The sequence below is a fragment of the Pseudomonas sp. LBUM1678 genome (assembly GCF_059695575.1).
In genome coordinates this window covers 2,521,097-2,576,984 of sequence record NZ_CP166775.1, presented here as the reverse complement: position 1 = coordinate 2,576,984, position 55,888 = coordinate 2,521,097, and the positions used below count along the sequence as shown (strand labels likewise).

The 55,888-nt window shown below is 60.6% G+C and carries 56 protein-coding genes (2 of these 56 cut by a window edge); 35 read left to right on the top strand and 21 right to left on the bottom strand.

Going from position 1 to position 55,888, the window contains the following annotated elements:
• Together ACA070_RS11800 and ACA070_RS11795 are read left to right on the top strand one after the other, a co-directional pair.
• Nucleotides 1–357, top strand: partial view of a GNAT family N-acetyltransferase gene (locus tag ACA070_RS11800; RefSeq protein WP_497451259.1) — the 3' portion only. 114 nt of this gene lie to the left of the window's left edge; the window shows 357 of its 471 coding nt (coding positions 115–471); its start codon lies beyond the left edge, outside the window; it ends in the stop codon at nt 355–357.
• A gap of 75 nt (nt 358–432) precedes the next feature.
• Nucleotides 433–1,359, top strand: a complete 927-nt coding sequence (locus ACA070_RS11795) for a universal stress protein (protein WP_497451258.1) — start codon at nt 433–435, stop codon at nt 1,357–1,359.
• A 135-nt stretch (nt 1,360–1,494) separates the two neighbouring features.
• Here ACA070_RS11795 and ACA070_RS11790 read toward each other — a convergent pair whose 3' ends face one another.
• Both ACA070_RS11790 and ACA070_RS11785 read right to left on the bottom strand, forming a co-directional pair.
• On the bottom strand, nt 1,495–2,307 hold the full coding sequence (locus tag ACA070_RS11790; RefSeq protein ID WP_497451257.1) for a class I SAM-dependent methyltransferase: 813 nt from the start codon (nt 2,305–2,307) through the stop codon (nt 1,495–1,497).
• 37 nt (nt 2,308–2,344) lie between these two features.
• On the bottom strand, nt 2,345–2,614 hold the full coding sequence (locus tag ACA070_RS11785; RefSeq protein WP_461958347.1) for a DUF4242 domain-containing protein: 270 nt from the start codon (nt 2,612–2,614) through the stop codon (nt 2,345–2,347).
• 180 nt (nt 2,615–2,794) lie between these two features.
• Here ACA070_RS11785 and ACA070_RS11780 point away from each other — a divergent pair, with 180 nt between their 5' ends.
• The gene (locus ACA070_RS11780; protein WP_497451256.1) at nt 2,795–3,787 is read left to right on the top strand and encodes an AraC family transcriptional regulator; all 993 of its coding nucleotides are present in this window, start codon (nt 2,795–2,797) and stop codon (nt 3,785–3,787) included.
• Nucleotides 3,788–3,796: 9 nt separating this feature from the next.
• On the opposite strand, the gene ACA070_RS11775 is transcribed toward ACA070_RS11780, so the two are convergent.
• The 3 genes from ACA070_RS11775 to ACA070_RS11765 all read right to left on the bottom strand — a co-directional run bounded on the left by ACA070_RS11775 (nt 3,797) and on the right by ACA070_RS11765 (nt 5,707).
• Nucleotides 3,797–5,008: a cytochrome c biogenesis protein DipZ gene (locus ACA070_RS11775; protein WP_462026724.1), complete on the bottom strand. Its 1,212-nt coding sequence runs from the start codon at nt 5,006–5,008 to the stop codon at nt 3,797–3,799.
• A 170-nt stretch (nt 5,009–5,178) separates the two neighbouring features.
• Entirely contained in the window at nt 5,179–5,391 is a 213-nt protein-coding gene (locus ACA070_RS11770) for a hypothetical protein (RefSeq protein WP_497451255.1), read from the bottom strand.
• 49 nt (nt 5,392–5,440) lie between these two features.
• Nucleotides 5,441–5,707, bottom strand: a complete 267-nt coding sequence (locus tag ACA070_RS11765; protein WP_497451254.1) for a DUF2790 domain-containing protein — start codon at nt 5,705–5,707, stop codon at nt 5,441–5,443.
• Between the two features lie 306 nt (nt 5,708–6,013).
• Between ACA070_RS11765 and ACA070_RS11760 the strand changes: the two genes are divergently transcribed.
• The 5 genes from ACA070_RS11760 to ACA070_RS11740 all read left to right on the top strand — a co-directional run bounded on the left by ACA070_RS11760 (nt 6,014) and on the right by ACA070_RS11740 (nt 10,408).
• On the top strand, nt 6,014–6,754 hold the full coding sequence (locus ACA070_RS11760) for a response regulator (RefSeq protein WP_461958342.1): 741 nt from the start codon (nt 6,014–6,016) through the stop codon (nt 6,752–6,754).
• A complete protein-coding gene (locus ACA070_RS11755) occupies nt 6,751–8,055 on the top strand; it encodes an ATP-binding protein (RefSeq protein WP_497451253.1) in 1,305 nt (434 codons plus the stop codon). The genes ACA070_RS11760 and ACA070_RS11755 overlap by 4 nt, the downstream gene beginning before the upstream one ends.
• 190 nt (nt 8,056–8,245) lie before the next feature.
• The gene (locus tag ACA070_RS11750; protein WP_497451252.1) at nt 8,246–8,878 is read left to right on the top strand and encodes a CDP-alcohol phosphatidyltransferase family protein; all 633 of its coding nucleotides are present in this window, start codon (nt 8,246–8,248) and stop codon (nt 8,876–8,878) included.
• Complete coding sequence (locus ACA070_RS11745; protein WP_497451251.1) at nt 8,865–9,464, top strand: lysophospholipid acyltransferase family protein; 600 nt, start codon at nt 8,865–8,867, stop codon at nt 9,462–9,464. The genes ACA070_RS11750 and ACA070_RS11745 overlap by 14 nt, the downstream gene beginning before the upstream one ends.
• The gene (locus ACA070_RS11740) at nt 9,461–10,408 is read left to right on the top strand and encodes a phosphatidate cytidylyltransferase (protein WP_497451250.1); all 948 of its coding nucleotides are present in this window, start codon (nt 9,461–9,463) and stop codon (nt 10,406–10,408) included. Before ACA070_RS11745 ends, ACA070_RS11740 begins: the two co-directional genes overlap by 4 nt.
• A 143-nt stretch (nt 10,409–10,551) precedes the next feature.
• On the opposite strand, the gene ACA070_RS11735 is transcribed toward ACA070_RS11740, so the two are convergent.
• From ACA070_RS11735 to ACA070_RS11725, 3 genes are all read right to left on the bottom strand, one after another.
• Nucleotides 10,552–11,310, bottom strand: a complete 759-nt coding sequence (locus ACA070_RS11735) for an HvfC family RiPP maturation protein (protein ID WP_497451249.1) — start codon at nt 11,308–11,310, stop codon at nt 10,552–10,554.
• Nucleotides 11,303–12,142: an HvfB family MNIO-type RiPP peptide maturase gene (locus ACA070_RS11730; protein ID WP_497451248.1), complete on the bottom strand. Its 840-nt coding sequence runs from the start codon at nt 12,140–12,142 to the stop codon at nt 11,303–11,305. Before ACA070_RS11730 ends, ACA070_RS11735 begins: the two co-directional genes overlap by 8 nt.
• 144 nt (nt 12,143–12,286) lie before the next feature.
• A complete protein-coding gene (locus ACA070_RS11725; protein ID WP_497451247.1) occupies nt 12,287–13,621 on the bottom strand; it encodes an acetamidase/formamidase family protein in 1,335 nt (444 codons plus the stop codon).
• A 494-nt stretch (nt 13,622–14,115) separates the two neighbouring features.
• Here ACA070_RS11725 and ACA070_RS11720 point away from each other — a divergent pair, with 494 nt between their 5' ends.
• Both ACA070_RS11720 and ACA070_RS11715 read left to right on the top strand, forming a co-directional pair.
• Entirely contained in the window at nt 14,116–15,162 is a 1,047-nt protein-coding gene (locus ACA070_RS11720; protein WP_497451246.1) for a class I SAM-dependent methyltransferase, read from the top strand.
• Between the two features lie 212 nt (nt 15,163–15,374).
• Complete coding sequence (locus ACA070_RS11715; RefSeq protein ID WP_497451245.1) at nt 15,375–16,217, top strand: NAD-dependent protein deacetylase; 843 nt, start codon at nt 15,375–15,377, stop codon at nt 16,215–16,217.
• A 122-nt stretch (nt 16,218–16,339) separates the two neighbouring features.
• Here the strand turns inward: ACA070_RS11715 and ACA070_RS11710 are convergent, their stop codons facing one another.
• Nucleotides 16,340–17,242 carry a LysR family transcriptional regulator gene (locus ACA070_RS11710; protein ID WP_497451244.1) on the bottom strand — a complete coding sequence of 301 codons (903 nt, stop codon included), beginning with the start codon at nt 17,240–17,242 and terminating at the stop codon, nt 16,340–16,342.
• A gap of 285 nt (nt 17,243–17,527) precedes the next feature.
• On the opposite strand from ACA070_RS11710, the gene ACA070_RS11705 reads away from it, so the two are divergent.
• From ACA070_RS11705 to ACA070_RS11695, 3 genes are read left to right on the top strand one after another with little or no spacing between them, the layout of a single operon-like run.
• On the top strand, nt 17,528–18,226 hold the full coding sequence (locus ACA070_RS11705) for a CoA transferase subunit A (RefSeq protein ID WP_131063187.1): 699 nt from the start codon (nt 17,528–17,530) through the stop codon (nt 18,224–18,226).
• Between the two features lie 33 nt (nt 18,227–18,259).
• Complete coding sequence (locus tag ACA070_RS11700; protein ID WP_010455523.1) at nt 18,260–18,925, top strand: CoA transferase subunit B; 666 nt, start codon at nt 18,260–18,262, stop codon at nt 18,923–18,925.
• An 11-nt stretch (nt 18,926–18,936) separates the two neighbouring features.
• Nucleotides 18,937–20,118 carry an acetyl-CoA C-acetyltransferase gene (locus tag ACA070_RS11695; protein WP_497451243.1) on the top strand — a complete coding sequence of 394 codons (1,182 nt, stop codon included), beginning with the start codon at nt 18,937–18,939 and terminating at the stop codon, nt 20,116–20,118.
• Between the two features lie 271 nt (nt 20,119–20,389).
• Here ACA070_RS11695 and ACA070_RS11690 read toward each other — a convergent pair whose 3' ends face one another.
• Nucleotides 20,390–20,992, bottom strand: coding sequence for an NADPH-dependent F420 reductase (locus ACA070_RS11690; RefSeq protein WP_497451242.1), 603 nt, complete (start codon nt 20,990–20,992; stop codon nt 20,390–20,392).
• Between the two features lie 112 nt (nt 20,993–21,104).
• Here ACA070_RS11690 and ACA070_RS11685 point away from each other — a divergent pair, with 112 nt between their 5' ends.
• Nucleotides 21,105–21,998, top strand: coding sequence for a LysR family transcriptional regulator (locus tag ACA070_RS11685; RefSeq protein ID WP_497451241.1), 894 nt, complete (start codon nt 21,105–21,107; stop codon nt 21,996–21,998).
• 101 nt (nt 21,999–22,099) lie between these two features.
• On the opposite strand, the gene ACA070_RS11680 is transcribed toward ACA070_RS11685, so the two are convergent.
• The 3 genes from ACA070_RS11680 to ACA070_RS11670 all read right to left on the bottom strand — a co-directional run bounded on the left by ACA070_RS11680 (nt 22,100) and on the right by ACA070_RS11670 (nt 24,565).
• Nucleotides 22,100–23,419 (bottom strand): Nramp family divalent metal transporter, encoded by a 1,320-nt coding sequence (locus ACA070_RS11680; protein ID WP_497451240.1) that lies wholly within the window; start codon nt 23,417–23,419, stop codon nt 22,100–22,102.
• A 77-nt stretch (nt 23,420–23,496) separates the two neighbouring features.
• Nucleotides 23,497–24,021 (bottom strand): DUF3833 domain-containing protein, encoded by a 525-nt coding sequence (locus tag ACA070_RS11675; protein WP_497451239.1) that lies wholly within the window; start codon nt 24,019–24,021, stop codon nt 23,497–23,499.
• Between the two features lie 10 nt (nt 24,022–24,031).
• Entirely contained in the window at nt 24,032–24,565 is a 534-nt protein-coding gene (locus tag ACA070_RS11670) for a chalcone isomerase family protein (protein WP_497451238.1), read from the bottom strand.
• Between the two features lie 163 nt (nt 24,566–24,728).
• Between ACA070_RS11670 and ACA070_RS11665 the strand changes: the two genes are divergently transcribed.
• From ACA070_RS11665 to ACA070_RS11650, 4 genes are all read left to right on the top strand, one after another.
• A complete protein-coding gene (locus ACA070_RS11665; protein ID WP_497451237.1) occupies nt 24,729–25,523 on the top strand; it encodes a hypothetical protein in 795 nt (264 codons plus the stop codon).
• A 56-nt stretch (nt 25,524–25,579) separates the two neighbouring features.
• Nucleotides 25,580–26,503, top strand: a complete 924-nt coding sequence (yddG, locus tag ACA070_RS11660; protein ID WP_497451236.1) for an aromatic amino acid exporter YddG — start codon at nt 25,580–25,582, stop codon at nt 26,501–26,503.
• Nucleotides 26,504–26,584: 81 nt separating this feature from the next.
• Nucleotides 26,585–27,259: a glutathione S-transferase family protein gene (locus ACA070_RS11655; RefSeq protein WP_497451235.1), complete on the top strand. Its 675-nt coding sequence runs from the start codon at nt 26,585–26,587 to the stop codon at nt 27,257–27,259.
• Between the two features lie 269 nt (nt 27,260–27,528).
• Nucleotides 27,529–28,116 (top strand): DcrB/PsbP domain-containing protein, encoded by a 588-nt coding sequence (locus ACA070_RS11650; RefSeq protein ID WP_497451234.1) that lies wholly within the window; start codon nt 27,529–27,531, stop codon nt 28,114–28,116.
• A gap of 3 nt (nt 28,117–28,119) precedes the next feature.
• Here ACA070_RS11650 and ACA070_RS11645 read toward each other — a convergent pair whose 3' ends face one another.
• From ACA070_RS11645 to ACA070_RS11635, 3 genes are all read right to left on the bottom strand, one after another.
• Entirely contained in the window at nt 28,120–28,836 is a 717-nt protein-coding gene (locus ACA070_RS11645) for an alpha/beta hydrolase (RefSeq protein WP_497451233.1), read from the bottom strand.
• 194 nt (nt 28,837–29,030) lie between these two features.
• Nucleotides 29,031–30,143: a succinylglutamate desuccinylase/aspartoacylase family protein gene (locus ACA070_RS11640; RefSeq protein WP_497451232.1), complete on the bottom strand. Its 1,113-nt coding sequence runs from the start codon at nt 30,141–30,143 to the stop codon at nt 29,031–29,033.
• A gap of 204 nt (nt 30,144–30,347) precedes the next feature.
• A complete protein-coding gene (locus tag ACA070_RS11635) occupies nt 30,348–31,127 on the bottom strand; it encodes an ABC transporter substrate-binding protein (protein ID WP_497451231.1) in 780 nt (259 codons plus the stop codon).
• A gap of 246 nt (nt 31,128–31,373) precedes the next feature.
• Here ACA070_RS11635 and ACA070_RS11630 point away from each other — a divergent pair, with 246 nt between their 5' ends.
• Nucleotides 31,374–32,018, top strand: coding sequence for a type 1 glutamine amidotransferase (locus ACA070_RS11630; protein ID WP_497451230.1), 645 nt, complete (start codon nt 31,374–31,376; stop codon nt 32,016–32,018).
• A gap of 156 nt (nt 32,019–32,174) precedes the next feature.
• On the opposite strand, the gene ACA070_RS11625 is transcribed toward ACA070_RS11630, so the two are convergent.
• Nucleotides 32,175–32,609, bottom strand: a complete 435-nt coding sequence (locus ACA070_RS11625) for a rhodanese-like domain-containing protein (RefSeq protein WP_497451229.1) — start codon at nt 32,607–32,609, stop codon at nt 32,175–32,177.
• 102 nt (nt 32,610–32,711) lie between these two features.
• Between ACA070_RS11625 and ftrA the strand changes: the two genes are divergently transcribed.
• The gene (ftrA, locus tag ACA070_RS11620) at nt 32,712–33,686 is read left to right on the top strand and encodes a transcriptional regulator FtrA (RefSeq protein WP_497451228.1); all 975 of its coding nucleotides are present in this window, start codon (nt 32,712–32,714) and stop codon (nt 33,684–33,686) included.
• Nucleotides 33,687–33,805: 119 nt separating this feature from the next.
• On the opposite strand, the gene cobF is transcribed toward ftrA, so the two are convergent.
• Complete coding sequence (cobF, locus tag ACA070_RS11615; RefSeq protein WP_497451227.1) at nt 33,806–34,561, bottom strand: precorrin-6A synthase (deacetylating); 756 nt, start codon at nt 34,559–34,561, stop codon at nt 33,806–33,808.
• Complete coding sequence (locus ACA070_RS11610) at nt 34,561–35,121, bottom strand: histidine phosphatase family protein (protein ID WP_497451226.1); 561 nt, start codon at nt 35,119–35,121, stop codon at nt 34,561–34,563. Before ACA070_RS11610 ends, cobF begins: the two co-directional genes overlap by 1 nt.
• 341 nt (nt 35,122–35,462) lie before the next feature.
• On the opposite strand from ACA070_RS11610, the gene ACA070_RS11605 reads away from it, so the two are divergent.
• From ACA070_RS11605 to ACA070_RS11570, 8 genes are all read left to right on the top strand, one after another.
• A complete protein-coding gene (locus ACA070_RS11605) occupies nt 35,463–36,317 on the top strand; it encodes a MurR/RpiR family transcriptional regulator (RefSeq protein WP_497451225.1) in 855 nt (284 codons plus the stop codon).
• A gap of 2 nt (nt 36,318–36,319) precedes the next feature.
• Nucleotides 36,320–36,964 carry a cysteine hydrolase family protein gene (locus tag ACA070_RS11600; protein ID WP_497451224.1) on the top strand — a complete coding sequence of 215 codons (645 nt, stop codon included), beginning with the start codon at nt 36,320–36,322 and terminating at the stop codon, nt 36,962–36,964.
• Nucleotides 36,961–38,292, top strand: coding sequence for a glutamine synthetase family protein (locus tag ACA070_RS11595; RefSeq protein ID WP_497451223.1), 1,332 nt, complete (start codon nt 36,961–36,963; stop codon nt 38,290–38,292). Before ACA070_RS11600 ends, ACA070_RS11595 begins: the two co-directional genes overlap by 4 nt.
• Entirely contained in the window at nt 38,276–39,028 is a 753-nt protein-coding gene (locus ACA070_RS11590; RefSeq protein ID WP_497451222.1) for an N-formylglutamate amidohydrolase, read from the top strand. The genes ACA070_RS11595 and ACA070_RS11590 overlap by 17 nt, the downstream gene beginning before the upstream one ends.
• Before the next feature lie 57 nt (nt 39,029–39,085).
• Nucleotides 39,086–40,435: an APC family permease gene (locus ACA070_RS11585; RefSeq protein ID WP_462026687.1), complete on the top strand. Its 1,350-nt coding sequence runs from the start codon at nt 39,086–39,088 to the stop codon at nt 40,433–40,435.
• A gap of 119 nt (nt 40,436–40,554) precedes the next feature.
• The gene (locus ACA070_RS11580; protein ID WP_497451221.1) at nt 40,555–41,571 is read left to right on the top strand and encodes an arginine N-succinyltransferase; all 1,017 of its coding nucleotides are present in this window, start codon (nt 40,555–40,557) and stop codon (nt 41,569–41,571) included.
• A 61-nt stretch (nt 41,572–41,632) separates the two neighbouring features.
• On the top strand, nt 41,633–42,667 hold the full coding sequence (astA, locus tag ACA070_RS11575; RefSeq protein WP_497451220.1) for an arginine N-succinyltransferase: 1,035 nt from the start codon (nt 41,633–41,635) through the stop codon (nt 42,665–42,667).
• Nucleotides 42,668–42,952: 285 nt separating this feature from the next.
• Nucleotides 42,953–43,822 (top strand): isocitrate lyase/PEP mutase family protein, encoded by an 870-nt coding sequence (locus tag ACA070_RS11570; RefSeq protein WP_094471765.1) that lies wholly within the window; start codon nt 42,953–42,955, stop codon nt 43,820–43,822.
• 216 nt (nt 43,823–44,038) lie between these two features.
• Here ACA070_RS11570 and ACA070_RS11565 read toward each other — a convergent pair whose 3' ends face one another.
• Entirely contained in the window at nt 44,039–45,112 is a 1,074-nt protein-coding gene (locus tag ACA070_RS11565) for a diguanylate cyclase (protein ID WP_497451219.1), read from the bottom strand.
• A 275-nt stretch (nt 45,113–45,387) separates the two neighbouring features.
• Between ACA070_RS11565 and ACA070_RS11560 the strand changes: the two genes are divergently transcribed.
• From ACA070_RS11560 to hglS, 3 genes are all read left to right on the top strand, one after another.
• Complete coding sequence (locus ACA070_RS11560) at nt 45,388–46,842, top strand: flavin-containing monooxygenase (RefSeq protein ID WP_497451218.1); 1,455 nt, start codon at nt 45,388–45,390, stop codon at nt 46,840–46,842.
• Nucleotides 46,843–46,864: 22 nt separating this feature from the next.
• Nucleotides 46,865–47,812, top strand: a complete 948-nt coding sequence (locus ACA070_RS11555; RefSeq protein WP_497451217.1) for an alpha/beta fold hydrolase — start codon at nt 46,865–46,867, stop codon at nt 47,810–47,812.
• A gap of 280 nt (nt 47,813–48,092) precedes the next feature.
• Nucleotides 48,093–49,478 carry a 2-oxoadipate dioxygenase/decarboxylase HglS gene (gene hglS / locus ACA070_RS11550; protein WP_497451216.1) on the top strand — a complete coding sequence of 462 codons (1,386 nt, stop codon included), beginning with the start codon at nt 48,093–48,095 and terminating at the stop codon, nt 49,476–49,478.
• Between the two features lie 173 nt (nt 49,479–49,651).
• On the opposite strand, the gene ACA070_RS11545 is transcribed toward hglS, so the two are convergent.
• The gene (locus ACA070_RS11545; RefSeq protein WP_497451215.1) at nt 49,652–50,329 is read right to left on the bottom strand and encodes a type 1 glutamine amidotransferase domain-containing protein; all 678 of its coding nucleotides are present in this window, start codon (nt 50,327–50,329) and stop codon (nt 49,652–49,654) included.
• A gap of 415 nt (nt 50,330–50,744) precedes the next feature.
• Here ACA070_RS11545 and ACA070_RS11540 point away from each other — a divergent pair, with 415 nt between their 5' ends.
• From ACA070_RS11540 to ACA070_RS11525, 4 genes are all read left to right on the top strand, one after another.
• Nucleotides 50,745–51,260, top strand: coding sequence for an Hcp family type VI secretion system effector (locus tag ACA070_RS11540; protein ID WP_033058787.1), 516 nt, complete (start codon nt 50,745–50,747; stop codon nt 51,258–51,260).
• A gap of 131 nt (nt 51,261–51,391) precedes the next feature.
• Complete coding sequence (locus tag ACA070_RS11535) at nt 51,392–53,434, top strand: type VI secretion system Vgr family protein (protein WP_497451214.1); 2,043 nt, start codon at nt 51,392–51,394, stop codon at nt 53,432–53,434.
• On the top strand, nt 53,379–54,161 hold the full coding sequence (locus ACA070_RS11530) for a DUF4123 domain-containing protein (RefSeq protein WP_497451213.1): 783 nt from the start codon (nt 53,379–53,381) through the stop codon (nt 54,159–54,161). The genes ACA070_RS11535 and ACA070_RS11530 overlap by 56 nt, the downstream gene beginning before the upstream one ends.
• On the top strand, nt 54,161–55,888 hold the 5' end (the start) of the coding sequence (locus ACA070_RS11525) for an RHS repeat-associated core domain-containing protein (protein WP_497451212.1). 2,931 nt of this gene lie beyond the right edge of the window; the window shows 1,728 of its 4,659 coding nt (coding positions 1–1,728); it begins with the start codon at nt 54,161–54,163; its stop codon lies beyond the right edge, outside the window. Before ACA070_RS11530 ends, ACA070_RS11525 begins: the two co-directional genes overlap by 1 nt.

The window sequence follows — 55,888 nt, the reverse complement described above, 5'->3', positions numbered from 1 at the left end:
CAGGTGGAAAAGAGCTTTTCCATCGAATCCGTTCGCGCGTTGTTGAGCCAACGCCAGGTCCTTGTCGCAACTATCGATCGCTGCGTAGTAGCCACCGCCAGCCTTGATCGCGATGTGGTGCGCAGCGTGTTTGTCGACCCCGGACACCAAAAAGCGGGCCTCGGCCGGCAATTGATGGCAATGATCGAAACCCTCGCCACCGAGGCGAAAATCGAAGTCTTGCGCGTTCCCTCCTCCATCACCGCAGAAGCCTTCTACTCCAAGCTGGGTTTTCGAAAAGTCCGCGACGAATTCCACGGTGCCGAGCGCACCATCATCATGGAACTGCACCTGCCAGACCGCCGGACGGGACGTTGATCATGGTCAATACTTAAGGGATTGAATGGCTATTGAATGATCACTGTCTCTTCGTTCACCCACGGGAGGTTTGCCATGTCTGGTCAATCACGCTTCATGCTGGTCGCCTCGCCATTGATGGAGCACAGCCCCGCCTTCGACAGGGCTGCGGCGCTGGCCAAGGCCGAAGACGCGGCGTTGCACATCGTGGCTTTCGATTACCTGGAAGGCCTGGCCACCGCCAGCCTGGTCAACGAAAAGGCCCTGGAGCAGATGCGTCTGGGCTACGTCGATCGACACCGCCTGTGGCTTGAGGAACAAGCCCGTCCCTTGCGCAAGATCGGCGTGCACGTCACCACTGAAGTCGCGTGGGTCGAGCGCCCGCTGGAAGAAATCCTGATTCACCTCAAAGAGCAGCCGATGGACGTGCTGATCAAGGCCCTTGAGCACGAATCGCTGCTGTCGCGGCTGATGTTTACTCCCCTCGACGTTCATCTGCTGCGCGAATGCCCGGTGCCGCTGCATTTCGTCAGCCATGCCGTTCACGCCCTGCCCCGCAGGATCGTCGCGGCGGTCGACCCTTTCCATCGCGATGATCACTACAAAACGTTCAACGACCGGATCCTTCATGAAGCGGCGAAACTGGCCAGTGCCTGTAACGCCGAGCTGGATGTGGTCTACGCCTACGACCTTTCATCCATCAGCGCCGACGAATTCGGCTTCGACAACGGTTCGGCGTTTTTCAATTCCGGCAAGGCCAAGACCCTGTTCGACTACCAGGAAGACGCCTTCAACGACTTGGCCGAGCGCAACGGCATTGCGCCCGAGCAACGCCACATGATCATGGGCAACCCGGCCAAGGTTCTGACCCGTTACGCCGACGCCTATGACGTCGACGTGATTGTCATGGGGCGGGTGGGTCATCGCGGTCTGGGCCGGTTGATCGGCAGCACGGTGGAGCATCTGCTGTACAAAATGCCGTGCAGTGTGTGGGTGGTGTACACCGAGCGGGTGGATGAGTGACCCTACTGAAAACACCACAATCCCTGTAGGAGCGAGGCTTGCCCGCGAAGACGGAGTGTCAGTCGATAAATATGTTGCCTGACACTCCGTCTTCGCGGGCAAGCCTCGCTCCTACAGGGGTTTTGTGGTGTCTGGTCAGCGCCGGGTGATGACGACCTCCAGGTATTCACTCGGCACCACCAGCGACTTCTCTCCCGCCCGGTTCATCTTGTTGATCAGTCCGCTCAGGTCGCTTTCCAAGGCCTGGCCACTCTCCGGAGGCAGCGCCGCGAAGGCCTTGTGAACCGGGCCGTACCAGGTGCGGAAGGTGTCAATGAAGTGCGCCGCCGAGCGATAACGGAAGTTGAAGGTGCGACGCGTCACCTGGACCTGGAAGTCGCGCTCATCGAAGTGCGTGTGCAACCAGGCTTCGGTTCCCCAGTTTGAAGGCGGTTGCGCGCCTGCCGGTGGCGGCAGATGACGGCCCAGGGTCTTGAACATCTGGCCGACAAAGCCTTCCGGCGTCCAGTTGGCCAGGCCAATGCGGCCGCCAGGGCGACAGACCCGCGCCAGTTCCGAAGCCGCTTTGGCTTGGTCCGGCGTAAACATCACACCGAAGGTCGAGAGCACCGCATCGAAGCTCGCATCTTCGAACGGCAGCGCCTCGGCATCGGCGACCTGGAAGGTCACCTCCAGGCGTTCTGCCCGGGCCCGGTCTTCGCCGCGTTCCAGCAGCGCCGCGACATAGTCAGTGGAAGTGACGTTGCAGCCACGGCGTGCGGCGGCCAGCGTCGCATTGCCATTGCCGGCGGCGACGTCCAGCACACGCTCGTCGCAGAGCAGGTCACAGGCTTCGGCCAGTTGCTCGCCGACAATCTGCAGGGTGGTGCCGATCACGGCATAGTCGCCGCTGGCCCAGGAGGCCATCTGGCGGTTCTTCAAGGCAGTGAGATCAATGGGTGTACTCATTAACTCTGCTCCGTACAGGTTGAAACGCTGCCCCGGCTTACTCCGCCGTGGTCGGATCGATGATGTTCATGACTTGAGAAATGCGGTTGGCCGGGAAACCGCTCTGCCGGGCGTGCTCCTGAATCAGCGCTTCGCTGGGCGAGATGTACACGCAGTACAACTTGTCGCCCGTGACATAACTCTGAAGCCACTGCACCTCCGGCAACTCGCGCAACGCCCGGCAGGACTTTTGCGAAGCGGCTTTCAAATCCCTTTCTGACAGTGTTCCAGCACCTGGAATCTCGCGCTCTATAACGAACTTCGGCATGGCAACCTCTCATTCTTATTATGGATGACAGGGTCGGCAGTGGCCCTGTAGGCAAACTATCGCCCTGCCGCACGCCTGCGTCCTGCCCGATCGTCGGGCAACACTGCCCGATCGTCCGGAGAATTCACCTTTGGCGCAGACGCGCTCACAATCAGAAAGCCCTCCGCACGGGAAACCACCATGGACGCCCTGTCCCAAACCCTGCGCGTCGTCCGCCTGGTCGGTGCGATTTTCATCAATGCCAGGTTCACTGCGCCCTGGTGCTACCAGTCGCCCAGCGCCGACACCGCGGCACCGTTCCTGGAGCCCGGCGCCGAGCGAGTGGTGATCTTTCACTTGATCACCGAAGGCGAGTGCTATGTCGAGATGGGCAACGATCCGCCGCTGAGGCTGACGGCCGGCGATGTGGTGGTGTTCCCTCAGGGCGACGCCCATCGCATGAGCTCTCAACCGGGACTGACGCCGGTCACCGGCAAGCGCCTGGACGTGGTGCTGGCGCGCCGTCCCCGGCAACTGAGTTACGGCGGTGGCGGCGCGGTTACGCGTCTGGTGTGCGGCTATCTGGCGTGCGATACGCGGCTGGCGGGCATGTTGCTGACGGGGTTGCCGGCCGTGGTCCGGGTCAATGTGCGCGGCTCGAATGCCGGTATCTGGCTGGAATCTTCGGTTCGTTATGCCCTGGCCGAAGCGCGCTCGCCCAGGCCTGGCGGTGAAGGTGTACTGGCGAAACTGGCCGAGGTGTTGTTCATCGAAGTGCTGCGTCTGTACATGAACGAGCACGGTGAAGGCCGGACCGGTTGGCTGGCGGGTGTGGGCGACCGGATCGTCGGCGCCGCTCTCAACGCGTTGCACAAACAACCCTGTCACGCCTGGACCCTGGATGAACTGGCGAAGACCGCCGGCACATCAAGGTCGGTGCTGGCGGAACGCTTTGCGCAATTGGTGGGGAGTTCGCCGATGCAGTACCTGACGCAGTGGCGGATGTTGCTGGCGGCCAATCTGTTACGCAGCAGTAACAGCTCGTTGCTGCGGATTGCCGAAGAGGTGGGCTACCAGACCGACACGGCGTTCAGCCGGGCCTTTCGTCGAGAGTACGGCGCACCACCGGCGGCGTGGCGGCGCAATCAGGAGAAAAAACCAATGGCCCACGGCGCGCAGCCAGTGAGCCATTGATGTCGAGGGTTACGCGGCAGGTGCCTTGGCCTCTTCCAGCAGTTGCTGAATCATTTTCTCCTGGGTTTCGTAGGCGCCTTCACCGAAGTGGGTGTAACGCACCTGGCCCTTGGCGTCGATCAGGTAGTGAGCGGGCCAGTACTGGTTGTCGAAGGCGCGCCAGATCGCGTAGTTGTTGTCGATGGCCACCGGGTAGGTAATGCCGAGTTCTTTGACCTGATCCTTGACGTTGTCGATGATGCGCTCGTAACCGTATTCAGGGGTGTGGACACCGACGACCACCAGGCCATCCTTCTCGTATTTCTTCGCCCAGTCCTTCACGTACGGCAAGGTGTGCTGGCAGTTGATGCAGTCGTAGGTCCAGAAATCCACCAGCACCACTTTGCCTTTGAGCGAGTCATTGCTCAGCGCTGGCGAGTTGAGCCATTGGACCGCACCGGACAGCGACGGCATGGCGCCTTGGGCGTTGTCCATGGACGAGTCTGCCTTGACCTTGCTGACGAAGTAATCGACGACTTTCGGTACGGTTTCCAGCACACCTTTCTCGAGGCTGCTGACGCCTTCGGATGAAGTACCGGCGAGCAGGTTTCTATCAGCACCGGTGGAAATCACCGCAACGGTGGCCAAAACAGCTACACCTGCACCACGACGCAGCCAACCGGTGACCGGGATCGACACTTTCAAACGATTGACCAGGCCGCGACCGAAGAAGATCAAGGTGCCCAGGGACAACGCGCTGCCCAGGCCGTACGCCAGCAGCAACAGGCTGGTCTGGGCGTTGGCGCCTTGCAGCATGGCGCCAGTGAGGATCACCCCGAGGATCGGTCCGGCGCACGGCGCCCAGAGCAGACCCGTGGCCACGCCGATCATGACCGAACCCAGCGGGCCGGACATTTTGCGGGTGTCGGGGTCGAGGCGATTGCCCAGCGCCACGAACGGCCGGGCCATCCAGTCACCAACACGGGCGGAAATCAGCGACAGAGCAAACAACCCCATCACGAAGAGCGCGACGTGGCGACCGGTGTTGTTGGCTTGCACCACCCATTCACTGCTGACCACGGCCAGGCTGGAGATCAGGGCGAAGGTCAGGACCATGCCGCCAAGGGTGAGCAGGATGGAGGAACGCGTGCGTTTGACCCCGGCGAACAGGAACGGCACGACCGGGAGGATGCAAGGGCTGAGGACGGTCAATATGCCGCCCAGGAAAGCGATGAGAAACATGGTAATCACCTTGAAATAGAGAGGGACGACACACCACCCATCCCCTGTAGGAGTGAGCCCGCTCGCGATAGCGGAGTGTCAGTCGACATCTGTGTTATCTGGCACACCGCCATCGCGAGCAGGCTCACTCCCACACTGGAATGTGGTGTTCACAAAACAGTGTTCGGACTTCAGGCCGTCTGGTTATCCAGCTGCTGGCCCTGCGGCGTACGGCTTGCACCGTCCTGGGCCAGGAAGGCGTGACCGCTCTGCTCCGCCACCGGCGTAAGTTGGAAGCAGGTCGCACTGCCACAGCTTTTCTGTTCAACAGCGGCATTGGCATGGGCAGCCGCGCCGGCTACGGAAAAAGCAACAGCGGTCAAAAAGCGGGTGACGTTTTTCATGGTGTTCTTCCTGTTTCAAAGGGGGGTTGGCAATCGGTCAGCGAAGGACTCAGTTGTCCGCGCTGCAGCCGTCAGCAAACTTGCGGTAATCCAGCACCTGGGTTTTGTGCTGGGAATCGAGGTAGGTCAGCTGGGCATTCACAATCCCGCAGGCAGGCGCGGCGTCTTCTTTCAACGACACCACTTTCTTGATGTCCAGGTGGCTTCCGTAGGTGTAGGTTTTGGCGCTGACATCGGCGGCTTCGGCGCGGGCCGACAAGGTGCAGATGTTCAGGGCGGCAAACAGACAAGCGGCGTAGATGGCTTTAGTGTTCATGGTGATTTCCTCAAGGCTTCAATGGGTAGGTCGTTCAATTGAGCCGAGGCGTTCTGGTTTGCCTCGATGGAACCTATTAGAAGCTCGCGAGGTATCTCGTCTGTGTCGAAAACAGCCGCGTGTAAATCGGTACGTATCAAAGTCGGCCCCTGATACAGAGCGATACAAAACCGCTGGAAAACCGCATTTTTACGTTTGTGTGTATCCGCCGCTACGCCAGATACACTGCAATACAAAGGGGGGCGGGCGAGCGGGCCAAGGCTCGATAGACTGCGCAACATCCCCCATTGATAGAGGCTTGGCCCCATGGAACACGTCGATCACATTCTCATCGTGGACGATGACCGCGAGATCCGGGAACTGGTAGGCAACTACCTCAAGAAGAACGGCCTGCGCACCACGGTTGTCGCCGACGGGCGTCAGATGCGTACCTTCCTTGACTCCACGCCAGTGGACCTGATCGTGCTCGACATCATGATGCCGGGCGACGATGGCCTGATGCTCTGCCGCGAGTTGCGCGCCGGCAAACACAAGGCCACGCCGGTGCTGATGCTCACCGCCCGCAACGACGAAACCGACCGCATCATCGGCCTGGAAATGGGCGCCGACGATTACCTGGTCAAGCCCTTCGCCGCCCGTGAACTGCTGGCACGAATCAACGCCGTGCTGCGCCGCACGCGGATGCTGCCGCCGAACCTGGTGGTCACCGAAAGCGGTCGCCTGCTGGCGTTCGGGCGCTGGCGCCTGGACACTTCGGCCCGGCACTTGCTGGATGAAGACGGCACCATGGTCGCCCTCAGCGGCGCGGAATACCGATTGCTGCGGGTGTTCCTCGATCACCCTCAGCGGGTGCTCAATCGCGACCAGCTGCTCAACCTGACCCAAGGCCGCGACGCCGATCTGTTTGACCGCTCCATCGACTTGCTGGTGAGTCGCTTGCGCCAGCGCTTGCTGGACGATGCCCGCGAACCGGCCTACATCAAAACCGTGCGCAGTGAGGGCTATGTGTTTTCCCTGCCGGTGGAAGTACTCGGTGCGCCCTCATGAACCTTTCGCTGCGTTGGCCACGCACCCTCGCCTCACGGTTGTCGCTGATCTTTCTGATCGGCCTGATCCTGGCCCAGGCGTTGTCCTTCGGCGCGCAGTATTACGAGCGTTACGAAAGCGCGAAAAACACCATGCTCGGCAACCTGGAAACCGACGTCTCGACCTCCATCGCGATCCTCGACCGCTTGCCGGCCGAAGAGCGCATGAGCTGGCTGCAACAACTGAACCGCCGCAACTATCGTTATTTGCTGGACGAAGGTTCACCGGGCGTGGCCATGAGCGATACGCCCATCGCGATGACATCGATCAAAGACGCCATCGGCAAGGATTACCCGATGACCGTGACTGACATTCCCGGCGAGCAGAAACACTTTCAAGTTCACCTGAAACTCGCGGACGGCAGCCCGGTGACCATCGACGTGAGGCCATCGATGATACCGTTGTCGCCGTGGTTGCCCATCGTCTTGCTGGGCCAGTTGGCGCTGATGATTCTCTGCACCTGGCTGGCCGTGCGAATCGCCATCCGCCCCCTCACCCGCCTTGCCGAGGCGGTGGACAACCTTGATCCCAACACCCACGCGGTGCACCTGGACGAAAAAGGCCCGACCGAAGTCGCCCATGCCGCCATCGCCTTCAATTCGATGCAGGCGCGCATCGCCGCGTACCTGAAGGAGCGCATGCAACTGCTGGCAGCGATTTCCCACGACCTGCAAACCCCGATCACCCGCATGAAACTGCGCGCCGAATTCATGGACGACTCCAACGAAAAAGACAAACTGTGGAACGACCTCGGCGAGATGGAGCATCTGGTGCGCGAAGGCGTTGCGTATGCCCGCAGCGTTCACGGCGCCACCGAAGAAAATCGTCGCACCGACCTGGATTCGTTCCTCGACAGCCTGGTGTTTGACTATCAGGACGTGGGCAAAGACGTGCAGCTCAGTGGCAAATGTGGCGCGGTGATCGATATCCGGCCGCATGCCTTGCGGCGGATCCTGGTGAACCTGACGGATAACGCACTGAAGTTCGCCGGGGCCGCTGAATTGAAGGTGGAAGCGAGAAACGGCAGCCTCTCGGTGAAAGTCATGGATCGAGGACCGGGCATTGCCGAAGAGGAACTGGCCCACGTGATGGAACCGTTTTATCGGGTAGAGAATTCACGCAACCGCAGCACCGGCGGCACCGGTCTGGGGCTGGCGATTGCGCAGCAATTGGCGTTGGCGCTCGGGGGATCGCTGACGTTGAGCAATCGTGAGGGTGGCGGGTTGTATGCGGAGTTGAAGCTGCCCGTACGCTCTCTGTAGGAGCGAGGCTTGCCCGCGAAGGCCGTCACGCGGTTCCACTTGAAAACCGAGTTACCGTTCTTCGCGGGCAAGCCTCGCTCCTACAGAAACCCCAAAGGCGAAGGAAAGCCTCTATATTGTCGGACACTATCGCGCTGCGCGCCGGTACGGCGCACCCGATAGCAACCGACACTTATATGGATATTGGCAAATGGATGACAACCGAAGGCCCATCAAGACGCGTTCTGCGGGCTGGGCAAAACACATCACCGACCTCCTGGTGAAAAGAGACATCTCCCCCAATCAGATCTCCGTTGCCAGCATCGCCTTCGCGCTCGCCGGGGCGGTGGCGCTGTATATCGATAACGGACTCATCGGCTCGATCCTCTGCGCCGTCGGCATTCAGCTGCGTCTGCTGTGCAACCTCTTCGACGGGATGGTAGCGATCGAGGGCGGCAAGAAATCCGACATCGGCAGCCTTTACAACGAATTCCCCGACCGCATTGCCGACAGTCTGCTGATCGTCGCGCTGGGGTATGCCATCGGCTACGCCGATCTTGGCTGGTTTGCTGCGTTGGCCGCTGCACTGACGGCGTATGTCAGGGTGTTCGGCGGCTCGATTGGCCTGAAGCAGAGCTTCATCGGACCCATGGCCAAGCAGCATCGAATGGCCGTGATGACCGCAAGCCTTGTGTTGAATGCCGTCGAAGCCACGGTTTATGGCACCCACTATGCGCTGTTGATCGCGCTGGTCATCATCGCCGCCGGATCCGCCGCGACCTGCGTCACGCGAACACTGGCCATCTCTCGCCAGCTGAAGGGGAATCACCATGTGGATCAGTAACGCGCTGATTTCTGTTCTTCGATTCGTCATCGGCGTCACGGCCCGATGGGAAAGCCCGCCGGACCTGACACGCCAGCGCATCTACTTTGCCAACCACTCCAGTCACATGGACACCCTGGCAATCATCGCCGCCCTGCCACCGGAAGCCCGGGTAAACGTGAAACCGGTCGCCGCGGCTGACTACTGGGGGAAGAACCGGTTTCTGTCGTACATCTCGCAGAAAGGCCTGAACGCGGTGCTGATCGATCGTAACCCGGCACCCGGCGTCAACGTGCTGGAGCCGATTTTTGATGTGGTGCGCGCCGGCCATTCGATCATCATCTTTCCGGAAGGCACGCGCGGCACCGAGGCGTTACCCGGCCCTTTCAAATCGGGGCTGTTCCGCTTGGCCGAGACGTTCCCCGAGGTTGATCTGGTGCCCATTTACCTGGAAAACCTGCATCGCTCCATGCCAAAAGGCAAACACGTCCCACTGCCCATCATCTGCACGATCCGTATCGGCGACCCGCTGCCACGGATCAGTGGTGAGGAAAAACAGGTGTTTCTGGATCGGGCGCGTGAAGCGATTGTGAGGTTGTCGGAATGAATCTTGATGAAAAGTTTTTGTGGTTCTTCGGCGCCATTGCCGCCCTGTTGGCAATCGCTTCGATCATCGGCCGGATACTGGCCAAGCGCGCCAAAACAGAAGGCTCGATCTCGACCATCGAAAACCTCAATCAGCGCGTAAATGCCTGGTGGGGCATGGTCATCATCTTTTTCGTGTCCTACCTGCTGGGCGGGAACGCGACGGTCATTCTGTTCGGCTTCATTTCCCTGTTCGCACTCCGGGAATTCATCACCCTGACGCCGACCCGGCCTGGCGACCATAACGCGCTGTTTTCGGCGTTCTTCATTCTGATCCCGCTGCAATACGTACTGATCGGTACGCACTGGTATTCGCTGTTCACGCTGTTGATTCCGGTGTACGCCTTCCTGCTGTTGCCGGCGATTGCGGTGCTGAGTCAGGACACCGACGCCTTCCTGGAACGGGCGGCCAAGATTCAGTGGGGGGTGATGATTTGCGTTTATTGCATCAGCCACGCGCCTGCCCTGTTGCTGCTGGACCTGGAAGGCTTCAAGGGACAGAACGCGCTGCTGCTTTTTTATCTGGTGTTCGTCGTTCAGTTGAGTGACGTGTTGCAGTACGTGTTCGGGAAACTCTTCGGCAAGCACAAGGTTGCACCGCTGGTGAGTCCGTCGAAAACAGTAGAAGGATTGGTCGGTGGCGGCCTGTCTGCGGCGCTGATTGGCGGGTGCATGTTCTGGATGACGCCGTTCAGTTTTTGGCAGTCATTGATGATGTCGTTTGTGATTGTGGTGATGGGTTTTCTGGGTGGCTTGGTCATGTCCGCCATTAAACGCAGCCTCAGCGCGAAGGACTGGGGGACCATGATTAAAGGTCATGGCGGCATGCTTGATCGGATGGACTCGATTTGCTTTGCGGCGCCGATCTTCTTTCACCTGACGCGGTATTTCTTCTCCGCCCCATAAAATAGACACCACTTGACCCTGTGGGAGCGAGCCTGCTCGCGATGAGGCCGGCATATCCAACATTCCTGTTGGCTGATACTCCGCCATCGCGAGCAGGCTCGCTCCCACAGTGGTAAGTGGGGTGTTTAGGGGATTGTGGTGGGTCAGGCGGTTGTGCCGACCACCCCTTCACTGTGCATCTGCCGCAGCAACGCCGTGCCACTCGCTATAAACTCTGGCGACCCAGCAGCCCCCGCCTCCCCCGCCAACCCTTCCAGCTGCGCGCGCCCATCCAGCTCGGGAAATTCCTCGATCCGCTGCAACAACCGCCACGCCAACGGGCTCAGCTCGGAAAATTTCACACTCCAATCCTCGGCCCGACGCACCAACAATAACGTCAGCTGTGCCGGTGGTTCTTCTGGCTGATGATCCGGCCCCACCAACTGCACTGGCCACGCATACGCCAATGGCCAGGCCAGCGGCGACACCTGCAACGGCCGATCCAGCAACAACCTGGCATCGCTGGCCGGTAACGGCTCAGCCTCGGATTGCTGCAATGCCATCTCGACCCACTCGTAATGCGCCAGCTCCACCATGAACGGCGGCCACACGCCCTCGCTCAACGCTTGCGGCTCCGAGGCAAGGAACTCGACAAACTCCTTGGCAATTTCACCGAATTTCGGCGTGCGCGCGCGGTAGTCCCGCAGGAAGATTCGCACCAGCGAGCGCCAGTGCTCATCACCGAGAATTTTAATCAGCACCGGAAAGGTCCCGCTGAGCAGCGCCGACAGATTCGCGAAAATCAGGTCGCGGTAAACCTGGGCCCGCGCCACATCCATCCCGGCCGGCGGCGCGCAGTGATCGGGATCGCGCAGGTACAAGCCCAGGGTGGATTGCTGATGATGCAGACTTGGCTTATCCACGGCTCACCCCCTCGGCCTGCAAACGGCGAATGGTCTGCAATTCCGCCACCAGTTCAGAGAACGCCGGGAAGTTGAAATCCCGCTCCAGCAACGTCGGTTGCGCGCCAAACCGGGCGTAAGCTTGCGCCAGCATCGACCAGACCACCGGTTTCACCGACGCGCCATGGGTGTCGATTTTCAACGTATCGGACTCATCGAAGTGCCCGGCCACGTGCATCGCCACCACCCGACCCACATCGATGCCCGCCAGGAAGGTCTGCGGATCGAACCCGTGGTTGATCGAGTTGACGTAGACATTGTTGACGTCCAGCAACAGGTCGCAATCGGCTTCACGCAGGACCGCGTTGGTGAAGGTCACTTCGTCCATGTCCTGCTGGGGCGCGGCGTAGTAGGACACGTTTTCCACCGCCAGGCGCCGACCGAGGATGTCCTGCGCCTGGCGAATTCGCGCGGCCACGTGATGCACCGCTTCTTCGGTAAACGGCAGCGGCAACAGGTCGTAGAGGTGACCGTCATCGCTGCAATAACTCAGGTGCTCGCTGTACAGCGGCACGTTGTATTGATCGAGGAACACGCGGACTTCCTGGAGAAACCCGACATCCAGCGGCGACGGTCCACCCAACGACAGGGACAAGCCGTGACAGGACATCGGAAAACGCTCGGCCAGGGCGCGCAACGCATGACCATGGGCGCCGCCGATGCCGATCCAGTTTTCCGGCGCGACTTCCAGAAAGTCGAAATCGCCGGTACGGGCGGCCTGAACGTCTTTCATTAAACCGCGACGCAGGCCAAGCCCGACGGTCGCTTTCGCTGAGGTGATGGGGGTCTGCATGATGTCGGTCTCAAGGGTTGCCAGTACGGAATCACAGTTAACCGAGGTGCTGTATCGGGGTTGTGTTCCGGTCCGGCGGTAAATCGCGGCGGTTGTATCGCCGGCGGGTCTGTACACACTTCGATACAGACCCTTCGGCAGGCGTTACGCCAGGTCGTATTTCTCGCGCACCAGATGGCCGATGCCGATGCGATCAAGCACGTTCATCGGGCACAAGAAGGTCACGCGGACGGTGCCCGGCAAGCGGCTGATGTCGATCGAGCCAGTGATGGTCGCGCGGTTGAGCACTTCGTCATACGGCAGGCCGGTGACCGAAGCGGCGCGCTTCAAGCCGTTCTCCACCGCCCCGTTGAGGTTCTCGCCGCTGCCGATAAAGGTGATCGGGCCGCTCTGCTCGATCTCGGTCTGGCCCCAGCGCTCACCCAGCTCACGGACTTTCTGCCGCTGTTCGGCATTCATTGGCCGGGCCATTGGTGGCAGATCGTCGAGGTTTTGCAGGAGGATCGGCCCTTCGAGCGTGAGGTTTTTCACCACTTCCACCACCACTTCGGTTTCACCGGAGCAATCGGTGGCGTGCCCGGCGATCTCGCCGTTGCCTTGCTGGGCGTGCATGTCGCCCATGTACACACCGGCCCCCGGCACTTTCACCGGGCAGATCAAGACGCAGCCTTCGCGAATCGAGTTGGTGTCCATGTGGCCGTCGGTCTTGGCCGCGTGCAGTTCTTCGCGGGTCATGCCGAAACGGTGCGGCGCGTTGATCAGGTATTGGCCGAAGTCGGCGCAGTTGTGCGAATCGGGCAAGTCACGGGACGGCGTGGTGCCGATGTTGCCGAGGAACGGCCGCATGTGCGCGGCAACGCCAGGGATGTCGGCGCGGGCCAGGGACAGGATCGAATGCTGGGCCGCGAACTCGGGCAGCGCCGACATTTCGGAGGCATTGCCGGCCAGTTGGTTGGCGACGTCCTGATTGACCGTCAGGCTGACCTGGTTTTGCGCATCGAACACGATCACGTAGCCATGGCTGAAGCGAAACGCGCTGACCTCGGCGCCACAGTTATTACAACGAATCGACTCTTCACCAATGCCTTCGACATGGCTGGCAGGATGATCGGTGCCGCACTTGGAGCAGAATTTGGCAACGAACGGGTCGCCGTTGTAGCGCCCCTCCACGAAGCTCATGACCCCGGACGACGTCGCCAGCGAGGTGACGCGCATGCTTTTGATCTTGATCGCCACCGCATCGCCGACTTCCGCACCGGCAATGGCCACCGGTTGCGTCACTTCGTGGCCGCCCTCGAAGGCCGGCGTAATCATCGGGCCCCAGCAGCCCGGCGGCGTGCCGGTGATCAGGGTGCCGCCGTCGGCCAGAGGGCCGAGCATCGGTTGGCTGGGGCCGATGAGGCCGTTGGTGTACTGATCGACGCGCAGGCGATTGACGGGAGTGGATTTCAGGTCGGTTTCAGGCAGGAGCGTGGTCATTATTGTTCCCTTGGCGGAGTCACGAGCGAAGACGGCCGCCTGGTGCGACGACCCTAAAAGTGCCTCGACAGCCCCGGATTTCGGGCGCTGGACAGCCTTTACAGTTCAGCGCAGGTTTGTATCTCGTCTGTGTTCGGCGGTGACGGGGAATGAACTGGAATGTGTCGGGATGCCGGTTAGATACAGTGCGATACACACCACCAATACCCTGTGGGAGCTAGCCTGCTAGCGATGGGCCTTAACGATGACGCCTGCTGTCTGAATGAACGCGGTGTCTGGACCTCCATCGCTAGCAGGCTAGCTCCCACAGGGGATCAGTGGTGTCTGGGAGATGGGCTTTCGTCGCTCCAGGCAGCGACACACAGCCCCCGGACTAAACTTACTGCACGCAGGACGGGCTTATCGTCCTGTTCATTCCCACGACCACCGCCCAGGGGTGAACGCCTCGAAAAACAAGGCCTCTGGACCGTGATCCTGTTGAAGGAGCACACGTGATGGACGAGGCCAGACTCAATGATTTCATGGGCAAACTGGTGAACGACATGGGCGGCGCGGCGATGCTCGCCAATGTCATCCTCGGCGAAGAGCTCGGCCTCTACCGGGCCATGGCCGACAGTCAGCCGATCACCCCTGAAACACTCGCCGACAAAACCGGCTGCAACCCCCGCCTGCTGCGCGAATGGCTCAGTGCCCACGCCGCTTCCGGTTACATGGAACACCGTGACGGCCAGTTCCGCCTGCCCGAAGAGCAAGCCCTGGCACTGGCGATCGAAGACTCACCGGTCTATATCGCGGGCGGTGTCGGGGTGGTCGCGTCGTTTTTCCATGACAAGGACAAACTGGTCAACGCCATGCGCGGCAACGGCGCCCTGGCCTGGGGCGATCACCATCCGTGCATGTTCAGCGGCACGGAGCGGTTCTTCCGACCCGGCTACAAGGCGCACCTGATCGCCGAGTGGCTGCCGGCCCTGGAAGGTGTGGTCGCCAAACTGCAAGCGGGCGCCAAAGTCGCCGACATCGGCTGCGGACATGGCGCCTCCACGGTGATCATGGCCCAGGCGTTCCCGGACTCGCGGTTCGTCGGTTTCGACTACCACGCACCCTCCGTCACCGTCGCCACCCAGCGCGCCGAAGAAGGTGGCGTTTCCGGGCGTGCGCGGTTCTTCCAGGGCACCGCAAAAAGCTTTCCCGGCGACGACTATGACCTGGTCTGCTACTTCGACTGCCTGCACGACATGGGCGACCCGGTGGGCGCGGCAAAACACGCTTATGACGCACTGAAACCGGACGGCACGGTGCTGTTGGTGGAACCGTTCGCCAACGACTCGCTCGACGACAACGTCACCCCGGTTGGGCGATTGTTCTATGCCGCGTCGACCTTCATTTGCACACCGAACTCGCTGTCTCAGGAGGTCGGCCTGGGGCTCGGCGCCCAGGCGGGTGAGGCGCGGTTGCGCAAGGTCTTCACCGAGGCGGGGTTCAAGAGTTTCCGGCGGGCCACGGAAACGCCGTTCAACCTGATTCTGGAGGCGCGAAAATAAGCACCTGCTGACGGATATTCACTGACGCCCCCTGTAGCAGCTGTCGAGTGAAACGAGGCTGCGATCTTTTGACGTTGATGTTTAAAAAACAAGATCAAAAGATCGCAGCCTCGTTTCACTCGACAGCTCCTACAGGGGATCGAGTGGATTGCGTTCGGGCAGGTTAGCAAGTGCTACCCTGCAGACACTCAAGGTCCACCGGAGTGTTGAACATGCTCGACCGCCGCATCCGCGAACAACTCGATCGGCTCCAGCAGCTGATGGCCGATCAACCGTTTGTGGTGCTGACCGGCGCCGGCATCAGCACCCCGTCGGGCATTCCGGACTACCGCGACAACCAGGGCGTGCGGCGTGGTCGGCAACCGATGATGTATCAGGAGTTTCTGTCGGCCCCGGAATCACGGCGACGCTATTGGGCGCGGGCGATGCTCGGCTGGCCGCGCGTGCGCCAGGCTCAGCCGAACGCGGCCCACGAAGCCTTGGCCAGTTTGCAAAGCACCCGGCAGATCAGCGGGCTAATCACCCAGAACGTCGACACCCTGCACGACCAGGCCGGCAGCCATGATGTGATCGAACTCCACGGCAGCCTGCACCGGGTGTTGTGCCTGGACTGCGGGCAGCGCAGCGAGCGGGATTCGATTCAGCAATTGATGGAAGCGCAGAATCCCTATCTGGACGGAGTCGATGCGGTGCAGGCGCCGGATGGCGACACGTTGCTGGATGCGGCATTCGAGGCACGGTTCCAAGTGCCGCATTGTCCGCATTGCGCGGGGGAGCGGATGAAACCGGACGTGGTGTTTTTTGGCGAGAATGTCGCGCAGGTAACGGCGGCCAAGGCGATGGCTGCGGTGGAACAGGCTGCGGGGTTGTTGGTGGTGGGGTCGTCGCTGATGGCGTATTCAGCATTTCGGTTGTGCCGGGTGGTCGCGGATCAGGGGAAACCGTTGATTGCGATCAATCTGGGCAAGACTCGGGCGGATGACCTTCTTGATCTGAAAATAGAAGCCTCCTGCGAACAGCTTCTACCCCTACTGACGCAACGCCTGACGACTTAAAAACTGACGAAACCACATCCCTGTGGGAGCGAGCCTGCTCGCGATGAGGCCAGCACCTTCAACATTGATGTCGCCTGATACACCGCAATCGCGAGCAGGCTCGCTCCCACAGGGGATTGTGATCAGAGCATAGAAACGCGCTCGCTGAGGTTTTCGGCCTTGAGGATATCGAACAACGCCTGCGCCGCCGCCGACAGTTCCACCCCAGGCTTGGTCAGCACCCCGATCGCCCGCTCCACCACCGGGTCGCGCAAGGTAATGCACCGCGCGCCCAGCTCGCGCATCTGCCCGGCGCACAATGCTGGCACCGCGCTCACCCCCAACCCGCTGGCCACCATTCGCCCGACCGTCGCCAGTTGATGGCTCTCGAACTCCACCGGCAATTTCATCCCCCGGGCCTGCAAGTGTTCCTCCAGCATCACCCGCACCGTCGATGGGCGCTGCAAGGTAATGAACGGTTCCTTGAGCAAGGTCTGCCAATCGATGTCTTGCAGTTCGGCAAAGGGAGAATCGTCCGGCACCACGGCAACAAAACGGTCCCTATACAACGGCGTGAATTCCAGGGATGAACTCTGCGTCGGCTCAAACGCGACCCCCAGTTCCACCTGCCGGTCACGCACCATTTCCAGCACTTGTTCGTTGATCACGTCGTTCACCGTGACGTTGACCTTGGGATAGCGGGCGCGGAAGATTTTGAGGATCGGCGGCAGCAGGTTGCCGGCAAATGAGGGCATCGCCGCCAGGGTCACGCGTCCACGTTGCAGGGTGAAACGCTGGCGCAGTTCATCCTCGGCGTTGTCCCAATCCGCAATCAGCCGGCGGGCCAATGGCACCAGGGACTCGCCTTCAGCCGTCAACGCCACATTGCGCGTGTTGCGGGTGAATAGCCGGCCGCCCAACCCCTCTTCCAGGGCCTTGATGGTCAGGCTCAAGGCCGATTGCGACAAGTGCAACCGCTCGCACGCCACGGCGAAACTCAGGCTCTGGGCCACGGCCAGGAATGCGCGGATCTGCTTGACTGTCATGGGCGGTCTCTCCAAGGTAACTACATTAATTCAACGTAAAAACCCTCTGTAGGAGCTGTCGAGTGAAACGAGGCTGCGATCTTTTGATCCTGTTGTTTAAAGATCAAAGTCAAAAGATCGCAGCCTCGTTTCACTCGACAGCTCCTACAGGCTTCTACGGCCTCACATTGGTGAGTTTTATCTATCAATCAACCTTAAAAATCAACTTAACAAATGAATACGTCAGCGCGACACTCACTTCCACTACGGCTAGCCAGCCGCCCACAAAGAATAAAAGAGGTGCATATGGCAGGTTTCGACAAGCGCGTGAGTTCCTATGAGGAAGCTCTGGCAGGTCTTGAAGACGGCATGACCGTGATCGCCGGCGGCTTCGGCCTGTGCGGGATCCCGGAAAACCTGATCGCCGAGATCAAGCGCAAAGGCACCCGTGACCTCACCGTGGTTTCCAACAATTGCGGCGTCGACGGTTTCGGCCTCGGCGTGCTGCTGGAAGACCGGCAGATCAAAAAAGTAGTGGCCTCCTACGTTGGCGAGAACAAACTGTTCGAAGACCAACTGCTCAAAGGCGAAATCGAAGTCGTCCTGACCCCGCAAGGCACCCTCGCTGAAAAAATGCGCGCAGGCGGTGCCGGCATCCCCGCTTTCTTCACCGCCACCGGCGTCGGCACCCCCGTTGCCGATGGCAAGGAAGTGCGCGAGTTCCATGGTCGCCAGTACCTGATGGAAGAATCCATCACCGGTGACTTCGCCATCGTCAAAGGCTGGAAAGCCGACCATTTCGGCAACGTGATCTATCGCCACACCGCCCAGAACTTCAACCCGCTGGCCGCCACTGCCGGCAAGATCACCGTGGTCGAAGTCGAAGAAATCGTCGAACCCGGCGAGCTGGACCCGTCGCAGATCCACACCCCTGGCATCTACGTCGACCGGGTCATTTGCGGCACGTTCGAGAAGCGCATCGAACAGCGCACCGTGCGTAAGTGATCCCCAGCCCCCGGACCTGAAGGAAAAACAACAATGGCACTTTCCCGCGAACAAATGGCTCAACGCGTCGCCCGCGAAATGCAGGACGGCTTTTACGTGAACCTGGGCATCGGCATTCCGACCCTCGTCGCCAACTACATCCCTGAAGGCATGGAAGTCATGCTGCAGTCGGAAAACGGCTTGCTCGGCATGGGCCCCTTTCCTACTGAAGAAACCATCGATGCCGACATGATCAACGCCGGCAAGCAAACCGTGACCGCGCGCATCGGTGCGTCGATCTTTTCCTCGGCCGAGTCCTTCGCGATGATCCGCGGCGGTCATGTCGACCTGACCGTGCTCGGTGCCTTTGAAGTGGACGTGCAAGGCAACATCGCCTCGTGGATGATCCCCGGCAAGCTGGTCAAGGGCATGGGCGGCGCGATGGACCTGGTGGCCGGTGCAGACAACATCATCGTCATCATGACCCACGCGTCCAAGGACGGTGAGTCCAAGCTCCTGTCCAAATGCAGCCTGCCGCTGACCGGCGCCGGGTGCATCAAGCGTGTGCTGACCGACCTGGCTTATCTTGAAATCGAAAACGGCGCGTTCATTCTCAAAGAACGTGCGCCGGGCGTCAGCGTCGAAGAGATTGTCGCCAAGACCGCCGGTAAACTGATCGTGCCGGATCACGTTCCGGAAATGCAGTTCGCTGCCCAGTGAGGAATCATTCCATGCAAGAAGTCGTCATTGTCGCCGCCACCCGTACTGCCATTGGCAGTTTCCAGGGTGCCCTGGCGAATGTTTCCGCCGTTGACCTCGGCGCTGCGGTAATCCGTCAGTTGCTGACGCAAACCGGCCTGGACGTTGCTGAAGTCGATGAAGTGATCATGGGCCAGGTGTTGACCGCCGGTGCCGGGCAGAACCCTGCGCGTCAGTCGGCGATCAAGGCCGGCCTGCCGTTTACCGTGCCGGCCATGACCTTGAACAAGGTCTGCGGCTCGGGCTTGAAAGCCTTGCACTTGGCCACCCAGGCGATTCGCTGCGGCGACGCCGACGTGATCATTGCCGGCGGACAGGAAAACATGAGCCTGTCCAACTACGTCATGCCCGGCGCGCGCACCGGTCTGCGCATGGGTCACGCACAAATCGTCGACACCATGATCAGCGACGGCCTGTGGGATGCGTTCAACGATTACCACATGGGCATCACCGCCGAGAACCTGGCGGAGAAGTACAGCCTGACCCGCGAGCAACAGGACGCTTTCGCCGCGGCCTCGCAGCAGAAAGCCACGGCCGCCATCGAAGCCGGGCGTTTTGCCGATGAGATCACACCGATCCTGATTCCTCAGCGCAAGGGCGATCCACTGTCCTTCGCCACCGATGAGCAGCCACGCGCCGGCACCACCGCTGAAGCGCTGGGCAAGTTGAAACCGGCCTTCAAGAAGGACGGTTCGGTGACCGCCGGTAACGCTTCGTCCCTGAATGACGGCGCCGCCGCCGTGATCCTGATGAGCGCCGACAAAGCCAAGGCGCTGGGCCTGCCAGTGCTGGCGAAAATCGCTGCCTACGCCAACGCGGGCGTCGACCCGGCGATCATGGGCATCGGCCCGGTGTCGGCGACTCGTCGTTGCCTGAGCAAGGCCGGCTGGTCCATCGACCAACTGGACCTGATCGAAGCCAACGAAGCCTTCGCCGCGCAATCCCTGGCGGTGGCCAAGGACCTGGAATGGGACTTGAACAAGGTCAACGTCAACGGCGGCGCCATCGCCCTCGGTCACCCGATCGGTGCGTCGGGCTGCCGGGTGCTGGTGACCTTGCTGCACGAAATGATCAAGCGTGACGCCAAGAAAGGCCTCGCCACCTTGTGCATCGGTGGCGGTCAGGGTGTAGCGCTGGCGATCGAGCGGGCGTAAAGCGTTCAACAGACTGCGCGGGGACCCACGAAGAACCGCGCGGTCTGGCAAAACACCCGGTGTGTGACTCATGTCGCACCGGGTCCTACAGTTCAAACATCTTTGCTGCGCCGCTTACTGTGTAGCAGCTGGCGAAGCCTGCGTTCGGCTGCGCAGCAGTCGTGAACTCAGGCAATGCGGTGTATCAGAAAGACCATGTACTCAGGTTTCACGACTGCTGCGCAGCCGAACGCAGCCTCGCGCTGCTCGGCAGCTGCTACGGGTCGTGGTTTCAGGCAAATTTCACCAGGTTCAGCGTGGGCAACGGCCCTCCCGGAAACTGCGCCAGTCGCGCGCCGACACTCAATTCTCCAAGATCAATCCCGCAGAAGCCCAATCGCTCGGTCAACCCGATCACTTGAGCGTTCGCCTCAGCGTCATCACCCGAGACAAACAGCACCCGCTGCCCGCCCTCCGCTGCCGGATCGCTCTCCAGCAACCGCGCCGCCAGATGATTGAACGCCTTGACCACTCGCGCACCCGGCACCCATTTGGCAAACACTTCGCTGGACATCCGCCCCTGCAAATCCACGGCTTTGAACGACGGCGCCTCGATCGAATTGTTGGCATCGATGACAATCCGCCCTTCAAAATTCGGCAGGCCCGCCAATGCCGTCGGTAATTTCGACCAATTGACCGCCACCAGCACAATGGCCTGTGCGGCCGCTTCTTCACGGGTGCCGGCGCGTGCCGTCGGCCCGAGGTCTGCCACCAGCGAAACCAGTGTTTCTGGCCCACGGCTGTTGGCGATAACAACTTCAATGCCTTTGCGTGAAAGCGCCCGGGCAAAGGCTGAGCCGATGGCGCCGGCGCCGATGATTCCAATGGTGTTCATGATTGTTCACTCCAAGGGGTTGTCGTTGGCGTGAATACTGCGCTTGCCATTAGCGCTTGATTAGACGGTAATGCCCTGAATGATTTTCAAGCATTGCTTTCAGGTGTCAACCATGGAAACCCTCGCCAACCTTGAGTCTTTTGTCCGCAGCGCCGAGACCGGCAGCTTTTCTGCGGCGGCACGTTTGCTCGCGCTGACTCCCGCCGCCGTCAGCCGCAACGTGGCGATGCTGGAACGAAATATCGGTGTGCGGCTGTTCCAGCGCTCGACCCGCCACCTGTCGCTGACCGAAGCCGGCGAACGTTTTCTGGCGGGCATCGGCAGTAATCTGCAGGCGTTGCAGTCGGCGATCAGCGCCGTGAGCAGCGATCAAGGTGAACCTGCCGGGGTGCTCAAAGTCAGCCTGGCGCCGACGTTTGGCATCAGTCATGTGCTGCCGTTGCTGCCGGAATTCCTCAAGCGATACCCGCTGGTCAAACCGGAATGGCACTTCGAAAACCGTCAGGTGGACCTGATTGCCGAGGGGTACGACGCGGCCATTGGCGGCGGTTTCGAGTTAACGCCCGGGGTCATCTCTCGAACATTGGCGGCGGCGCACATCGTGGCCGTGGCTTCACCGGGCTACCTTGCGCAACACAGCCTGCCCGACAACCCGGCAGACCTGGCCCGATTGCATGGCATCGTGATGCGCGGCACCCGCACCGGACGGATCCGGCAGTGGGTCATGCAGGATGGTGCGGGCAATGAGGCGCAGGCGATTTTGAACGAAAACATCGTCCTCAACGACCCGGCCGCCATGCGTGCGGCGGCGATCCTCGGTTTGGGCGTGTCGCTGCTGGTATTGCCGGACGTGGCCGCGAATATCCAGCGCGGCGAACTGGTGCGCCTGCTGCCCGATTGGCATGCCGACGCGGGGCCGATTTCGTTGTACTACCCGAGCCGGACGTTGATGCCGGCCAAGACCCGGGTGTTTATTAATTTTGTGGTGGATGCATTTCAAAGGTAAACCGCGTCATCGTTCATCGCGAGCAGGCTCACTCCCACAGTGGATTTGTGTCGTACATCAAACCTGTGGGAGCGAGCCTGCTCGCGATGAGGCCAGCGCGGTCACCCCAAAAACTGGAAGATCAACCAGCTATTCGCCCCGCTGATCACCACAAACAACCCCCACGCCAGTACCCGAGTCGGCCAGCGATTCACAAACGCCCCCATCAATGCGTGATCGTTGGTCATGCGAATCAACGGATACAACGCGAACGGCAACTGCAAACTCAGCACCACCTGACTTAACACCAGCAGCTTGCCAATCGCGTTGTCGCCCATCAGCCAGACGCCGATAAACGCCGGGATCAACGCTAGCCCCCGGGTAATCAGCCGCCGTTGCCAGCAAGGAAGCCGCAGGTTCAGATAGCCCTCCATGATCACCTGCCCGGCGATGGTCCCGGTAAACGTCGAACTCTGCCCCGAAGCCAGCAGAGCCACCCCGAACAACACGCTGGCCAAGGCGCCGCCCACCAGCGGATCGAGCAAGTGGTAGGCGTCCTGGATGTCCACCACGTCGGTATGCCCGCTCTTGTGAAACGCCGCCGCGGCGAGGATCAGGATCGCCGCGTTGACCAGCAGCGCCAGCGCCAGCGAACCGATGGTATCGATCCGCGCCAGTTTGACCGCGTCCTGCTTGCTGGCCAGGTCCTTGCCGATCATTCGGGTCTGTACGATCGAGGTGTGCAGGTACAGGTTATGCGGCATCACCGTGGCCCCGAGAATGCCGATGGCCAGGTACAGCGGCGCGGCATCGCCAAGGACGGACAGGGATGGCGTAAAACCACGGGCCACGTCCGGCCAGTACGGCTTGATCAGCAGCAACTCGACGAAGAAACACACGCCGATGGTGCTCACCAGCACCAGCATGATCGCTTCCAGTCGGCGGAAACCGCGGTTTTGCAGGGCCAGCACCAATAGCGTGTCAAACGCAGTCAGCGCGATACCGACGGTCAGCGAACAGCCCAGCAGCAGATGGAAGGCCAGCGCACAGCCGAGCACTTCCGCCAGGTCGGTGGCGATGATCGAGATTTCCGCCAGCAGCCATTGAGTCCGCGCGGTCCGCGTGCTGTAGCGTTCCCGGGACAGTTGCGCCAGATCACGCCCGGTGGCGATGGCCAGGCGCGAACACAAACACTGCACCACCATCCCCGCCAGACTCGCCAGCAGCACCACGAACAACAGGCTGTAACCAAACCGCGAACCCGCCTCGATGGCGGTCGCCCAGTTGCCCGGGTCCATGTAGCCGATGGACACCAGCAAACCGGGGCCGGCAAAGCGCAGGACCCGTTTGAAGAACGACGCACGCGGGTCAACGGCGACGCTGCCGGCCACTTCCGGAGGACAGAACGGCGCCGTGCCGACTTTAGGCAAACTGAATTTCACGCACACATCCGTCGACAGGTGGAAAAGCGCAGCTTAGACGTTTCAGCCTGTGCGCCCAAGGGGCAAATGCCCGGGTATCAGGCGCCGTGTCGACGGAAGAACAACGTCACCTGCCCTAACTCAACGCCGAACTTGGTCATGGCGGAGCGGTTAGCCATGGTGTTTTCGTCCAGCAAGTACATCCAGTCGTCGAAATGCACCTGGTAGACCTTGTCGTCCACCGGCAGGCTGAGTTCATAGCGCCAATGCAAAGCGTTGCCGGCCACCTCACCGCGGGATTCCCCGATCACATCGCAGGCCGTGCCGCGCCAACGGCCTGGACCGTCAGGGTACAACGTCCAGACGCGGGTCTGTTTCGTGCCGTCACTGTAGGTAAAGGCTTCATGCATGATCAGATTCTGGCCGTCCATTCGACTGTTGATCAGCACATGAAAGCGTTTGATCACCTCGCCCGAGCGTTTCTGGAACATTCCCCAGCCATCCACTCGCCCGACGAAGAACCCGGGCAGATCGAGCTTGGGGGTTTGCTCGCTGTAGCGCTGCACATCAACGCTGCAACCGGCCAGGCAGACGAACAACACCAGCAGCAGTTTCTTCAGCATGTCAGGCACCTCAAGGATTGGCGCTGCCCAGCAACTGCTGGCGCAACTCGGGATTACGCGTGCGTGGGTCGAGCCAGATAGCGAAAAAGGCCCGGGCGAATTGCGGGTCTTTCACGTCGTGTTGCGGCTGCTGGCCGACAAAGAACCGCGCGCCCTGTCCCGGCAAATAAATGCCAGTAATGCGGGTGCCGGCTTTTACATCGACGAACGACTGTTGCATCTGCACCTTCCAGCGCTCGAGCTGCTCGGTGCTGACCGAGGCGCCGGACAATCGCTTGATTTCATCGACACTGGCCTGCACCAGATCATCGCGGGAAATGCTGCGTTGATAGATCAGTTCCAGGGCAAACGGCTGGTCCAGCGCCAATGGCCGTGCCGCACTCCAGAGCCGGGCGTTGTAGACATCAAACCCAAACACCCGAAACTCGCCGGCGCCGATGATCTGCGCGCCGGGCAATGCCTCCTGCCAATTGGCCAGGGCCTGGGTGCCTAACAATCCCAGCAACAACACACTGTGGTGCAGGCGAAATCGGGGTCTGTTCATCGCGTTCTTTTCACCGTGGGCATCTGCTAAAAACTTATACGCAAAGTATCTGTTTGTACAATTATTTGGCCGAAAGCTTTGTATACAAAATCCATCATTTTCTAGAGCAATCCAACGTCCGCGGTGCTAACGTTGGCGCCTCACTCAGGTCGGAGACGCGTGCGTGTTGATCCTCAAACTGCTGGTGATTCCTGGTTTTCTGTTGCTGATTTCCCTTGCGGGCAAACGCTGGGGCCCGAGTGTGGCCGGTTGGCTGTCGGGGTTGCCGGTGGTGGTCGGGCCGATTCTGTTCTTCCTCGCCATCGAGCAAGGCGAAGTGTTTGCCGCGCAGTCAGCGACGGCGGCGTTGTCGGCGATGTTCGCGATGATTGCCTTCTGCGTAACCTACGCCCAGGTCGCTCAACGGGCAGGATGGCCATGGGCGTTGACGATTTCACTGCTGGTCTGGGCGACCGTGGCGGTGGTGCTGTCACTGATTCCGCCCTCGCTGGCGTTCTCGGTGATCGCGGCTGCCACCGCACTGCTGGCGGCGCCATACCTGTTCCCCAGCGTGCGACCCATCGTCGCAGGCCCGGCACCGAAGTCCGACAAACTGCTGCTGCGCATGATTGCCGGCGCCCTGCTCACCCTCGCCGTGACATTACTCGCCAGCACCGTCGGCGAAGGCTGGAGCGGCCTGCTCGCAGTGTTCCCGGTGCTCGGCAGCGTAATGGCGGTGTTTTCCCAGCAAACCCGCGGCCCGGCCTTTACGGCCGCGCTGCTGCGGGCGACGGCGACCGGGATGTATTCGTTCGCAGCGTTTTGCCTGGTGTTGGCGCTGGCGTTGCCCGAGATGGGCATGAGCGCGTTTGCGCTGGGGGTTGCGGTGTCCGTGGGGATGCTGGGAATCACCAGGCGCTTGCTGGCGCGACCGGTCAACCCGACGACCGCGGCTGGACGATCAGCGATCAAACGCTAAGCTTCTTCACATCCAGAGGGCCAGGATGTCGCCCGCTACGTGCTGAAGGAACAGACATGAGCCTCACAACGTCCCTCGTCCGTACCCCCCACTCAGCCACCGCCGTGGGTGTGATCGCGATATTTCTCTGGTCCTGCCTGGCGCTGTTGACCACCCTCACCGAAGGCATTCCACCCTTTGAACTGCTGACGCTGAGCTTCGGCATCGCATTTGTGGCGAGCCTGGTGATTCTGGGTCGACGCGGGATCGCCGGCTTCAGAAGCTGGCGACAGCCCTGGGCCGTTTGGGCGACCGGGTTCGTGGGCATTTTCGTTTATCACGCGTTGTATTTTTTCGCGCTTAAAGTCGCCCCGGCAGCCGAGGCCAGCCTGATCAACTACCTTTGGCCACTGTTGCTGGTGCTGCTCTCGGCGCTTTCGGCCGGGGAAAAGCTGCACAAACGGCAAATGCTTGGCGCGCTGCTGGGGCTGGCCGGCACGGCGTTTATCATGCAACAACACGGCCCGGAGGCTGGCGCATCGATGCCTATCGCCGGTTATCTCGCGGCCTTCGGCTGTGCGCTGATCTGGGCTGGTTATTCGGTGATTAACCGACGCTTCAGCAACGTGCCCAGCAGCATCATCGGAGGGATCTGCGGTATGTCGGCCGTGTCCGGCCTGATCTGTCACCTGGCCTTTGAAACCACGGTGCTGCCTGATCCCGGCCAATGGACAGCGATTGTGGTGCTCGGCCTCGGGCCGGTCGGGATGGCATTTCTGGCCTGGGACCACGCCACCAAACACGGCAGTCTGGCGACACTGGGGGCGCTTTCCTACCTGGCGCCGCTGATTTCGACGTTATTGCTGATCGGCGTGGGACGTAGCCATGCCGGTCCGATCCTGATCGTCCCCGCGGTGTTGATTATTGCCGGGGCGGTGATCGCTACATCACGAGCAAGCGAAAAGGCCCCCACAACACGTTCGATCGTTTCGAACGAGTAGAGCAAAAACCTCGTACGTCAATCGAACGGGTTTGCCCCACCATCAGCCTCAGTTCCTAACCCACTGACTGAGGCCTACACCATGAAGTTCTTTTTCCACCCTTCGCCGAACCCGATGAAAGTTGCCCTGCTGCTTGAAGAACTGCAGACGCCCTACGAATTGATCGGCGTTGATACCTTCAAGGGCGAGCAACATTTACCAGCCTTTCTGGCGATCAACCCGAACGCCAAGGTTCCGGCCCTGATCGACGGTGATGCCACGGTGTTCGACTCCCAGGCCATCCTGCTGCACCTGGCGCAAACGCATCAGCGCTTCCTGCCAACCTCTGTCGCCGGCCAGGCCGAGCTCCTGTCATGGCTGATGTTCATCGCCACCGGCCTGTCGCCGTTCTCGGGCCAGGCCGTGCATTTCCTGCACCACGCACCGGAAGACCTGCCCTACGCGAAAAACCGCTACCTCAAGGAAGTCGAACGCCACTACCGCGTGCTCGATCAGCGCCTGGCCGATCATCAATACCTGGCCGGCGACACCTACAGCATCGCCGACATGGCGCTGTGGGGCTGGGCCAGCTACGCGCATTACATCCTCGGCGAGAACGGTTTGGCGGCCTACCCGAACGTCAAGCGTCTGTTCGATGAAATCAGCGGCCGTCCGGCCGCCCAACGTGCGCAGGGTTTGAAAGAGAAACTGGTGTTGAAGGCCGAATTCGACGAAGAAACCCGCCGCAATCTGTTTCCGCAGAATCAGGCGCAGTAGTTTCTGGGCGCGATAAAAACAACCCGTCGCGCCGCACTCTTGTAGCAGCTGCCGAGCAGCGCGAGGCTGCGTTCGGCTGCGAAGCAGTCGTGAAATCAGGCACCGCGCAGTTTCAGTAATACCGTGCATTCAGGATTTACGACTGCTTCGCAGCCGAACGCAGCCTCGCGCTGCTCGGCAGCTGCTACAGGGCGGTGTGCGGGAGCTGCTACAAATCGTATTCCATGGGATGATTGCGGCGAATGCGCGATCATCCCTGGAGTTTCCGAATGTCATTGTTGAGTAAAAAAGCCGTTGTCCTGTTACTGACGGCGGCCGCCAGCCTGGGGGCCTTCAATGCCTATGCCGCCAAGGCCACTGCCAGCGACAAAGCGCCTGCACAAGTCGTCTCGATGCTCGGCGGCAAGTTCAAGTTCACCCTGCCCAAAGGCTTCATCGCCAACCCGTTGCCCGCCGGCGACGCGGCCACCGGCACCGCCGGGGCCACGGGCACCATGTACACCAATGAGGCCACCAAAACCGTGGTGATCGCCGCTGAAAACACCATCCCCGGTGGCGCCAACGTCAAGGACAACGACGGTCCGTTCCTCGACTCGGCCGCAGCCGACTTCGCCACCGAACAAGCCAAGGCGCTGCCGGACTTCACCAAGCTCAGCGAAAAAAGCCTGACCCAGAAAGGCACCGGCCTGGGCCTGCGGCAGATCGACAGCACCGCCACCCAGGGCGGCGGTAAAACCCTCGACACCACAGTGATGGCCGCGTCCAACACGCGCATGGCGATCGTTCAGGTGATTTCCCGCCTCAGCGACAATGGCGGCCACGAGACGCTGGTCAAACAGATCGTCACCGGCAAATAAGACTTACGGATTGAGGCGCTGCAACCAAGCGCTCAGATCCTGCATTTCGGTGGTACTGATGCTGTGGCCGACGCCAGGATAGGCGTGAAATTCAGGCTTGAGTGACAGGCTCTGCAACAGGCTGTCGGCCTCGGTGCCGTCGATGTAGGGCAAGCGTTTGTCTGCCGTGCCATGACCGATGAAGATCGCCAGCTTCTGGCGTTTTTCATCCGGTTTGAGTTCTGACCTCAGCACCGGCAGAATCCGCCCGCTCAGCGCCGCAATCCCGCCCACCGCTTCCGGATGACGCAGCGCCACCTCGTAGGACATGATCGCGCCCTGGCTGAAACCGACCAGGAACACCTTGTCGGGTTCAGTGTGATATTTCTTCGCTGCCTGTGCGATGAACTCCAGCAGCACCTGGCCGCTGGCCTTCAGATCATCGGTTTCACCGTTGTAGGCGCCCTGGCCTTTCTGACGAAACCACTGGTAGCTGCCCTCTTCCATCGTCTTCGGCGCACGCACGGACAGGAAGTTGTATTGCGCCGGCAGCTCATCCTTGATGCCGAACAGGTCCCCCTCGTTACTGCCGTAACCGTGGAGGAAAATCACCAAGGGCTGGTTGCGGGATTCGGGGTTGGCCTGCTCCAGGTACTTGAGCGGCAGATCGGTGTGCAGCGGGGTTTCAGCGTGGACGGTAGCGCAGGACAGCAGCGTCAGCAGAGCGAGAAACTTCAACATAAACCTTCCTTCATGGAGCGCAGGATTCGGGGGAGCCTAACACCACGAAGCTGCCGGGGCCTATTCGGTGCTGCTGATGCCGCCATCGTCGGAACGCCGCCCGGAGCCGGCTCGCTCCCACATTTGGAATGCATTCCCCTGTGGGAGTGAGCCTGCTCGCGATGAGGCCATGTAAAGTGCCGAAGACTTCGCAGTTAATCGTTAATCAGTTTCCCCACCCGAATCGGCTCTCGCCCCGCCACTTTCGCCTGCCATGTTCCCGGCTGCGTGTATCGCCCGCGATCAATCGCAAACAACACCCCGCTGGTCCCGGCGCGCACGGTGGTCACGCGATCGCTCAGCGGATCAACCACCTCAAACAGCGCATCGCCCTTCTCCACCCACTCACCCGAGTCGCGCAGAAAACTCACCACCCCATGATGCGGCGCGAACAGGTATTCGGTGCCCTCGAACGGCATGCCTTCGCAGCACTCGCTCGGGGCTGCAGGCCAGGTGCCATTGATGAAACCCTGCTCGGCGAGGAACCCCAGAATCGCTTCGCAATTGGCTTGGGCCTGATCGACCCGGGTGTCACCCATGCTGCCCAGTTCCAGCGTGGTCGCCAGGTTGGACGGCGGAATCGCCGCCTCGGGATAGGCCCGTGCCAGGCGCAACCACGGCGACGAACAGGATTCATCGAATGAACTGCCGCCGGAATCTTCACACAGCAAAGCCACTCCGGCCTTCAGGCGCGCCGCCAGGGACTGCCACTGCGGCCAGTGTTGCGGCAAGGCATACAGATGAATTGCCGCGTCGAAATCGCAATGCAGATCCAGGGTGATGTCGGCCTCGCATGCGTGGCGCAACAGCAAGCGGTGCATGGCTTCCAGCTGCGAGGCCGGCGCTGGCAAGTCGTCGAGGACCCTGCCCATGGTCTGGCGAATCAGCGCGATGTTGGCCTGCGCATCATTACCCAACCGGTCGCCAATCAACTCGGCCACCGGGGCGCTCAGTTCGACGAAGGAGCGGTTGAAGTTCTTGCCGCTGCCCAGTTCGAAGCGACCCATGTGGCTGCCTTGCAGGTGCTGGTCAAGGCCGATCGGATTGGCCACCGGCACCAGTTCGATCACGCCCTGCAACTGGCCCTGGGTTTCGAGTTCGGCCAGGCGCTGCTTCAGCTCCCATGCCGTGCGCATGCCGGGCAATTCGTCAGCGTGCAGGCTGGCCTGGATGTAGACCTTGCGGGTGCCGGCGCCATAACGAAACACGCTGAGGGTGCGTTCGGTGCCCAGGTGGCTCCAGGGCAGAGGATGGTCGATGCGTTGCATGGGAACTCCTGAATGTCTGAGCGGCGAAAATCACCTGTGGGAGCGAGCCTGCTCGCGATGGCGGTGTGTCAGACAGCAAATTTTCCACTGAAAAATCGCTATCGCGAGCAGGCTCACTCCTACAAGGGATCTCATTTCAACAGAGAGCGCGCATAAAAAAAGTGGCAACCGCGTCAACGGTTGCCACTTTTTTGCACGGCGTGATTACTGGCCGTAAACGTCAAAGTCGAAGTACTTGTCTTGCACTTGCTTGTACTTGCCGTTGGCGCGGATTTCGGTGATGGCGGTGTTGAATTTGTCTGCCAGCTCGGCATCGCCCTTGCGCACAGCAATACCGGCGCCGCCGCCGAAGTACTTGGCGTCTTCGTAGGTCGGGCCGACGAAAGCGAAACCTTTACCGGCGTCGGTTTTCAGGAAACCGTCGTCCAGGTTGACCGAGTCGGCCAGCAGCGCGTCAACGCGGCCAGAGACCATGTCCAGGTTGGCTTCCTGCTGGGAGCCGTAGCGAACCAGCTCGATACCGGCCGGCACCAGCACTTCAGTGGCGAAGCGGTCGTGGGTACTGGCGCGCAGCACACCGACTTTCTTGCCTTTGAGTTCGGTCAGCGGATCCTTGATGTCGGTGCCGGCCTTCATCACGAAGCGCGCCGGGGTGTGGTAGTACTTGATGGTGAAATCGACGTTCTTTTTGCGATCGTCAGTGATGGTCATGGACGACAGGATCGCGTCGATTTTCTTCACTTTCAGTGCCGGGATCAGGCCGTCGAACTCTTGCTCGACCCAGGTGCACTTCACTTTCATCTGCTCGCACAGCGCGTCGCCGATATCGACGTCGAAACCGGTGAGTTTGCCATCAGGGGTTTTCATCGAGAATGGCGGGTAACCGGCTTCGATGCCGATGCGGATCGGCTTGGCGTCATCGGCCACAGCGGTCAGGGACAACATCGACAGTGCCAGGGCACCAAACATCACTAGCTTCTTCATTTATAACTCCTGTGTGCGGAGACTTTTATTGGCAGCTTTCGAATGACTTTCGGTCGGTGACGATCGAAGTGGCCGGCAGTCTAGAGCGGCTTTCAGCGAGCAGATTGTGTTTAAGCGACAAATACTTATAAAAAAGTGGCCCGCTAATTCAAAGCCCTTGAAGCGTGCGCCAAGGCGGTGCAAGGACTGTAGGACACGCCCTTTTTTCAGACAAAACCTACACGCAAAAACTACAAGAGAGTACCGATGCCGACTTTGAATCTGATCCAGCACCACCCCGCCGAAGGTCCTGGCGCCATTGCCGGTTGGGCAGCGTCCCGAGGGGTGACGCTGAACGTCTTTCGCGCCGACCTCGGCCAGTTACCGCCGGTGAGTGCGGCGCCTGTGATTGTGTTGGGTGGGCCTTATGAATCCAGTGCCGGGCCAGCGTGGCTGGAAGCGGAACGGCAGTGGCTGGAGGCAAGCCTGGATCAGGGCGCGGCGGTGTTTGCGATTTGCCTGGGGGCGCAGTTGCTTGCGCTGAGTCTGGGTGGGAAAGTGCGGCGGATGGATCGAACCGAAACCGGCTGGACCACCGTGACGTTCGTCGATGGTCAGACGCTGAAGGTGCTGGAGTGGCACGAAGACGCGATCGACTTGCCGCCCGATGCGCAGTTGCTGGCCAGCAGTGCTCAATGTGAACAGCAGATGTACCGCGTGGGACCGACGCGGGTGGGATTGCAGTTTCATCCGGAGTGGAATGCGGCGTCGGTGGCGATGCTTAATGAGCACTTCGCCGAGGAATCACCGCTGCCTCGGGGGCAACAGGACAGCGCCGCCTATGCAGCTGTGAATGAATGGTTGCAGGCGGAGCTGGATGGGTGGTGGGCGGCGTCCTCGAACATTCGCTGAACTTCAGGGTTGATGGGTTTCTGTGGCGAGGGAGCTTGCTCCCGTTGGGTTGCGCAGCAACCCCAGAATATCGGCAACTGTCGAAGATTTTGGGAGCGCTGCGCACTCCAGCGGGAGCAAGCTCCCTCGCCACAATTGTTCAGTGTTGTCCGAACGTCAGCATTCACATCCAATGACGGTGGTGGCTGACCGATGCACCGCAACACTCAACGCCAACCCCTCATCCAGCCACCCGGTCACGCCGCCGATCATCTCCTTCACCGGGTAACCCAGCGCCGCCAGTTTCACCGCCGCCTTGTGCACACCGTTACAGTGTGGCCCGGCGCAATAGACCACGAACAAGGTGGAGGTCGGGTAGTCCGCCAGGCCCTCGGCGGTGAGCAGGCGTCCCGGAATGTTGATCGCACCCGGCACATGCCCGCGTTCGAACGCCAACGGTCCGCGCACGTCCACCAGAACAAAATCCACATCGCCGGCCTGTTGGCTGCCGTACACGTCGGAGCAATCGGTTTCATAAGTCAAACGGTTGCTGAAGTGCATCAGGGCGATGGCCGAAGGGGCTGCGGGAATGGCGCGGACAAGGCTGGTCATGGGCTGTACTCCAAAGTCTTGAGTGGGTGTGAGAAGACTTTATCCGCCCACCACTTGAGGCTACAGTGGCGCACAAGACACTCACCGGGAACTTTCCGCCAAATGCAGCCTAACCCTGGATTGGTCGCGATTCTGGCCTACGACGGCCTCTGTACCTTCGAATTCGGCATTGCCGTGGAGATCTTTGGCCTGGCGCGGCCGGAGTTCCAATTCCCTTGGTATGAGCATCGTATCGTGGCGGTGGATCAGGGCCTGATGCGCGCCATGGGTGGTATTCAGGTCCTGGCCGATGGCGGCATGGAACTGCTCGAAGACGCCCGCACCATCATCATTCCCGGTTGGCGCGACCGCAGCGCGCCGGTGCCGGAACACTTGCTCGCCGCCCTGCGCCAGGCCCATGCGCGGGGTGCGCGGTTGCTGTCGATCTGCTCCGGCGTGTTTGTGCTGGCGGCGACCGGCCTGCTGGACGGTCACGGCGCCACCACGCATTGGCGCTACACCGCTGAGTTGGCCGACCGTTTTCCGAATATTCTGGTGGACCCGGACGTGCTCTACGTCGATTCCGGTCAGTTGATCACCTCGGCCGGCAGTGCGGCAGGTATCGACGCGTGCCTGCACCTGGTGGCGCGGGATTTCGGCACCCAAGTGGCCAATTCGGTGGCGCGGCGCCTGGTGATGTCGCCGCAACGCACCGGCGGACAGGCGCAGTTTATTCCTACGCCCGTCAGTCCAACGCCGCGCAGCGATTTGTCCCGCGTCATGCAGTGGGCACGGGAGCGCTTGCACGAACCGCTGGAGGTTCGCGAACTGGCGAGTGAGGCGGCGATGAGTGAACGGACGTTCCTGCGCCGGTTTACCGAAGCCACTGGCATGCCGCCCAAGGCGTGGTTGCAGCATGAGCGGCTGGCGCGGGCGAGGGAGTTGCTGGAGAGCACTAATCAGAACACCGACCAGATTGCCGACCAGTGTGGTTATCGCTCGGTGGAGAGTTTTCGGGTGGCGTTTCGAGGGGTGGTGGGTGTGCCGCCTTCGGTGTATCGGGAGCGGTTTGGGCGCGAGGTCAAAGCAATAATCTGAGGTGAGTTTTAGGGCCCCATCGCGAGCAGGCTCGCTCCCACAGGGATTTGTGTAAACACTGAAGATCCAATGTGGGAGCGAGCCTGCTCGCGATGACGTCAGCCCAGACACCACCTACCTCAAGGTTTACGCAACAAATAGGTATCCATAATCCACCCATTAGCCACTCGCGCCGCCTTGCGCACCCGCTCAATCTCATCCGCCACGTCCTTGAGCTTGCCGCGGATCAAAATCTCATCCGGCGTCCCCAAATACGCCCCCCAGTAAATATCGGTCTCCTGATCCGCCACTTGATGGTAGGAATCCTCGGCATCGAGCATCACCACCAGGCTGTCGGCATCGCTCACCTGCCCCGCCGCCAGCCGTCGGCCGGTGGTGATTTCAATCGAGCGGCCGATGCGATTCAGCGGCACCTTGTGCTGCGCCGCCAGTGCCTGAACGCTGGTGATGCCGGGGATCACTTCATACTCGAACGCACAGCGGCCCGACGCCAGGATTGCCTGCAAAATCCGCAGGGTGCTGTCGTACAACGCCGGATCGCCCCACACCAGAAAACCGCCGCACTGATCGTCGGAGATTTCCTCATTGATCAATCGCTCGAAGGTTTGCTGCTTGGCGAGATTCAGATCTTCGACACTGGTCTTGTAGTCCACATCCCCGCGTTCGCGCTCCGGGCTGTGGGCTTCGACGAAGCGGAAGTCATGATCGGTGATGTAGCGTTCGCAGATCTCACGGCGCAGGTCGATCAGCTTGTCTTTGCTCTGGCCCTTGTCCATCAGGAAAAACACATCGACGAGGTTCAGCGCCTTTACGGCCTGCATCGTGATGTAGTCAGGGTTGCCGGCGCCGATGCCGATGACCAGAAGCTTTTTCATCAAATGACTCCTTCAAGCAAACGCAGGCGCCAGCGGCCGGTGAAGCGCAACTCGATGGCCGACAACGGTTCGACGTCGATCAGGTTGAACGCCACAGCCTGCAACACCTGCGTCAGTGCGGCGCGAATGACAAAGGGATGGGTGATGGCAAGGATATGCCCCGGTGTTGTCTCAAGGGACTTGAGCCACTGCGCCACGCGCTCGCCCAGTTGTGCGACCGACTCACCACCATGGGGCGCCGAGGTCGGGTCGTCGAGCCAGGCCTGCAGAGCCTCGGGTTCGGACTTTTGCAGGTCATCGATCCGCGCGCCCTTCCACCGTCCGAAGTCGCAATCCCTCAAGGCCGAGACGATTTCAACATCATTGCCAAACAACTCGGCCGTCTGCTGCGTGCGTAACTCCGGACCACAGAGCAACCGTGGCGCCCCCTCGAACTGGCGGCTCCGCGAACCCTTCGCCGATTGCCTATAAAATTCCAACGGCTCATTCGTAGGAAAACTCGCCAATTTTTGTGCGACGGTTCGAGCGTGGCACATCAGGGTCAAACGGGTTGCCTGCACGGATTATCACCCTGTCGACGAAATGGAAAACGGCACGATGCCGCAAATAATCACGCAATTGTGCCGCAAGACGCTTGATCCAGGGCGTTTCGTTTGAATCAGCAACGACGGGGCGCGGACTCATTTAACCGTTGAAATTCAGCAATCTCTGACACCCTTGCGGGCGATGGACTACAAGGCCGGTCGACTTCCGTGTAGCCCCCAGCGCACGGGCTTTTCGCCTCATTTTTGACGCTGGAAAAACCATGGAAAAATTCACTAGACATGTAGCATGCGCTACATAAATACTGTTTTAGCAATTTATGAAACAAAACCGACATACCCATCCAGCAGGAGCCCGGATGCCCTCTCTCAGAGACCTGATCACCGATCCCGGCCTGGACCTTACACCGTCGGAACGCAAAGTCATTCGTGCCTTGCTGGACCAGTACCCGCGTAACGGACTGGGGCCGATGTCACGTTTGGCCGAACATGCCGGTGTCAGCGACCCCACCATCGTGCGATTGGTAAAAAAACTGGGTTTCAGCGGTTACGCCGATTTTCAGGATGCCTTGCTCAGCGACATGGACCACCGCCTCCGGTCCCCCAGCGCTCTGTTGCAGCTTCGTTCTCACCTTCAGAAAGGCGACGCATGGAGTCATTACCTGGCGGGCACCCATCGGGCGCTGGTGGATACCCACGCGCTGACCCAACCCGAAGATGTGCGGATTCTGGTGGAATGGCTGCTCGACACCCGCCATCAGGTTCATTGCTTCGGCGGACGCTTCAGCAGTTTCCTCGCCAGTTATCTGCTCAACCATTTGCGCCTGCTGCGCCCAGGCTGTTTCGCCCTGGAAGACAACGCGCAACTGCCGGACCGGCTGTTCGACGTGCAGCGCCAGGACGTGGTGCTGGTGTTCGACTATCGCCGCTACCAATCACAGGCCCTGCGCGTGGCCAATGCGGCGAAAAGCCGATATGCCCGCGTGGTGTTGTTCACGGACATCTATGCTTCACCGCTGCGGGAAATGGCCGACCTGATTATCAGTGCGCCGGTGGAATCGGTGTCGGCCTTCGACAGCATGGTCCCGGCGCTGGCCCAGATCGAGGCGCTGATTGCCTGCCTGACCCTGCGCAGTCCGGAGCTGGCCGATCGCCTGGAAGGCATCGATGCCCTGCGGACCGACTTCGACACCCACCTGCTGGAGGATAAATAAGGATGTTCACGCTCCCCCACCACTCGCCCCGGGACTTGCCGTTCACTGCCGATCACACCGCGCTGTTGCTGGTGGACATGCAGCGTGCCTGGCTCGAACCGCAGTTCGATCCGCACCTCAACGGACCGGACGGCGAATACTTCCTGACCCGCACCCACATGCAGGTGGTGCCCAATCAACGTCGGCTGCTCAGTGCCTTTCGCAGCGCGCGACAAAACGTGCTGCACACGATCATCGAAAGCCTGACCGCCGATGGGCGCGACCGCTCGCTGGACCACAAACTCTCGGACATGCACTTGCCCAAGGGCAGTACGCAGGCGCGGATCATCGACGACCTGACACCGACAGAAAACGAAATGGTCCTGCCCAAGACCTCCTCCGGGGTGTTCAACTCCACCAACATTGACTACGTGCTGCGCAACCTTGAAACGCGGCACCTGATCATCGCCGGCATCGTCACCGACCAGTGCGTGGACATGGCCGTGCGTGACGCCGCGGACCGTGGCTACCTGGTGACGCTGGTGGAGGATGCCTGTGCGACCTACACGCCGCAGCGTCATCAAGCCTGCCTGAACGCGATCAAGGGTTACTGCTGGATCACCGACACCCAGACCGTGCTCGGCCGGTTGCAGGAGATGCAGCCATGAGCGAACGCCTGGCGCCGCTGCCCATGACCACCATCGTCACCACCGACCTGATCGGCGTGACCCGCGGTCGCTCGTTCCCGACGGACGAACTCGAACACTATCGGGCAGCGGGCTGCGGCTGGGTGCCGGCCAACAGCGCCCTGACCCCGCAAGACATCATCGCCTCCACCAACCCGTGGGGCGCTTATGGCGACTTGCGCCTGATTCCCGACCTGAGCAGCCGGGTGACGGTCAACAATGGCCCGGACACCACGGCCCCGGCGCTGGACTTCATCCACGGCGACATCAACGAAACCGATGGCCGCCCGTGGGGGGCCTGTCCGCGAACGTTGTTGCGCAATGAAGTGGAGCGTTATCGCGCCGAACTGGGCTTGCAGGTCAACGCCGCGTTCGAACATGAATTCAACCTGAGCAGCGACGCGGCCGATCAACTGGCGTTCTCCCTTGAGGCCCAGCGTCAGGGCGCCGAGTTTGGTGGCTGGCTGCTCAGCGCCCTGCGTGCCGGCGGCGTCGAACCGGAAATGTTCCTGCCTGAATACGGCAAGCATCAATACGAAATCACCTGCCGCCCCGCCCTCGGTGTGGCGGCGGCGGACCGCGCGGTGAACGTGCGCGAGATCACCCGCGAAATCGCCCGGCAGATGGGCCTGGACGTGAGCTTTGCGCCCAAGACCTCCGAGCATGCCGTGTGCAACGGCGTCCATCTGCATGTCAGCCTGCTGGACCTGGACGGCCAGCCGCTGTTGTACGACGCCGGCACCCTCAATGGCCTCTCGACCCTCGGCCAGCACTGGGCCGCCGGCATCCTGCATTACTTGCCGGCGCTGTGCGCGTTCACCGCGCCGACACCGGTGTCCTACGAGCGTTTGCAGCCGCATCACTGGAGCGCCTCCTACGCCTGCCTCGGCCAGCGCAACCGCGAAGCGGCGCTGCGGATCTGCCCGACGGTGAGCCTGGGCGGCAAATCCGTGGCGGCGCAATACAACCTGGAATTTCGCGCCATGGACGCCACGGCCTCGCCGCACCTGGCCATGGCCGCACTGCTGATCGCCGGTCGCCTGGGCATCGAGCAACGCCTGGCCTTGAACGCGATCACCGATGAAGTCCCTGATTCCCTGAATGAAGAACAACGCCACGCCCGAGGCATCGTCGCCCTGCCCGCTTCTCTTGCCCAGGCGCTCGAGTGCCTGCGCAACAGCGAGGCGCTGATAGAAGCCCTGCCGAGCGCGTTGATGGACACCTACTTCGCCCTTAAAACCGAGGAACTGACGCTGACGGAACAGCTGTCGCCCGCCGAACGCTGTGAGCACTATGCACGCCTGTACTGAATCCGCTGAACTCGGTCTTTTTACCAAGCCCGCGTACACCCTGAGCCGCGAAGACTCAGAGCACCCATTGATTCTGGTGTGTGAACACGCCAGTCGTTTTATCCCGGCCGGGCTAAATGACCTGGGCCTGAGTCACGACGCGGCGCGCGAGCATATCGCCTGGGACATTGGCGCACTGGCACTGGCTGAGGGTTTGTCCCAAGCTCTGGGTGCAACGCTGCTGGCGGCCAATTACTCACGGCTGTTGATTGACCTCAACCGCCCGCGCCATGCCCCGGACAGCATCCCGTCGCAGAGCGAGATTTATCAGATACCGGGTAACCGGGATCTGGACGAGGCCACGCGTGAGTACCGCCGCGAATGCCTGTTCAAACCGTTTCATGCCCGGCTGCAAACCTTGATCGACCAGCGTGTCGCACTAGGGCGGCCGGTTCGGGTCGTCGGCATTCACAGCTTCACCCCGGTTTACCACGGCCAGCCGCGCGCGCTCGAAGTCGGCGTGCTGTTTCGTGCAGCCGAAGGTTACGCCCAACGCGTTATTGACGGGTTGAGCCAGCACCCCTTGAAGGTCGCCGGCAATGAACCGTACAAAATCAACCCGCTGGGCGACATGACGGTGCCGGTGCACGGCGATGCACGGGGGCTGGAATCGGTGTTGATCGAAGTGCGCAACGATCTGCTGCGCACACCTGAAAACGTCAGTCGCTGGACAGGTTTCCTTTCACCACTGTTGTAAGAAAATCGCGTCAAACTCGCAGCTTGCAGCTGCATTGATCCCAAGGAGTAGGGCTTCATGGAAATAGAAGAATTCGGCTACAAGCAAGAGTTGAAACGTAGCCTGTCGCTGACCGACCTGGTGGTGTACGGGATGATCTTCATGATCCCCATCGCCCCGTTCGGCGTGTACGGTTACGTCAACGCCGAAGCCCCAGGGATGGTGCCGCTGGCCTACATCATCGGCATGGTCGCGATGCTGTTCACGGCCCTGAGTTACGGCAGCATGGCACGGGCCTTTCCGATTGCCGGCTCGGTTTATTCCTACGCGCAACGCGGCCTCAACCCCCATGTCGGGTTTATCGCCGGTTGGCTGATGCTGCTCGATTACCTGCTGATTCCGCCGCTGCTTTACGTGTACGCGGCCATGGCGCTGAATCACCTGTACCCGGACATTCCCAAAGTCGGCTTCATCCTGGCGTTTCTGGTCAGCGCGACCTTCGTCAACCTCCGGGGCATCACGTTCACCGCACGCATGAACATTGTCTTTCTGCTGGCGCAACTGGTGGTTCTGGGGATCTTCCTGTTCTACGCCTGGAATGCGCTGCACAGCGGCGGCGGCAACGGTCAGCTGACCCTGGCGCCGCTGTATAACCCCGACACCTTCAACTTCGCCCTGCTGATGCAAGCCGTGTCGATTGCGGTGCTGTCCTTCCTCGGCTTCGATGCGATCTCCACCCTCGCCGAAGAAATCAAGGGCGACCCGGGCCGCAGCGTCGGCAAGGCTGCGCTGATCACCTTGTTGGTGATGGGCGTGATCTTCGTCGTGCAGACCTGGATTGCCACTGACCTGGCGGCCGGCATGGGTTTCACCTCCGCCGACACCGCGTTCTATGAAATCGCCGAAATAGCCGCCGGCAGTTGGCTGGCAACCCTGACCGGCGTGGCCACGGCCCTGGCCTGGGGTGTAGCGGTCGCCATTACTTCACAAGCGGCGGTATCTCGCCTGCTGTTCGGCATGGCGCGGGACGGCAAACTGCCAAAAGTGCTGGCCAGGGTTCACCCGAAACACAACACCCCTTACCTGAGCATTTATCTGGTGGCCGTGCTGTCGCTGGTGATCTGCTACCTGTTCATCAACTCGGTGGACACCCTCACCTCGCTGGTGAACTTCGGCGCGTTGAGCGGTTTCATGTTGCTTCACCTGACCGTCATCAATTATTACTGGCGCCGGCAGAAGTCCGGCCAGGTGATCCGTCACCTGATCTGCCCGGTGATTGGCTTCATCATCGTCGCGGCCATCATGTACAACATGGGCGTCGATGCACAAAAACTTGGCCTGATCTGGATTGCCTTGGGCCTGGTGTACCTGTTTTTCCTCAACAAGCTGGGCGCCAGCACGGCGTTGCCCGACCCGAGCAACGGCTGACAAGAAAAAGAGCGGCGTCTGACAACAAATCAGGCGACCGCCGATTTAACGCGTGGAAACCGACAGTGATAGTCAGGTTCGGCACACACCGCCGAACCCTTTGATACAGGAGTACATCCATGCTGGTCTTACGCCCAGTCGAGTTAACCGACCTGCCCCAGTTGCAGCAACTGGCGCGCGACAGTTTGGTCGGTGTCACGTCCTTGCCGGACGACACGGAACGCCTGCGGTTGAGGATTCTCGACTCCTGCGCCTCGTTCGAGAACGACGTTGAGGTTCATGGCCCGGAGAACTATTTCTTCGTGCTGGAGGATCTCGCGACCCGGCGTCTGGTGGGGTGCTCGGAAATCCTTGCCACCGCAGGGTTCAATGAACCGTTCTATAGCTTGCGCAACCGTCACTTCACCAGCGCTTCCCGAGAGCTGAACATCGAGCACGGTGTGCCGGCGCTGTCGTTGTGCCAGGACCTCAGCGGCCACACATTGCTGCGGGGCTTTCATATCGACACGGCGCTGGTGCGCACACGGTTTTCAGAGCTGCTGTCCCGGGCGCGCCTGTTGTTCATTGCCGCCCATTCACAGCGCTTTGCCGAAGCGGTGATCACCGAGATCGTCGGTTACAGCAACGATGAAGGGCAATCACCGTTCTGGGATGCACTGGGCAAGCACTTCTTCGACCTGCCCTACGCCGAGGCCGAGCGACTCTGCGGTCTGGAGAGCCGGACCTTCCTCGCCGAACTGATGCCGCAATACCCGATTTACGTGCCGATGCTGCCCCAGGCTGCACAGGATTGCATCGGCCGGATCCACCCCGATGGCCAGGAGGCCTTCGATATTCTTGAGCGCGAGGGATTTGAAACCAACAGCTACATCGACCTGTTCGACGCTGGCCCGACGCTGTATGCGCGCAACTCGAACATCCTCTCCATCGCCCAAAGCCAGACCGCCATGGTGCAACTGGCTTCGCCCATCGATACGCGCGGCAGTTATCTGGTGAGCAACGATGCGCTCAAGGACTATCGCGCCATCGTCGCCGACTTGAATGTACAGACCGGGCAACCGGTGGGGTTGAGCACCGAGATGTGCGCCGCCCTGAATGTCACTGATGGCAGCCCGATCCGGCTGATTGCCCTGTGAGCATCACCCGGCCCCGTGCCCAACGACAGCGCCCGGACGGGCGTGAAGAAGGAGCTGCATCATGATTGTCCGCCCGGTTCGCATCACCGACCTGCCCGCCTTGATGGATCTGGTGCAACAGGCCGGCCCCGGGTTCACCACCCTGCCGGCCAACGAAGAACGCCTGACGCACCGGGTGCGCTGGGCCCAGCGGACTTTCGCCGAGCAAGTCGAGCGTGCGGATGCCGACTACCTGTTCGTGCTGGAAGATGACGATCAGCAAGTGGTCGGCATCAGTGCGCTGGCCGGCGCCGTTGGCCTGCGTGAACCCTGGTACAACTATCGGGTCGGGCTGACGGTCAGTTCGTCGCCGGACCTGGGTATTCAGCGACAGATTCCGACGCTGTTCCTGAACAACGAAATGACCGGCCAATCGGAAATCTGCTCGCTGTTTCTGCGTCCCGATCAACGCCATGGCAGTAATGGTCGGTTGCTGTCCCTGGGGCGCCTGCTGTTCGTTGCCGAGTTTCCGCACCTGTTCGGCGACAAGCTGATCGCCGAACTGCGCGGCAGCGCCGACGAACAGGGCTGTTCACCGTTCTGGGACAGCCTGGGACGACACTTCTTCAAGATGGATTTCAGCCACGCCGATCACCTGTCGGAGCTGGGCAGCAAATCGTTCATCGCCGAATTGATGCCACGCCAGCCGCTCTACACCTGCCTGCTCACGGAACAGGCCCAGGCCGTCATCGGCAAGGCACACCCGAACACGGAACCGGCGCTGAAGATTCTCAAGGCCGAAGGTTTTGTTCATCAGGGCTACATCGACATCTTCGACGCAGGCCCGGTGATCGAAGCCCCGATCGCGAAAATCCGCACCGTACGCGACAGCCAACCGCTGGTATTGGCCATCGGCACGCCTGACGAGCAGGCCCCTGTGTGGCTGATCCACAACCGCCGCCTGGAAAACTGCCGCATCACCACCGCCCAGGCCAGGTTGGTGGGCAATAGCCTGGTCGTCGACCGACTTACCGCCAAACGCCTGCAGCTGCAACCGGGTAATTCTGTGAGAGCGGTGCCGCTGCCCAGTCAACAGCGGCAGGCTGTTGCGGCCTGATCAGATCCTGAATCCTCACCACCCTGTGGCGAGGGAGCTTGCTCCCGCCGGGCTGCGAAGCGGCCCCAAAACCAGCCTCCACTTTTTTTCAGACACACCGCGCTCAGCTGTTTACGACTGCTGCGCAGCCGAACGGGAGCAAGCTCCCTCGCCACAGGAAGGGTGTCATCTTCTCTGTGCAAAATTCGTCATCATCTTCCCCTCGTCCGCGTGATAGCCTTTTGTTCCTTCGGCGTTGACACCTTTGCTCAAGCCTTTCCATTCCTTTGTATTGGTGGAACTCATATGTCCAGGCTTTCTCATCAAGATTTGCGCCGTAATTTCCGCGAGCTGTTTGCTTCCAACGCCTGCTACCACACGGCGTCGGTCTTCGACCCGATGTCGGCCCGCATTGCGGCTGACCTGGGGTTTGAAGTGGGTATCCTCGGTGGTTCCGTCGCCTCGTTGCAGGTGCTGGGCGCCCCCGACTTTGCCTTGATCACCCTCAGCGAATTCGCCGAACAGGCCACACGCATCGGCCGTGTCGCCCAATTACCGGTTATCGCCGACGCTGATCACGGCTACGGCAACGCCCTCAACGTGATGCGCACCATCGTCGAACTGGAACGCGCCGGCATCGCCGCGCTGACCATCGAAGACACCCTGCTGCCCGCGCAATTCGGGCGCAAATCCACCGACCTGATCGGGGTGGCGGAAGGCGTCGGCAAGATTCGCGCGGCACTGGAAGCCCGGGTCGACTCGGAAATGGCGATCATTGCGCGAACCAACGCCGGGATCCTGCCAGTTCAGGAAGTCATCAGCCGTACCTGCCATTACCAGCAGGCCGGTGCGGACGGGATTTGCATGGTGGGCGTGCGGGACTTCGATCACCTCGAACAGATTGCCGAACACCTGACCGTACCGCTGATGCTGGTGACTTACGGCAACCCGGCGCTGCGCGACGACAAACGCCTGGCTGAACTGGGCGTGCGGGTGACCATTGACGGTCACGGCGCTTACTTCGCGGCGATCAAAGCGACTTACGACAGCTTGCGTGAGCAACGGCAGATCTTTACCCAGGCATCGGATTTGAGCGCTACCGAGCTGACTCACACGTATACGCAGCCTGAGGAATACATCCGTTGGGCGGAAGAGTTTATGAGTGTGAAGGAATAACCGCTCAGAGCGTTTGAAGGTGTTAACCGACCTGACGCCATCGCGAGCAGGCTCGCTCCCACAGAGGTTTTTTAGTGAACGCATGATTTGCGGACACCTGCAATCCCTGTGGGAGCGAGCCTGCTCGCGATGGCGACAGTTCATTCAACATCATTGCAAGCTGACCCACCGCTTTCGCGAGCAAGCCTGCTGCCACAAGGGGATTTGTACGTGACTTCAGACCGGATCGAGCAGTTCGTGTTGGGGCTGGCCGTCGACGCGGCAGATGACGCGGTTGCGGCCGGTGCTCTTGGCTTCGTAGAGCGCCTGGTCGGCGTCGTTGAGCCACAGGGTGGCGTCGGTGTGGGCCGGGTTGAACGCGGCCAGGCCAATGCTCAGGCTGACTTTCAGTGCCGGGTCCTGTTCGTAGCCCAGGGTGGCGAAGCGATCACGCAAGGCGTCCATGGCAGCCGCCGCGCTGTTGAGGGGGAAGTCCGGGAGGAGCACGCAGAATTCGTCACCGCCATAACGCCCCGCCACATCAGTCGCCCGCAGGTTCTGCTTGAGCATTTTGCTCAGCTGCCGCAGCACGATGTCCCCGGCGACGTGGCCGTAGGTGTCATTGATGATTTTGAAATGGTCGATGTCGATCAACGCAATCGCCCCGCCCTGCTGCTGGCGTTGGCAGCGCTGGAATTCAACTTCGAGTTGGTCTTTCCAGGCGCCATGATTCAGCAGGCCGGTGAGGCTGTCGGTTCGGCTCAAGGCCAGCAGTTCGCGTTTGTGCCGGCCAAGGGTGGTGGCCTGGCGAAAGCAGATCCAGCCCAGCGCCAGTGGATACAGAATCAACAAGGGTAAACAGGCGTACAGCTGCAACGGACTGGTTTGCGCGAAGACGACCGGTGTGAAAATCAGCATGCCGACACCGATCCCGAGCATCTGCGCGGCCGTGCCCACCAGCAGGAAACGCAATCCGCCGATCGCCACGTTGTTCATGGCCATCATGGACAGCGTCGCCGCGCTCGGCAGCGGGTTGAAGTGCATGACGGCAACCCAGAAGCCGCCGAGAAAGGCATCGACCAGGATGTTGCGATGTTCGGCGTGAAAGGGCACCTTCGCCCGACGCGCCCATTGATAGGCAACGTGCGGCCAGACAACGCCATTGAACAGCATCAGCCCCCAAACCCAAGGCGCCGGGTTGAGTGGATACATCGCCGCGCCCACGCACAACAGCCCCAAGGCCAGACCCAGGGTTCGCGATGTATAGAGCCTCCTGGCCAGTGAAAGTCCTTTTCCTCCCGATTTCCCCATAGGTGCCTCTGAGCCACAGAACGGAACCTGACAACACAAGGGTTGCGGGTGTGCTGGGAGTCTATCAGGGCAACGTTAAATAGCCATCACCGGCGGGCAGCCTGAATAGACGCAGTTCCGTAGGCGCGAGCGGGCGGCGATCCGGCTTGCCCGCGAAGCTTTTGGCGGCTTTGAGGGCCTCTTCGCGGGCAAGCCCGCTCCCACAGGTTATGTGTGCACTGTTTGGGCTATACATGAAGGGAGGATTGGATAAACCACGATAAAAAAGGAGGCCCATGCAGACCTTTCAAGTGTTGATCATCGGCAGCGGTTTTGGCGGTCAGTGCGCGGCGATCAATTTGCTCAAGGCAGGCATCGACGATTTTCGCCTGCTGGAACGACGGGACTTCTTTGGCGGCACCTGGTGCCAGAACACCTACCCCGGCGCGGCCGTCGATGTGCCCTCGCCGCTCTATTCACTGTCCTTCGCCCCGTACCGCTGGACGCAAATGTTCGCCGAACAGGCTGAACTGCACCACTACACCCAGTACGTGGTGGAGCATTTCGGCCTTCGGGACAAGGTCGAACTGCAAGCCAATGTCGAACGCATCGAGTGGGACGCCGACGGCCAACGCTGGGCGGTGCACACCGGCGCCAAAGGCACGTTTTACGCGCAGTTCCTGATCAATGCGACGGGGCCGCTGAGCCAACCCGTCGTCCCACACTTTGAAGGCCAGGAACGCTTTCAGGGCAAGACTTTTCACACAAACAACTGGGATCACACCTTCGACTATCATCACAAACGCGTTGCCATCGTCGGCAGCGGCGCCAGTGCGGCGCAGGTGATTCCGGCCATTGCCCCCGACGTCGAGCACTTGCATGTGTTCCAGCGCACGCCGCACTGGGTATTGCCACGCGCCGACCGCACCTTCGGACCTTTCCAGCGTTGGCTGCTGGGCCTCAAACCGGCTTACAAACTGCTGCGCTGGATGCTCTATTGGCAGTTTGAGACCCGGGTCATCGCCTTCAAATACTCAAAACCTGCGATCCGCATGGTCCAGCAACACGCCCTGCGCTTCCTCAAACGCCAGGTGCCCGACCCCGAATTACGCCGAAAACTGACACCGGACTTCACCATCGGCTGCAAGCGAGTGATTGTCTCAAGCACCCTTTACCCGGCGCTCGGCCGCAGCAACGTGACGTTGCACAGTCGCGAACAGGGCATCGCCTCCATCGACGAAACCGGCATCGTTACCCAGGACGGTCAGCACATCGACCTGGACCTGATCGTCTGGTCCACCGGTTACGACGCCACCGACGGGGCGATTTCCTACCCGGTCACCGGCAAAAACGGCACCCGACTCAAAGACGTCTGGGCCCAGTACCCGCGGGCCTATCTGGGCACCAGCCTGCCGGACTTTCCCAACCTGTTTATCGTCACCGGGCCCAACACCGGCATCGGCCACACCTCGGCGCTGTTCATCATCGAATCGCAGATGAATTACATCCTCGACTGCATCCGCACGCTGAAAGAACAGGGTTTGCGCAGCATCGAAGTACGCCCCGAGGCAGAACGTACCTACACTGAGATGATCCACCGCGAAATGGAGCGCACCGTGTGGAAGTCCGGGGGCTGCCACAGTTGGTATCAAAGCAAGAGCGGTCATGTGATCGCGATGTTTCCGGGGTTCAGTTTCAGCTATCACCGGTTGACCCGGGCACTGAAACCCGCTGACCACATTTTGTCCTGAACACGTAAAAGGAAGATGCCTGATGCTTGTGTTGGTTGTCCTTATCGCGGTTTTTGTAGCCTGGAGCTGGCTGAGTTACCCGGCCATCGGTTACTGGCTCTATGACCTGAGTATGGCTATGGAAGCCAAGCTGTATCGGCTGCACAAGATCGTCGTGCCGATCACGGAAATGACCGTCTCGACCTGGCAAGGCGGGCCGTACGAAGCGTCCAGCAGTGTGTTGATGCTGCACGGCTACAGTGCCGACAAAAACATCTGGCTGCGCTTCGCCCGGCACTTTGTCGGCAACTATCGGGTGATCATCCCTGATATCGCCGGCCATGGCGAAACCGGGTTCAAGGCCGGTGGCGGCTACGATATTCCTCTGCAGGCCAAGCGGATGATCCAGCTGCTGGACGTTTGCGGAGTCGAGAAAGTCCATGTGATCGGCAACTCGATGGGCGGCTACATCGCGGCGTGGCTGGCGGCGACTTACCCGGAGCGGATTGCCTCCGTCGCCCTGATTGACCCGGCCGGCGTCACTTCTCCCGAGCCCAGCGACCTCGAGCGCCATTTGGCCAAGGGGCACAACCCGTTTTTGATTCACTCTCGGGAAGAATTCCGGCGCTTCTATGCCATGACCATGGCCGAGCCGCCGTGGGTGCCCGGCGTGGTGCTGGACGCTATTGCGCAGCGCTATGAACAGAGTCGCGATGATCTGGAAGAAATCTTCAACGACTTCCGTGCCAGCCCGCCGATGGAGCCCAAACTGCCCGACATCAAGTGCCCGGCGCTATTGCTGTGGGGGCACAAGGACCGCCTGATCGACGTCAGCAGCGTGGCCGTCTGGAGTAAAGGCATCGCTGATTTACGCGTGGACATCTGGGACCACATTGGCCATATGCCGATGGTCGAACAACCGGCCAATACCGCACGGTTGTACCGGGAATTCCTGGGATCGCTGCGCTCGGAAAGCCGTTCTCACCAGTAACCCCCGGTTGGTGTAGCAGCTGTCGAGCCTGCGAGGCTGCGTTCGGCTGCGAAGCAGGCGTAAATCCTGAATGCACGGTATTACTGATACTGCGCGGTGCCTGATTTTACGACTGCTGCGCAGCCGAACGCAGCCTCGCGCTGCTCGGCAGCTGCTACAAGGCCGGTTCTGCGTCAGTCCTTGGCAGAATGAAGTCCGTCAGAAACTTCGTTTGTCGGCGTTGCAGAAGGCTGCGATCTTTTCCCACATCCTTCACGTCACCCGCGCCAGGAATTCTTTCATGAGCCACCCAAGCTTCGTCAGCCCTGACCTGATCCGCCAACGCTTCTCCAAAGCGATGTCCGACATGTACCGCGAAGAAGTGCCGCTGTACGGCGCGCTGATGAAGTTGGTGGAGCAGACCAACCGTCACGTGCTGGACAGCGATCCGCAGGTGACCCGCCAGCTGAACAGCACCGGCGAAATCGAGCGGCTGGACCTGGAGCGTCACGGCGCGATCCGCGTCGGCACCGCTGACGAACTGGCCACCCTCGCCCGACTGTTCGCGGTGATGGGCATGCAACCCGTCGGCTATTACGACCTGACCCCGGCCGGCGTGCCGGTACACTCCACCGCGTTCCGCGCCGTGCACGAAGCGGCTTTGCAAGTCAGCCCGTTCCGGGTGTTCACCTCACTGCTGCGTCTGGAACTGATCGAAGACCTGGAACTGCGAGCCTTCGCCCAGTCGGTGCTGTATAAGCGTCAGATATTCACCCCGACTGCCCTTGCACTGATCGACCGCGCTGAAACCGAGGGCGGTCTGACCGAACAAAGTGCCCAGGACTTCGTCGATCAGGCACTGGAAACCTTTCGTTGGCACCACAGCGCAACCGTCACCGCCGAGCAGTACCAGAAACTCAGTGCGCAGCATCGACTGATCGCCGACGTGGTGGCGTTCAAGGGCCCGCACATCAATCACCTGACGCCGCGCACGCTGGACATCGACATCGTCCAGGCGCAAATGCCCGCCCACGGCATCACGCCCAAAGCCGTCATCGAAGGGCCACCCCGCCGCCAGTGCCCGATCCTGCTGCGCCAGACCAGTTTCAAGGCGCTCGATGAGCCGATTGCCTTCACCGATCAAGCCGAGACTCGCGGCAGCCACAGCGCCCGCTTTGGTGAAATCGAACAGCGCGGCGCAGCGCTCACGCCAAAAGGCCGGGCGCTTTATGACCGTTTGCTCAACGCTGCCCGTGATGAATTGAAGGACTTCCCTAACGAGGCCAATGCCGAACGTTACAACGCGCTGATGGCTCAGCACTTCAGCGAATTCCCTGACACCTACGAAGGCATGCGCCAACAGGAACTGGCGTACTTTCGCTACTTCCTCACGGAAAAAGGCCTGGCGGCGGACGAGCTGAAATCGTTGCCGCTGGAAGCGTTGCTCAGTGGCGGCTATTTGCGGGTTGAACCGTTGGTGTATGAGGATTTTCTGCCGGTCAGTGCGGCGGGGATTTTCCAGTCGAACCTGGGGGATGCGGCGCAGGTCAATTATGGCGTGCATTCGAACCAGCAGGCGTTTGAAAAGGCACTGGGGCGGCCGACCATTGACGAGTTGGGACTGTATGCCGAGACGCAGCGACGCTCGATCGAGCAGTGTTTTGCCGCGTTGCCCCCCTCTATCTAAGGCGTGACACGGACTTGTAGCAGCTGCCGAGCCCGCGAGGCTGCGTTCGGCTGCGAAGCAGTCGTAATACCTGAGATTGCGGTTTTCCTGAAACACCGCATCGCCTGATTTCACGACTGCTGCGCAGCCGAACGCTGCCTCGCGCTGCTCGACAGCTGCTACAGGTCCGGCGGTTAGGCTAGTTTTGCCAACAACGCCTCAGCCGCAGCCTCAGACGACGCCGGATTCTGCCCGGTGATCAGCAAACCATCGGTGAGCACATAACTCGCCCAATCCGCGCCCTTGGAATACTCACCGCCCTTCTCCTTCAGCATGTCCTCCACCAGAAACGGCACGACCTTCGTCAGCTGCACCGCCTCTTCCTCAGAATTGGTGAAACCCGTGACTCGCTTGCCTTTGACCAATGGCTGGCCATCCGCACCTTTGACATCACGCAACACACCCGGCGCATGGCAGACCGCCGCGACCGGTTTGCCTGCCTTGATAAACGCCTCGATCAGCGAGATCGAATAGCTGTCTTCAGCCAGGTCCCACAGCGGACCATGACCGCCGGGATAAAACACGGCGTCGTAATCGTCGGGTCTTACGGTACTCAGCACCGACGTGGACGCCAGCGCTGACTGGGCCGCGGGGTCTTTGCGAAAGCGTTCAGTAGCGGCGGTTTGCGCGTCCGGCTCGTCGCTTTTCGGGTCCAGCGGCGGCTGGCCACCCATGGGCGAGACCAGGGTCAGTTGAACGCCGGCGTCCTTGAAGGCGAAGTACGGTGCGGCGAATTCTTCCAGCCAGAAGCCGGTTTTCTTACCCGTGTTACCCAATTGATCGTGGGACGTTAAAACCATCAGGATTTTCATGTCGTGCTCACTCCACTTCGGGGTTGTCGGGCGCTCGACGGCGCTGTTTTTATGGACCACTCGGCCAGTCGATTCGTTGCACCGGATGCCAGGGGTCTTTGAGTGATGGCGCAAAGCCTTGCTGCGCAAGAAGTTGCGCACTGCTTGGATTAAAAGGTCCTTGCGAGGCGCTGATCGCCCGGCCTGTCAGGCCCTCCAGCCGAGTGCGCAAGTTCTTGCGCAGTGCTGCGCAAGAACTTGCGCATATTCAGGCGACAGCGCTTCTAGAAATATTCGCGGCCCTTTAAAACAAGCCTCAACACCTTGATTTACATGGCCTTCACCATTTCTGGCACGGACCTTGATAACAGTCAGGCACCCACCGGGCGATACCGCCTCCCGGGCACCCTCACTATATTCAGCAAGGAGCACATCCATGGCTACTCCAGCGTACATGTCCGTCACTGGCGAAAAACAAGGTCTGATCACTGCCGGCGCATTCACCGCCGACTCGGTTGGCAACACTTATCAAGAAGGTCACGAAGACCAGGTCATGGTTCAGGCTTTCAGCCACGACGTGATCATTCCGCGTGACCCACAGTCCGGCCAACCAACCGGTCAGCGCGTTCACAAGCCAGTTGTGATCACCAAGGTCTACGACAAGGCTTCGCCACTGCTGCAAGCCGCTCTGACTTCCGGCGAGCGCATGAGCGAGATCGTTATCCAGTGGTACCGCACTTCGGCTCAAGGTACCCAAGAGCACTACTACACCACCAAACTGGAAGACGCGATCATCGTCGCCATCAACAACAAAATGCACAACTGCCAGGATCCGTCGAACTCCCACTTCACGCACCTGGAAGAAGTGCAGTTCACCTACCGCAAAATCACCTGGACCCACGAAGTATCCGGTACTTCGGGTTCCGATGACTGGCGTCTGCCGGTCGCCTGAGTCAGGCCGACCGTCTAAAGCATCGGCCAGCTCTGCTGGTCGATGTTGTTTCCGCCCTTCCAGAATTTCGCGTCCGTTGACCCGGTTTCCGGGTGTCAGCGCATGCCGCAGCACTGCACGAGGAACAAGGGATGTTCGCGCCGGCCAATCAAACTCACTTTGCCCTGACCATCGAAGGTCTTTCCAGCGACTTCCAGGTCCTTTCCCTGCAAGGTCGGGAAGCCATCAGCCAGCCTTTTGTGTTTGAGGTGGAACTTGTCAGTGAACAGCCGTCGCTGGACCTCGAGACCCTGCTCCACAAACCGGCCTTCTTGCAGCTCTCGCCTGACGGCAGCGGCATTCATGGCCAGATCTATCGCGCCGCCCAAGGTGATTCCGGCAAACGCCTGACCCGCTACGCGGTGACCCTGCGCCCGCAACTGTCCTACCTCGCGCACCGCATCAACCAACGCATCTTCCAGAACCTCAGCGCGCCGAAAATCATCGGTATGGTCCTCGAAGAGCACGGCATCCAAAGCAACGCCTATGAATTCAAAGTCGGGGCGATCTATCCCGAGCGCATTTACTGCGTTCAGTACGATGAATCGGACCTGCAATTCATCCAGCGCCTGTGCGAGGAAGAAGGTATCCACTACCACTTCCAGCACAGCGCCACGGCCCACAAACTGGTGTTCGGCGATGACCAGACGGTGTTCCCGAAACTCGCACCCGTGGCCTATCAGCAAGACTCCGGCATGGTCGCCAACGACCCGGTGATCAAGCGCTTCGACCTGCGCCTGGAAACCCGCACCAGCCGCACCACCCGCCGCGACTACGACTTCGAAAAACCGCGCTTGACGCTGGAAAGCGAAAACCGCGGCGACGCTCTGCCCGACCTCGAAGACTACGACTACCCCGGCCGTTTCATCGACCGTGAGCGCGGCAAACACCTGGCCAAGCGCAACCTGGAACGTCACCGCAGCGACTTTCAGCTGGCCGAAGGCAAAAGCGATCAGCCGTTGCTGGTCAGCGGCCACTTCCTGGCCCTGACCCAACACCCGAAAGCCAAATGGAACGACCTGTGGCTGCTGACCGAAGTCCTCCACGAAGGCAAACAGCCGCAAGTGCTGGAAGAGTCGGTGACCAGCGACACCACCAGCCTCAAGGGCGATTTCCACCAGGGTTACCGCAACCGTTTCCAGGCCACGCCGTGGGACGTGCCGAACCGCCCGCCGCTGACGCAAAAGAAGCCGCGCATCCTCGGCAGCCAAAGTGCCGTGGTCACCGGGCCCAAGGGTGAAGAGATCCACTGCGATCAGTACGGCCGCGTCAAAGTGCAATTCCACTGGGACCGCGAAGGCCAGGCCGACGACAAGACCAGCTGCTGGCTGCGCGTCTCCTCCGCCTGGGCCGGCGCCCACTACGGCGGCATCGCCATCCCGCGGATCGGCATGGAAGTCGTCGTCACCTTCCTCGAAGGCGACCCCGACCAACCGCTGATCAGCGGCTGCCTGTACCACAAGGAAAACGTCGTCCCGTACCCCCTGCCGGCGAACAAAACCCGCAGCACCTTCAAAACCCTCAGCTCCAAGGGCGGTGGCGGCTTCAACGAACTGCGCATCGAAGACAAAAAAGGCCAGGAACAAATCTTCCTGCACGCCCAGCGCGACTGGGACGAAAACGTCGAACACGACCAGAAAATCCGCGTCGGCAACGAACGCCACGACACCGTCGAGAAAAACAGCTACAGCGAATTCAAGGCCGAAGAACACCACACCGTCTACGCCGACCGCAAAGTCGAGGCCCGCGCCAACGACCACCTGACCGTAGGCGTGAACCAGCACATCAAGATCGGCACCGGGCAGTTCATCGACGCAGGCCAGGAAATCCACCTGAGCAGCGGCATGAAAGTCGTGCTTGAAGCGGGTAGTGAACTGACACTGATCGGCGGGGGCAGCTTCATCAAGATCGACGCCAGCGGCGTGACCCTGAGCGGGCCGGTGATCAACATGAACTCCGGAGGTGGGCCGGGAAGTGGAACTGGCGCTGCGCCGCTGATGCCCGGCGTGCTGAAACAGGCGGATGCGGACAAGGCTGGTGCGGTTCTGACGCCGGCGCAGATCAATACGCTGAAACGCAATGCGCCGTTTTGTGAAGAGTGCGAGAAGTGCAAGGCAGGTGCTTGTGCGATCTGATCTTTTGACTCCGCAGGTGTGGCTTGCTGACAAACCGTTGCAGGCAGGTGAGCGCCTTTACTTAATCATCAGCGCCGCCAGCGATGCTGATGCGCTGAAGACGCTTTATCAGAACAACCCAACGACCCAAGCGACTCCTATTTGGGGCGGAACCCCCTACGCGGGCTGGCAACAGGTCATGCCCTACCTCGTCGAGTTGAAACCCAACTCCGGTTTCTTGCAGTGGGTTGCCGAGACGGATGTACAGGACTGGGGTTGGCTGGCGGTTTCAACCAGTTCGCCTGACGTAGTGTTCGAACACCTTCGCAGCCTGACCCAAGTGCGCATGCCCGATGGCACCGAAGTGTTTTTCCGGTTCTGGGATGGACGGCATATCTATCCGATTCTGGAAGGCCTCGGCGAAGCCGCCGGTGAAGTACTGCCGGTGTTCGATCGATATTTGATTAATGGCAAGCGTCTGGAGGTTGGGCCGAGGGTTGTGCCGCCAACGAAGGATTGGCCGTGGTGGGAAGTGCCCAAGACGTTGCTCGATGGCTTGGCCAGGAAAAACCCGTCGACCCTGATTGGCAACCTGATGCAATGGCTGGAAGAGGAACGTCCAGACATCTACGCCGCTTACCCCGAGAGCAACCTGAAGCTGAAAATCGCACGTTTCGTGCGTCGCCCGGATGCTCCGAAAAAACTGAATGAAGCACTGTTAAACCACCTGATTCTGGAGCAAGGCTGATGGATCGCGTTGCCTACGTTGACAACCAACTGAGTACGTTCAAGGACAGTCTGAAGCTGTACCAGGAACAAACCAAAACCTGGTATGCGAAGGCCGCCGATAAAGGCAGCCGCGCAGCAGACCTGCCCTCCCTGCTCGGCATGGAACGAGTGATAAAGGTTGGCAACACCAGCAAATCGGTCAGCATGAGCGACGGTGACTTCTCCTCGAGCGTGGCTCAGTGTCCCCTCAAAGGCCCGTTGCTGATCGAGAGCAAATTCGAATCGGTCTATGACATTCCGCTGGGCGATATCGAAGTCGAAATCGTTGCGGTGGAAGGCGGCGCGATCAGCAAGGTCAAGCTGGATGCTCAAGGCAAAGCGGCCTGGACAGGTGGTGTGCCCGGCAAGTTCTACAAGATCCGCGTTCACAATGAAGTGACACCGGCACAGATTGATACGCTGTTCAGCTCCTATAGCGGTCTCACCGCGGACCTGGAAGGTTTCCTGCGCAAAGAGTGGGCCGGTTTCAAGCCGCAATGGTCGAACATGTCGGCTTCCGGTACGGCCATGGCCATCGGCAACGGCATCCTTGAAGGCGGCTGGGAAGCGATCAAAGGCGTCTGGGACGGCATCAGCCTGGTGCTCGATATCCTGCAAGACCCTAGCAAGTTTGCGAAGGATCTCGGCGCTGGCACCCAGAAACTGATCGATCTGGCCAAACAAACGCCTGACGTCATGAAAAAAGCCATGTTGCTGGCCAGCGACGAGGCAGCCCTGTTTCTGATGGTACGCAGTGCCGTTATCTGGCTGGCGGGCCTGCCACCGATGAAGATGGCCGGCGACGTCGCGAAAATGACCACAGCCGCGGTCGTTGGAATCGCCATCGACATCGTCATTTCGATCGTACTGACCATTGCGGCTGAAGGTACTGGTGTCATCTACCTTGCCGCACGGTTGAAGAAGTATGGGGAAATCATCATCAAGGCGGTGACCGGCTTTGTGGAGTCGGTGTTCAAGATCATCAAAGGCTTCATGGAATACGTCACGAAGTACACGGCGGTTGCGGCGCGCGGTGTGACGGCGCAGATGAAGAAGGGTTTGGCGCAGCTGCGTTTTGACGGAAAGAAAAACGCCAAACTGGGCAAAGGGAAGACCGGCGATGATGCTTCCAGGCAAGCAAAGACGCCCGCCGACCAGAGTGCCGAGCCCGCCGCCAAAACCTGTACCGACAAGTGCCCCGTCTCGATGGTCACCGGCGAAGAGTTGTTGACGCTGAGCGATGGCCAACTCGACGGTCTACTGCCCTTTGAGTGGACGCGCCTGTACCGAACCAGTGCCGTGGAAATCGATTGTGGTCTGGGTTACGGCTGGAGCCATGCGCTGGCACACCGTGTCGAAATCAACGGTGACGAAGTCATCTGGACTGACCACGAAAACCGTGCCACACCATTCCCGCTGCCGAGCCAACAACGCCCTGCCATCACCAACAGCCTGTCGCGGGCTGCGATTTTCATCGGTGACGATCCATCGGAGCTGGTTCTGGCACAAGCTGGAAACCGCCCCTCGTTCTACCACTTCCGCTTCAACAGCAAAGGCGCAACCCTGATCGCCATCAGCGACAGCTATGGCAACCGGCTGCACATCACCCGTGACATTCACGGACGGATCAAACGCTTGGACAATGGTGCCGGTCGCGCCCTCCTCCTGCGTTATGACCGCAAGCACATCGTCGCTGTCGACTATCAG

Coding starts and splice junctions, on each gene's coding strand:
- ACA070_RS11675 (WP_497451239.1), bottom strand. CDS start 24,021: ATGCTGAAGAAACTGCTGCTGGTGTTGTTCGTCTGCCTGGCCGGTTGC.
- ACA070_RS11725 (WP_497451247.1), bottom strand. CDS start 13,621: ATGACCACGCTCCTGCCTGAAACCGACCTGAAATCCACTCCCGTCAAT.
- ACA070_RS11605 (WP_497451225.1), top strand. CDS start 35,463: ATGCCCTCTCTCAGAGACCTGATCACCGATCCCGGCCTGGACCTTACA.
- ACA070_RS11565 (WP_497451219.1), bottom strand. CDS start 45,112: ATGGGGAAATCGGGAGGAAAAGGACTTTCACTGGCCAGGAGGCTCTAT.
- astA (WP_497451220.1), top strand. CDS start 41,633: ATGATTGTCCGCCCGGTTCGCATCACCGACCTGCCCGCCTTGATGGAT.
- ACA070_RS11750 (WP_497451252.1), top strand. CDS start 8,246: ATGGATGACAACCGAAGGCCCATCAAGACGCGTTCTGCGGGCTGGGCA.
- ACA070_RS11555 (WP_497451217.1), top strand. CDS start 46,865: ATGCTTGTGTTGGTTGTCCTTATCGCGGTTTTTGTAGCCTGGAGCTGG.
- ACA070_RS11745 (WP_497451251.1), top strand. CDS start 8,865: ATGTGGATCAGTAACGCGCTGATTTCTGTTCTTCGATTCGTCATCGGC.
- ACA070_RS11600 (WP_497451224.1), top strand. CDS start 36,320: ATGTTCACGCTCCCCCACCACTCGCCCCGGGACTTGCCGTTCACTGCC.
- ACA070_RS11590 (WP_497451222.1), top strand. CDS start 38,276: ATGCACGCCTGTACTGAATCCGCTGAACTCGGTCTTTTTACCAAGCCC.
- ACA070_RS11535 (WP_497451214.1), top strand. CDS start 51,392: ATGTTCGCGCCGGCCAATCAAACTCACTTTGCCCTGACCATCGAAGGT.
- ACA070_RS11540 (WP_033058787.1), top strand. CDS start 50,745: ATGGCTACTCCAGCGTACATGTCCGTCACTGGCGAAAAACAAGGTCTG.
- ACA070_RS11695 (WP_497451243.1), top strand. CDS start 18,937: ATGCAAGAAGTCGTCATTGTCGCCGCCACCCGTACTGCCATTGGCAGT.
- ACA070_RS11720 (WP_497451246.1), top strand. CDS start 14,116: ATGGACGAGGCCAGACTCAATGATTTCATGGGCAAACTGGTGAACGAC.
- ACA070_RS11730 (WP_497451248.1), bottom strand. CDS start 12,142: ATGCAGACCCCCATCACCTCAGCGAAAGCGACCGTCGGGCTTGGCCTG.
- ACA070_RS11685 (WP_497451241.1), top strand. CDS start 21,105: ATGGAAACCCTCGCCAACCTTGAGTCTTTTGTCCGCAGCGCCGAGACC.
- ACA070_RS11780 (WP_497451256.1), top strand. CDS start 2,795: ATGGACGCCCTGTCCCAAACCCTGCGCGTCGTCCGCCTGGTCGGTGCG.
- ACA070_RS11645 (WP_497451233.1), bottom strand. CDS start 28,836: ATGTTGAAGTTTCTCGCTCTGCTGACGCTGCTGTCCTGCGCTACCGTC.
- ACA070_RS11765 (WP_497451254.1), bottom strand. CDS start 5,707: ATGAACACTAAAGCCATCTACGCCGCTTGTCTGTTTGCCGCCCTGAAC.
- ACA070_RS11655 (WP_497451235.1), top strand. CDS start 26,585: ATGAAGTTCTTTTTCCACCCTTCGCCGAACCCGATGAAAGTTGCCCTG.
- ACA070_RS11560 (WP_497451218.1), top strand. CDS start 45,388: ATGCAGACCTTTCAAGTGTTGATCATCGGCAGCGGTTTTGGCGGTCAG.
- ACA070_RS11770 (WP_497451255.1), bottom strand. CDS start 5,391: ATGAAAAACGTCACCCGCTTTTTGACCGCTGTTGCTTTTTCCGTAGCC.
- ACA070_RS11700 (WP_010455523.1), top strand. CDS start 18,260: ATGGCACTTTCCCGCGAACAAATGGCTCAACGCGTCGCCCGCGAAATG.
- yddG (WP_497451236.1), top strand. CDS start 25,580: ATGAGCCTCACAACGTCCCTCGTCCGTACCCCCCACTCAGCCACCGCC.
- ACA070_RS11690 (WP_497451242.1), bottom strand. CDS start 20,992: ATGAACACCATTGGAATCATCGGCGCCGGCGCCATCGGCTCAGCCTTT.
- ACA070_RS11715 (WP_497451245.1), top strand. CDS start 15,375: ATGCTCGACCGCCGCATCCGCGAACAACTCGATCGGCTCCAGCAGCTG.
- ACA070_RS11570 (WP_094471765.1), top strand. CDS start 42,953: ATGTCCAGGCTTTCTCATCAAGATTTGCGCCGTAATTTCCGCGAGCTG.
- ACA070_RS11795 (WP_497451258.1), top strand. CDS start 433: ATGTCTGGTCAATCACGCTTCATGCTGGTCGCCTCGCCATTGATGGAG.
- ACA070_RS11705 (WP_131063187.1), top strand. CDS start 17,528: ATGGCAGGTTTCGACAAGCGCGTGAGTTCCTATGAGGAAGCTCTGGCA.
- ACA070_RS11580 (WP_497451221.1), top strand. CDS start 40,555: ATGCTGGTCTTACGCCCAGTCGAGTTAACCGACCTGCCCCAGTTGCAG.
- ACA070_RS11630 (WP_497451230.1), top strand. CDS start 31,374: ATGCCGACTTTGAATCTGATCCAGCACCACCCCGCCGAAGGTCCTGGC.
- ACA070_RS11755 (WP_497451253.1), top strand. CDS start 6,751: ATGAACCTTTCGCTGCGTTGGCCACGCACCCTCGCCTCACGGTTGTCG.
- ACA070_RS11790 (WP_497451257.1), bottom strand. CDS start 2,307: ATGAGTACACCCATTGATCTCACTGCCTTGAAGAACCGCCAGATGGCC.
- ACA070_RS11650 (WP_497451234.1), top strand. CDS start 27,529: ATGTCATTGTTGAGTAAAAAAGCCGTTGTCCTGTTACTGACGGCGGCC.
- ACA070_RS11710 (WP_497451244.1), bottom strand. CDS start 17,242: ATGACAGTCAAGCAGATCCGCGCATTCCTGGCCGTGGCCCAGAGCCTG.
- ACA070_RS11740 (WP_497451250.1), top strand. CDS start 9,461: ATGAATCTTGATGAAAAGTTTTTGTGGTTCTTCGGCGCCATTGCCGCC.
- ACA070_RS11775 (WP_462026724.1), bottom strand. CDS start 5,008: ATGTTTCTCATCGCTTTCCTGGGCGGCATATTGACCGTCCTCAGCCCT.
- cobF (WP_497451227.1), bottom strand. CDS start 34,561: ATGAAAAAGCTTCTGGTCATCGGCATCGGCGCCGGCAACCCTGACTAC.
- ACA070_RS11585 (WP_462026687.1), top strand. CDS start 39,086: ATGGAAATAGAAGAATTCGGCTACAAGCAAGAGTTGAAACGTAGCCTG.
- ACA070_RS11640 (WP_497451232.1), bottom strand. CDS start 30,143: ATGCAACGCATCGACCATCCTCTGCCCTGGAGCCACCTGGGCACCGAA.
- ACA070_RS11530 (WP_497451213.1), top strand. CDS start 53,379: ATGCGCCGTTTTGTGAAGAGTGCGAGAAGTGCAAGGCAGGTGCTTGTG.
- ACA070_RS11625 (WP_497451229.1), bottom strand. CDS start 32,609: ATGACCAGCCTTGTCCGCGCCATTCCCGCAGCCCCTTCGGCCATCGCC.
- ACA070_RS11670 (WP_497451238.1), bottom strand. CDS start 24,565: ATGAACAGACCCCGATTTCGCCTGCACCACAGTGTGTTGTTGCTGGGA.
- ACA070_RS11595 (WP_497451223.1), top strand. CDS start 36,961: ATGAGCGAACGCCTGGCGCCGCTGCCCATGACCACCATCGTCACCACC.
- ACA070_RS11760 (WP_461958342.1), top strand. CDS start 6,014: ATGGAACACGTCGATCACATTCTCATCGTGGACGATGACCGCGAGATC.
- hglS (WP_497451216.1), top strand. CDS start 48,093: ATGAGCCACCCAAGCTTCGTCAGCCCTGACCTGATCCGCCAACGCTTC.
- ACA070_RS11545 (WP_497451215.1), bottom strand. CDS start 50,329: ATGAAAATCCTGATGGTTTTAACGTCCCACGATCAATTGGGTAACACG.
- ACA070_RS11635 (WP_497451231.1), bottom strand. CDS start 31,127: ATGAAGAAGCTAGTGATGTTTGGTGCCCTGGCACTGTCGATGTTGTCC.
- ftrA (WP_497451228.1), top strand. CDS start 32,712: ATGCAGCCTAACCCTGGATTGGTCGCGATTCTGGCCTACGACGGCCTC.
- ACA070_RS11785 (WP_461958347.1), bottom strand. CDS start 2,614: ATGCCGAAGTTCGTTATAGAGCGCGAGATTCCAGGTGCTGGAACACTG.